Source organism: Actinokineospora terrae (assembly GCF_900111175.1).
GTDB lineage: Bacteria > Actinomycetota > Actinomycetes > Mycobacteriales > Pseudonocardiaceae > Actinokineospora > Actinokineospora terrae.
The window spans coordinates 456886-512941 of record NZ_FOGI01000005.1 but is presented as its reverse complement, the minus strand read 5'-3'; the positions used below and the strand labels follow the sequence as shown (position 1 = coordinate 512941).

Annotated in this window: 60 protein-coding genes (2 of these 60 running past the window's edge); 19 read left to right on the top strand and 41 right to left on the bottom strand. The window is 70.8% G+C overall.

Annotated features, from left to right (window positions below):
• From BMY07_RS13920 to BMY07_RS13910, 3 genes are all read right to left on the bottom strand, one after another.
• Positions 1-1613, bottom strand: the 5' portion of a protein-coding gene (locus tag BMY07_RS13920; protein WP_092778243.1) for a SulP family inorganic anion transporter. It extends 7 nt beyond the left edge of the window; 1613 of the gene's 1620 nt are visible here — the first part of the coding sequence; the start codon lies at positions 1611-1613; its stop codon lies off the left edge, out of view.
• A 73-nt stretch (positions 1614-1686) separates the two neighbouring features.
• Entirely contained in the window at positions 1687-1998 is a 312-nt protein-coding gene (locus BMY07_RS13915; protein ID WP_143073469.1) for a hypothetical protein, read from the bottom strand.
• 249 nt (positions 1999-2247) lie between these two features.
• Entirely contained in the window at positions 2248-3240 is a 993-nt protein-coding gene (locus tag BMY07_RS13910) for an aldo/keto reductase (RefSeq protein ID WP_092778239.1), read from the bottom strand.
• A gap of 92 nt (positions 3241-3332) precedes the next feature.
• Between BMY07_RS13910 and BMY07_RS13905 the strand changes: the two genes are divergently transcribed.
• The gene (locus tag BMY07_RS13905; protein WP_092778237.1) at positions 3333-3866 is read left to right on the top strand and encodes a hypothetical protein; all 534 of its coding nucleotides are present in this window, start codon (positions 3333-3335) and stop codon (positions 3864-3866) included.
• Positions 3867-3907: 41 nt separating this feature from the next.
• Here BMY07_RS13905 and BMY07_RS13900 read toward each other — a convergent pair whose 3' ends face one another.
• The gene (locus BMY07_RS13900; protein WP_092778235.1) at positions 3908-4891 is read right to left on the bottom strand and encodes an aldo/keto reductase; all 984 of its coding nucleotides are present in this window, start codon (positions 4889-4891) and stop codon (positions 3908-3910) included.
• Positions 4892-4980: 89 nt separating this feature from the next.
• Between BMY07_RS13900 and BMY07_RS13895 the strand changes: the two genes are divergently transcribed.
• Positions 4981-7548 carry an NACHT domain-containing protein gene (locus tag BMY07_RS13895; protein ID WP_143073468.1) on the top strand — a complete coding sequence of 856 codons (2568 nt, stop codon included), beginning with the start codon at positions 4981-4983 and terminating at the stop codon, positions 7546-7548.
• Here BMY07_RS13895 and hutI read toward each other — a convergent pair.
• The 9 genes from hutI to BMY07_RS13850 all read right to left on the bottom strand — a co-directional run bounded on the left by hutI (position 7496) and on the right by BMY07_RS13850 (position 17471).
• Positions 7496-8653 carry an imidazolonepropionase gene (hutI, locus tag BMY07_RS13890; protein WP_092778231.1) on the bottom strand — a complete coding sequence of 386 codons (1158 nt, stop codon included), beginning with the start codon at positions 8651-8653 and terminating at the stop codon, positions 7496-7498. The genes BMY07_RS13895 and hutI overlap by 53 nt on opposite strands.
• Entirely contained in the window at positions 8650-9930 is a 1281-nt protein-coding gene (locus BMY07_RS13885; RefSeq protein WP_092778229.1) for a formimidoylglutamate deiminase, read from the bottom strand. Before BMY07_RS13885 ends, hutI begins: the two co-directional genes overlap by 4 nt.
• A complete protein-coding gene (locus tag BMY07_RS13880; protein WP_092778227.1) occupies positions 9927-11117 on the bottom strand; it encodes an allantoate amidohydrolase in 1191 nt (396 codons plus the stop codon). Before BMY07_RS13880 ends, BMY07_RS13885 begins: the two co-directional genes overlap by 4 nt.
• Positions 11114-12775 (bottom strand): urocanate hydratase, encoded by a 1662-nt coding sequence (gene hutU, locus BMY07_RS13875; RefSeq protein WP_245782366.1) that lies wholly within the window; start codon positions 12773-12775, stop codon positions 11114-11116. Before hutU ends, BMY07_RS13880 begins: the two co-directional genes overlap by 4 nt.
• Complete coding sequence (hutH, locus tag BMY07_RS13870; protein ID WP_092778225.1) at positions 12772-14298, bottom strand: histidine ammonia-lyase; 1527 nt, start codon at positions 14296-14298, stop codon at positions 12772-12774. Before hutH ends, hutU begins: the two co-directional genes overlap by 4 nt.
• Positions 14299-14376: 78 nt before the next feature.
• Positions 14377-15405 (bottom strand): hypothetical protein, encoded by a 1029-nt coding sequence (locus BMY07_RS13865; protein ID WP_092778223.1) that lies wholly within the window; start codon positions 15403-15405, stop codon positions 14377-14379.
• Positions 15402-15908 (bottom strand): SigE family RNA polymerase sigma factor, encoded by a 507-nt coding sequence (locus tag BMY07_RS13860; protein WP_245782365.1) that lies wholly within the window; start codon positions 15906-15908, stop codon positions 15402-15404. Before BMY07_RS13860 ends, BMY07_RS13865 begins: the two co-directional genes overlap by 4 nt.
• Before the next feature lie 58 nt (positions 15909-15966).
• Complete coding sequence (locus BMY07_RS13855) at positions 15967-16977, bottom strand: hypothetical protein (RefSeq protein WP_092778219.1); 1011 nt, start codon at positions 16975-16977, stop codon at positions 15967-15969.
• Positions 16974-17471, bottom strand: coding sequence for a SigE family RNA polymerase sigma factor (locus BMY07_RS13850; protein WP_092778217.1), 498 nt, complete (start codon positions 17469-17471; stop codon positions 16974-16976). Before BMY07_RS13850 ends, BMY07_RS13855 begins: the two co-directional genes overlap by 4 nt.
• A gap of 72 nt (positions 17472-17543) precedes the next feature.
• Between BMY07_RS13850 and BMY07_RS13845 the strand changes: the two genes are divergently transcribed.
• Both BMY07_RS13845 and BMY07_RS13840 read left to right on the top strand, forming a co-directional pair.
• On the top strand, positions 17544-18323 hold the full coding sequence (locus BMY07_RS13845) for an IclR family transcriptional regulator (protein WP_092778215.1): 780 nt from the start codon (positions 17544-17546) through the stop codon (positions 18321-18323).
• 310 nt (positions 18324-18633) lie between these two features.
• Positions 18634-18981, top strand: a complete 348-nt coding sequence (locus tag BMY07_RS13840; protein WP_092778213.1) for a cell division protein ZapA — start codon at positions 18634-18636, stop codon at positions 18979-18981.
• A 143-nt stretch (positions 18982-19124) separates the two neighbouring features.
• Here BMY07_RS13840 and BMY07_RS13835 read toward each other — a convergent pair whose 3' ends face one another.
• The 5 genes from BMY07_RS13835 to BMY07_RS13815 form a co-directional block, all read right to left on the bottom strand.
• The gene (locus BMY07_RS13835; RefSeq protein ID WP_092778211.1) at positions 19125-19880 is read right to left on the bottom strand and encodes an MFS transporter; all 756 of its coding nucleotides are present in this window, start codon (positions 19878-19880) and stop codon (positions 19125-19127) included.
• Between the two features lie 131 nt (positions 19881-20011).
• Positions 20012-20947: an ABC transporter substrate-binding protein gene (locus BMY07_RS13830; protein ID WP_092778209.1), complete on the bottom strand. Its 936-nt coding sequence runs from the start codon at positions 20945-20947 to the stop codon at positions 20012-20014.
• Between the two features lie 14 nt (positions 20948-20961).
• Positions 20962-21687, bottom strand: a complete 726-nt coding sequence (locus BMY07_RS13825) for an ABC transporter permease (protein ID WP_092778207.1) — start codon at positions 21685-21687, stop codon at positions 20962-20964.
• Positions 21684-22364 carry an ABC transporter permease gene (locus BMY07_RS13820; RefSeq protein ID WP_092778205.1) on the bottom strand — a complete coding sequence of 227 codons (681 nt, stop codon included), beginning with the start codon at positions 22362-22364 and terminating at the stop codon, positions 21684-21686. Before BMY07_RS13820 ends, BMY07_RS13825 begins: the two co-directional genes overlap by 4 nt.
• Entirely contained in the window at positions 22361-23488 is a 1128-nt protein-coding gene (locus BMY07_RS13815) for an ABC transporter ATP-binding protein (RefSeq protein WP_092778203.1), read from the bottom strand. The genes BMY07_RS13820 and BMY07_RS13815 overlap by 4 nt, the downstream gene beginning before the upstream one ends.
• 152 nt (positions 23489-23640) lie before the next feature.
• Here BMY07_RS13815 and BMY07_RS13810 point away from each other — a divergent pair, with 152 nt between their 5' ends.
• Positions 23641-25128 (top strand): bis-aminopropyl spermidine synthase family protein, encoded by a 1488-nt coding sequence (locus BMY07_RS13810; RefSeq protein ID WP_092778201.1) that lies wholly within the window; start codon positions 23641-23643, stop codon positions 25126-25128.
• 9 nt (positions 25129-25137) lie between these two features.
• On the opposite strand, the gene BMY07_RS13805 is transcribed toward BMY07_RS13810, so the two are convergent.
• The 6 genes from BMY07_RS13805 to sodN form a co-directional block, all read right to left on the bottom strand.
• Entirely contained in the window at positions 25138-25551 is a 414-nt protein-coding gene (locus BMY07_RS13805; protein WP_143073467.1) for a hypothetical protein, read from the bottom strand.
• Between the two features lie 299 nt (positions 25552-25850).
• Positions 25851-26105, bottom strand: a complete 255-nt coding sequence (locus BMY07_RS13800; protein ID WP_092778197.1) for a hypothetical protein — start codon at positions 26103-26105, stop codon at positions 25851-25853.
• A gap of 41 nt (positions 26106-26146) precedes the next feature.
• A complete protein-coding gene (locus tag BMY07_RS13795) occupies positions 26147-26458 on the bottom strand; it encodes a hypothetical protein (protein WP_092778195.1) in 312 nt (103 codons plus the stop codon).
• A gap of 106 nt (positions 26459-26564) precedes the next feature.
• Entirely contained in the window at positions 26565-27770 is a 1206-nt protein-coding gene (locus BMY07_RS13790; protein ID WP_092778193.1) for a helix-turn-helix domain-containing protein, read from the bottom strand.
• Positions 27770-28072, bottom strand: a complete 303-nt coding sequence (locus BMY07_RS13785) for a putative quinol monooxygenase (protein ID WP_092778399.1) — start codon at positions 28070-28072, stop codon at positions 27770-27772. The genes BMY07_RS13790 and BMY07_RS13785 overlap by 1 nt, the downstream gene beginning before the upstream one ends.
• Positions 28073-28568: 496 nt before the next feature.
• A complete protein-coding gene (gene sodN, locus BMY07_RS13780) occupies positions 28569-28976 on the bottom strand; it encodes a superoxide dismutase, Ni (protein ID WP_092778191.1) in 408 nt (135 codons plus the stop codon).
• A gap of 64 nt (positions 28977-29040) precedes the next feature.
• Here sodN and BMY07_RS13775 point away from each other — a divergent pair, with 64 nt between their 5' ends.
• Positions 29041-29361 carry a S26 family signal peptidase gene (locus BMY07_RS13775; protein WP_245782363.1) on the top strand — a complete coding sequence of 107 codons (321 nt, stop codon included), beginning with the start codon at positions 29041-29043 and terminating at the stop codon, positions 29359-29361.
• On the opposite strand, the gene BMY07_RS13770 is transcribed toward BMY07_RS13775, so the two are convergent.
• On the bottom strand, positions 29358-29960 hold the full coding sequence (locus BMY07_RS13770) for a dTDP-4-dehydrorhamnose 3,5-epimerase family protein (RefSeq protein ID WP_092778189.1): 603 nt from the start codon (positions 29958-29960) through the stop codon (positions 29358-29360). The two genes, BMY07_RS13775 and BMY07_RS13770, sit on opposite strands and share 4 nt — an antisense overlap.
• Positions 29961-30348: 388 nt before the next feature.
• Between BMY07_RS13770 and BMY07_RS13765 the strand changes: the two genes are divergently transcribed.
• Together BMY07_RS13765 and BMY07_RS13760 are read left to right on the top strand one after the other, a co-directional pair.
• Positions 30349-31533, top strand: coding sequence for an NAD(P)-dependent malic enzyme (locus tag BMY07_RS13765; RefSeq protein ID WP_092778187.1), 1185 nt, complete (start codon positions 30349-30351; stop codon positions 31531-31533).
• Positions 31534-31594: 61 nt separating this feature from the next.
• A complete protein-coding gene (locus tag BMY07_RS13760; protein WP_092778185.1) occupies positions 31595-34153 on the top strand; it encodes a GGDEF domain-containing phosphodiesterase in 2559 nt (852 codons plus the stop codon).
• On the opposite strand, the gene BMY07_RS13755 is transcribed toward BMY07_RS13760, so the two are convergent.
• Complete coding sequence (locus BMY07_RS13755; RefSeq protein WP_143073466.1) at positions 34116-34355, bottom strand: pentapeptide repeat-containing protein; 240 nt, start codon at positions 34353-34355, stop codon at positions 34116-34118. The genes BMY07_RS13760 and BMY07_RS13755 overlap by 38 nt on opposite strands.
• A gap of 711 nt (positions 34356-35066) precedes the next feature.
• Here BMY07_RS13755 and BMY07_RS13750 point away from each other — a divergent pair.
• Both BMY07_RS13750 and BMY07_RS13745 read left to right on the top strand, forming a co-directional pair.
• Positions 35067-35603, top strand: a complete 537-nt coding sequence (locus BMY07_RS13750) for a histidine phosphatase family protein (RefSeq protein WP_092778180.1) — start codon at positions 35067-35069, stop codon at positions 35601-35603.
• A 2-nt stretch (positions 35604-35605) separates the two neighbouring features.
• Positions 35606-36070 (top strand): GNAT family N-acetyltransferase, encoded by a 465-nt coding sequence (locus BMY07_RS13745; protein ID WP_092778393.1) that lies wholly within the window; start codon positions 35606-35608, stop codon positions 36068-36070.
• On the opposite strand, the gene BMY07_RS13740 is transcribed toward BMY07_RS13745, so the two are convergent.
• On the bottom strand, positions 36051-36530 hold the full coding sequence (locus tag BMY07_RS13740; protein WP_245782362.1) for a GNAT family N-acetyltransferase: 480 nt from the start codon (positions 36528-36530) through the stop codon (positions 36051-36053). The genes BMY07_RS13745 and BMY07_RS13740 overlap by 20 nt on opposite strands.
• A complete protein-coding gene (locus BMY07_RS13735) occupies positions 36527-36925 on the bottom strand; it encodes a hypothetical protein (protein ID WP_092778178.1) in 399 nt (132 codons plus the stop codon). Before BMY07_RS13735 ends, BMY07_RS13740 begins: the two co-directional genes overlap by 4 nt.
• A 285-nt stretch (positions 36926-37210) precedes the next feature.
• On the opposite strand from BMY07_RS13735, the gene BMY07_RS13730 reads away from it, so the two are divergent.
• Both BMY07_RS13730 and BMY07_RS13725 read left to right on the top strand, forming a co-directional pair.
• Positions 37211-38140 (top strand): diacylglycerol/lipid kinase family protein, encoded by a 930-nt coding sequence (locus tag BMY07_RS13730; RefSeq protein ID WP_092778176.1) that lies wholly within the window; start codon positions 37211-37213, stop codon positions 38138-38140.
• A 265-nt stretch (positions 38141-38405) separates the two neighbouring features.
• Entirely contained in the window at positions 38406-38660 is a 255-nt protein-coding gene (locus BMY07_RS13725) for a WhiB family transcriptional regulator (protein WP_054051690.1), read from the top strand.
• A gap of 299 nt (positions 38661-38959) precedes the next feature.
• Here the strand turns inward: BMY07_RS13725 and BMY07_RS13720 are convergent, their stop codons facing one another.
• Complete coding sequence (locus BMY07_RS13720; RefSeq protein WP_092778174.1) at positions 38960-40471, bottom strand: sensor histidine kinase; 1512 nt, start codon at positions 40469-40471, stop codon at positions 38960-38962.
• 2 nt (positions 40472-40473) lie between these two features.
• Positions 40474-40689 carry a biotin/lipoyl-binding carrier protein gene (locus BMY07_RS13715; RefSeq protein ID WP_092778172.1) on the bottom strand — a complete coding sequence of 72 codons (216 nt, stop codon included), beginning with the start codon at positions 40687-40689 and terminating at the stop codon, positions 40474-40476.
• A 134-nt stretch (positions 40690-40823) separates the two neighbouring features.
• On the opposite strand from BMY07_RS13715, the gene BMY07_RS36175 reads away from it, so the two are divergent.
• Positions 40824-40898: a 50S ribosomal protein bL37 gene (locus BMY07_RS36175; RefSeq protein ID WP_096498094.1), complete on the top strand. Its 75-nt coding sequence runs from the start codon at positions 40824-40826 to the stop codon at positions 40896-40898.
• An 84-nt stretch (positions 40899-40982) separates the two neighbouring features.
• Here BMY07_RS36175 and rsrA read toward each other — a convergent pair whose 3' ends face one another.
• Together rsrA and BMY07_RS13705 are read right to left on the bottom strand one after the other, a co-directional pair.
• Complete coding sequence (rsrA, locus tag BMY07_RS13710) at positions 40983-41294, bottom strand: mycothiol system anti-sigma-R factor (protein ID WP_092778170.1); 312 nt, start codon at positions 41292-41294, stop codon at positions 40983-40985.
• On the bottom strand, positions 41291-41857 hold the full coding sequence (locus BMY07_RS13705; RefSeq protein WP_092778391.1) for a sigma-70 family RNA polymerase sigma factor: 567 nt from the start codon (positions 41855-41857) through the stop codon (positions 41291-41293). Before BMY07_RS13705 ends, rsrA begins: the two co-directional genes overlap by 4 nt.
• A 251-nt stretch (positions 41858-42108) precedes the next feature.
• Between BMY07_RS13705 and ybaK the strand changes: the two genes are divergently transcribed.
• Positions 42109-42585, top strand: a complete 477-nt coding sequence (gene ybaK / locus BMY07_RS13700; RefSeq protein ID WP_092778168.1) for a Cys-tRNA(Pro) deacylase — start codon at positions 42109-42111, stop codon at positions 42583-42585.
• A 12-nt stretch (positions 42586-42597) separates the two neighbouring features.
• Here the strand turns inward: ybaK and BMY07_RS13695 are convergent, their stop codons facing one another.
• The 4 genes from BMY07_RS13695 to BMY07_RS13680 all read right to left on the bottom strand — a co-directional run bounded on the left by BMY07_RS13695 (position 42598) and on the right by BMY07_RS13680 (position 45206).
• Entirely contained in the window at positions 42598-42786 is a 189-nt protein-coding gene (locus BMY07_RS13695; protein WP_092778166.1) for a hypothetical protein, read from the bottom strand.
• A 122-nt stretch (positions 42787-42908) separates the two neighbouring features.
• Entirely contained in the window at positions 42909-43739 is an 831-nt protein-coding gene (locus tag BMY07_RS13690) for an SCO4651 family lipoprotein (protein ID WP_092778164.1), read from the bottom strand.
• Between the two features lie 75 nt (positions 43740-43814).
• Positions 43815-44435: an alpha/beta hydrolase family protein gene (locus tag BMY07_RS13685; protein ID WP_092778162.1), complete on the bottom strand. Its 621-nt coding sequence runs from the start codon at positions 44433-44435 to the stop codon at positions 43815-43817.
• Positions 44436-44438: 3 nt separating this feature from the next.
• A complete protein-coding gene (locus BMY07_RS13680; RefSeq protein WP_092778160.1) occupies positions 44439-45206 on the bottom strand; it encodes an SOS response-associated peptidase in 768 nt (255 codons plus the stop codon).
• A gap of 135 nt (positions 45207-45341) precedes the next feature.
• Here BMY07_RS13680 and aroA point away from each other — a divergent pair, with 135 nt between their 5' ends.
• The 3 genes from aroA to BMY07_RS13665 all read left to right on the top strand — a co-directional run bounded on the left by aroA (position 45342) and on the right by BMY07_RS13665 (position 48544).
• On the top strand, positions 45342-46610 hold the full coding sequence (gene aroA, locus BMY07_RS13675) for a 3-phosphoshikimate 1-carboxyvinyltransferase (protein ID WP_092778158.1): 1269 nt from the start codon (positions 45342-45344) through the stop codon (positions 46608-46610).
• Between the two features lies 1 nt (position 46611).
• Positions 46612-47622: a ribosome small subunit-dependent GTPase A gene (rsgA, locus tag BMY07_RS13670; protein ID WP_092778156.1), complete on the top strand. Its 1011-nt coding sequence runs from the start codon at positions 46612-46614 to the stop codon at positions 47620-47622.
• A gap of 79 nt (positions 47623-47701) precedes the next feature.
• Positions 47702-48544, top strand: a complete 843-nt coding sequence (locus BMY07_RS13665; protein WP_092778154.1) for a PhzF family phenazine biosynthesis protein — start codon at positions 47702-47704, stop codon at positions 48542-48544.
• 51 nt (positions 48545-48595) lie between these two features.
• Here the strand turns inward: BMY07_RS13665 and pruA are convergent, their stop codons facing one another.
• From pruA to BMY07_RS13650, 3 genes are all read right to left on the bottom strand, one after another.
• A complete protein-coding gene (pruA, locus tag BMY07_RS13660) occupies positions 48596-50224 on the bottom strand; it encodes an L-glutamate gamma-semialdehyde dehydrogenase (protein WP_092778152.1) in 1629 nt (542 codons plus the stop codon).
• A gap of 129 nt (positions 50225-50353) precedes the next feature.
• Positions 50354-50857, bottom strand: coding sequence for a DUF6912 family protein (locus BMY07_RS13655; RefSeq protein WP_092778389.1), 504 nt, complete (start codon positions 50855-50857; stop codon positions 50354-50356).
• A 5-nt stretch (positions 50858-50862) separates the two neighbouring features.
• Positions 50863-52266, bottom strand: a complete 1404-nt coding sequence (locus BMY07_RS13650) for a WS/DGAT/MGAT family O-acyltransferase (RefSeq protein WP_092778150.1) — start codon at positions 52264-52266, stop codon at positions 50863-50865.
• Between the two features lie 54 nt (positions 52267-52320).
• Between BMY07_RS13650 and BMY07_RS13645 the strand changes: the two genes are divergently transcribed.
• Positions 52321-53121 (top strand): TrmH family RNA methyltransferase, encoded by an 801-nt coding sequence (locus tag BMY07_RS13645; RefSeq protein ID WP_092778149.1) that lies wholly within the window; start codon positions 52321-52323, stop codon positions 53119-53121.
• Here BMY07_RS13645 and BMY07_RS13640 read toward each other — a convergent pair.
• The gene (locus BMY07_RS13640; RefSeq protein WP_092778148.1) at positions 53059-53478 is read right to left on the bottom strand and encodes an HAD-IA family hydrolase; all 420 of its coding nucleotides are present in this window, start codon (positions 53476-53478) and stop codon (positions 53059-53061) included. The two genes, BMY07_RS13645 and BMY07_RS13640, sit on opposite strands and share 63 nt — an antisense overlap.
• A 91-nt stretch (positions 53479-53569) precedes the next feature.
• Here BMY07_RS13640 and BMY07_RS13635 point away from each other — a divergent pair, with 91 nt between their 5' ends.
• Positions 53570-54001 carry an Rv3235 family protein gene (locus tag BMY07_RS13635; RefSeq protein WP_092778146.1) on the top strand — a complete coding sequence of 144 codons (432 nt, stop codon included), beginning with the start codon at positions 53570-53572 and terminating at the stop codon, positions 53999-54001.
• A gap of 685 nt (positions 54002-54686) precedes the next feature.
• Here BMY07_RS13635 and secA read toward each other — a convergent pair.
• A protein-coding gene (gene secA, locus BMY07_RS13630) for a preprotein translocase subunit SecA (RefSeq protein ID WP_092778144.1) crosses the window boundary here: on the bottom strand, positions 54687-56056 show its final stretch. The gene runs 1504 nt beyond the window's last position; the window shows 1370 of its 2874 coding nt (coding positions 1505-2874); the start codon falls outside the window, past its right edge — the gene reads right to left on this strand; its stop codon occupies positions 54687-54689.

Sequence of the window (56056 nt, the reverse complement as noted above, 5' to 3'; positions counted from 1 at the left end):
CGCCGCCTGCGGCGCAGCGCCTGCGGGTGCGCGGAGACCGGGTCGAGCCGGTCGAGGCCCTCGACCCGCAGGGTGGCCCCCGGCAGCTCCTTGGCCAGCTGGTCGAGCCTGGTCAGGAAGGTGTGGTCGACGACGGCGGCGTCCGCCACGTCCACCACGACCTCCGTGACGCCGTCGCCGTTCTTGGTGATCGCGCGGCGCAACGGCAGCAGGGCGGGGAACACCGCGGCGCCGGGCACCCTGATCCGCAGCACGTCGCCGTCCCTGGTGACCTCGGGGCGGGGCCGCAGGAACGCGGTCAGCGGGACGCCGCGCGCCAGGTGCAGCACGATCTTGAGCGCCAGCCCCGCGGCGACGCCGACGAGCAGGTCGGTGGCGAGGGTGACGATGAGCGTGGTCAGGAACAGCAGCAGCTGGTCCCAGCCGATCTTGCCGACGTGCGCGATCTCGCGCGGGTTGGCCAGCCGGAACCCGGTGTAGACGAGCATCGCGGCCAGCGCGGCCAGCGGGATGGTCTGCACCAGGCCGGGGATGAGCGCGACGAACAGCAGCAGGATGGCGCCGTGGCAGACGTTGGACCAGCGGGTCTTGGCGCCCGCGTCCAGGTTCGCCTTGCTGCGCACGATCTCCGAGATCATCGGCAGGCCGCCGATGAGCGCCGAGGTCAGGTTGCCCGCGCCGATGGCGAACAGGTCCCGGTTGAGGTCCGATGGCCGCTTGGCCGGGTCCATCGAGTCGACCGCCAGCACGGTCAGCGTGGACTCGATGGTGCCGATCAGCGCGAACATCGCCACGTACTGCAGCGAGGTGCCGCTGAAGACCTGGGAGAAGTCCGGGAAGGTGATCGCGTCGAGCACGGAACCGGGCAGCCGCACCAGGAACTCGGGGCCGAGGTGGTGGGGTGCGTCGGCGAAGCGGTAGTCGTGCGGGCTCGACAGGTGCAGCCACAGCCCGATCGGGATCGCCACGGCGAGCACGACCAGCGGCGCGGGCACCGACTTGCTCCACCGCGCGCGCACCAGCGGCAACCCGAAGAGGATGAGCAGGGCGATGACGCCGATCAGCACGATCAGCGGGTTGGCGTGCGCGACGCTGTGCGGGATCTCGGCGAGCAGGCCGAGCGGGGTGTCCGCGGTCGGCTTCACGCCCAGCACGACGTGCGCCTGCTTGGCGATGATGATGACGCCGATGGCGGCGAGCATGCCGTGCACCACCGAGGGCGACATGGCCACGCCGATGCCCGCGGCCCGGACCGCGGCGAACAGGATCTGGATGACCGCGGCGACCACGCCGACCGCCAGCGCCCGCCGGTACCCGGCGACGGCGTCACCCTGGCCCAGGTCGTGCACGGCGCCGACGGCGATGACGATCAGCCCGGCCGCGGGTCCCTTGATGGTCAGCGGCGCGCCGCCGAGCAGACCGCCGAGTATGCCGCCGACGATGGCCGTCAGCACACCGGCGACGGGGGGAAAACCGCTGGCCAGGGCGATGCCGAGGCACAGCGGCAACGCGATGAGCGAGACCAGGAAACCGGACTTGACGTCACCAAGCGGAAAGCGGCGTCTGGCCGGGTCCGCCGTGCCGGAAACCGGCGCTTCGGTTTGTTCGGACATCGTGAATTCCTCGTTCTTCGGGCGCGACAGGGGCGCCTGCGTCGAATTCCGACGAGGCGTGGGCGGGTGGGAATCAGCGCCCGAGCGGCGGGCCGCGCGCGAGGAGTCCGGCGGCCGCGGATTCCGCGGCGATCACCAGCAGGCCGAGGTCGGCCGAGGTGCGCTGGGTCTGGACGTGGTCCGACGGTGCCGTGGTGATGCCGTCGTCGACCAGGTCGTGGTGATGTTCGACGGCCGAGAAACCCAGGCCGCGCACCAGGGTCTCCTGGTCCGCGCGGATCTGTTCGACCGGGGCGCCGCGGTGCGGCACCGCGCACACCGTTCCTGCGCCGATGCCGACCACCGCGCCGAGGACCGCGGCCAGGACGAGCGAGAGAACGCGCACCACGACCTCCCCCTCGCGGAAATTCGAGCCCGTTCGCCACCGCGCAATAGGCTCTGTGATTCACAGAATGCGGCTGCGCCGACGATCCAGGACTTATCGATCATCTCCGGCGCGTGGAAGCACCGTCAAGGGGAGAGTATTCGCGTTTAAACACGCTGTGACATACCTGCCGAACATAGCAGGCGGCTATGTCCTTTTTGCGGGAATACGTCAGCCCCCGGCCCAGGTGGGACCGGGGGCTGTCGTCGACTACCAGGCGTAAGCCTCGGGGGCAGCTTTGTCGCCGTTGGGTCCAGGTGCTGGGAACAGCTCGTCCAGCTTCGCGAGGGCGTCCGCGTCCAGCTTGATCTCCAGCGCGCGCAGCGACCCGTCGAGCTGCTCGGCGGTGCGCGGGCCGATGATCGGGCCGGTGACCCCTTCGCGGGAAAGCAACCAAGCGAGTCCGATGTGCGCGGGATCCTCACCGAGTTCCGCGGCGAACTTCTCGTACGCCTCGATGGTGTCCTGGTGCTGCTTGAGCGCGTCACCCGAACGGCCGGACAGCCCGCGCGACGCGCCGCCCTCGCGCTGCTTGCGCAGGATCCCGCCGAGCAGACCACCGTGCAGCGGCGACCACGGGATCACGCCGAGGCCGTAGTGCCTGGCAGCGGGCAGGACCTCGAGCTCGACCCAGCGGGTGAGCAGGTTGTAGATGGACTGCTCGGACACCAGCCCGAGGAAGTGCCGGTCCCTGGCCGCTTCCTGCGCCTGCGCGAGGTGCCACCCGGCGAAGTTCGACGAGCCGAAGTAGAGCACCTTGCCCTGCTGGCGCAGCACGCTGAACGCCTCCCACACCTCCTCCCACGGCGTGTTCCGGTCCACGTGGTGCATCTGGTAGAGGTCGATGTAATCGGTCCGCAACCGCTTGAGCGAGGCGTCGGCGGCGCGCCGGATGTTCAGCGCGGACAGGAACGTCTCGTTGGGCCAGTCACCCATGCTGCCGTAGAGCTTGGTGGCCAGCACGGTCTTCTCCCTGCGCTGCCCGCCCTGGGCGAACCACCGGCCGATGATCTGCTCGGTGATCCCCTCCCCCTTCTGCCACCCGTAGACGTTCGCGGTGTCGAAGAAGTTGATGCCGTGCTCGAGGGCCCGGTCCATGATCTGGTGGCTGTCGGGCTCGGTGGTCTCCGGGCCGAAGTTCATCGTGCCCAGCACCAGCCGCGACACCGACAACCCACTACGCCCGAGGTGCGTGTACTCCATGCGTCCAACCTAACCCCGGACCTGCTCCAGGTCTCGTCACCAGGCACGGGGCTCTTAGGATCACGGTGTCGACTGAGGGGAGACACGGACCGATGGTGACCTGGCGCGAACTCATCCACATGGACCTGCTGGAGGTCGCCACGGCGCTGGCGGACGAGTCGCCGGAGCTCGACGTGAACGAGTGGATCGGCGTGATCGACACGTTCGAGGCCAAGTGGCTGGCCGCGGCCGCGGCGCTGACCGACGACCAGTGGCAGCTGTGCACTACCGCGTACAACCGCGCCGAGGCGGCATCGGGACTGGCGGGGATGCCGCGCAAGGACACCCAGCTGCGTCGGCTGTGGGCGGGCTTCAGGCTGCTCGACGCGGTGGGACCGAGCCCGGCCGTCCCGCTCCGCGACCTGCGCGAACTGCGCCGCGTGCTGTTCGACGCGCTCCCGCTGTCACTCGAGGACGCCACCGCCAAGGCGCCGGGGTGGCGATCGCTGACCATCCCGGAGATGGGCGACCTCCGCGCGACGGCGAACCTGCTGCGGGCGGCCGAATGCATCATCGCCATCTACCCGCCCGATCCGCCGGACCTGGAGCTGGAGGCCTGGCTGCGGCTGCGGCCCCAGTTGCCGTAACCGGTGCCGGGTTCCCTTGTCCGGCACCGGCTACGACCGCGCTACCAGGCGTAGGCCTCGGGGGCGGGCTTGGCGCCGTTGGGGGCGGGGGGCGGGAAGATGGCGTCCAGTTTGGTGAGGGTGTCCTCGTCGAGGGTGACGTCGAAGGCGGTGAGGGAGCCGTCGAGTTGGGCGGTGGTGCGGGGGCCGATGATGGGGCCGGTGACGCCGTCGCGGGACAGGAGCCAGGCGAGGGCGAGGTTGGCGGGGTCGTGGCCGAGGTCGGCGGCGAGCTCCTCGTACGCCTCGACCTGCGTGCGGTGCCGTTGGAGCAACTCCGGCCCGGCCCACGCGGTGTCGCGGACGCCCTCGCCGCGGCGCTGCTTGGCCAGGACGCCGCCGAGGATGCCGCTGCTCAGCGGGGACCACGGGATCACGCCGATGCCGTAGTGCTTCGCGGCGGGCAGCACGTCCAGCTCGATGAACCGGTTGGCCAGGTTGTACAGCGACTGCTCGGCGACGAGACCGAGGAAGTGCCTGCTCCGTGCCGCTTCCTGGGCCTGCGCGAGGTGCCAGCCCGCGAAGTTGGACGACCCGAAGTACAGGACCTTCCCCTGGTGGCGCAGAACCTCGAAGGCCTCCCAGATCTCGTCCCACGGCGTGTCGCGGTCGATGTGGTGCATCTGGTACAGGTCGATGTAGTCGGTCTGCAAGCGCTTGAGCGAGGCGTCGGCCGCGCGCCGGATGTTCAGCGCGGACAGTCGGCCGTCGTTGGGCCAGTCGCCCATCGCGCCGTAGAGCTTGGTGGCCAGCACGGTCTTCTCCCTGCGCTGCCCGCCCTGGGCGAACCAGCGGCCGATGATCTCCTCGGTGCCGCCCTTGCCGCCGTACACGTTGGCGGTGTCGAAGAAGTTGATGCCGTGCTCGTGCGCCCGGTCCATCAGGGTGTGGCTGTCGGCCTCGGTGGTGTGCGGCCCGAAGTTCATGGTGCCCAGCACCAGTCGGGACACGGACAACCCGGTGCGGCCGAGAGGGGTGTACTCCATGTCCCCAACCTAACCCCGGACCTGCTCCAGGTCGGGACCGTAGGATCGTACGCGGTACCGGCAGAAGGGCGGGCGCGGTGGACATCCTGATGTCGGTCTTCGCGGCGGCGATGGTGGTGCTCGGCACCGGGACCGGCGTGGTCGCCCTGCTGGAACGGCGCCGCCGGTCGCGCCCGGTGCCGGAGCCGGAACTGACCGCCGACCAGCGGTTCGAGCAGGAGTACATCGCGCGGGTGCGCCGGGGCGCGCGCTACGTGGACCTCAAGGGGTTGCAGACGCTGAGCCACTCGAGCCTGGAGTTGGACGAGGTCTACGTCGACGTCAGCCTGGTGCACCGGCCGCCGCACCAGGTGCGCACGGACGTCCTCGCCGGGTTGCCGACCACCGTCCAGGGGCGCCGACCGCTCGCCCACTTCCTCGACGACCCCCGACCGCAGGTGCTGACCGTGCTCGGCGGCCCGGGCAGCGGGAAGACGACCCTGCTGCGCAAGACCGCCCGCGACATCTGCGACAGCGGCACCCCCGTGCTGCTGTTCCTGCGCGACCACCTGGCGGAGATCCTGCGCGGCGCGAGCCTGCCCGAGATCGTCGTCGCGAACCTGGCCAGGTACGACCTGGTCGACGCGGACCAGTGGGTCGCCAGGAAGCTGCGCTCGGACCGGTGCGTGGTGATGCTCGACGGCCTCGACGAGGTGGCCAGGGCGCAGGACCGCAGGTCGGTGTCGGCGTGGGTGGAGAACCAGATCACCGCCTTCTCCGGCAACGACTTCGTGCTCACCTCGCGGCCGCAGGGCTTCCTCGACGCGCCGGTGGACGGCACGGTGGTGCTCCAGGTGCGGCCGTTCACCCCGGCCCAGGTCCGCGACTTCGTGCACGGCTGGTACCGCGCGGTGGCGAACACGGTCACCCCGGACGCGCACGACCGGGCCGCGGAAGAGGCGCAAGACCTGCTCGCCCGGCTGGACGAGGCGCCCGCGCTCGTCGACCTCACGGTGAACCCGTTGCTGCTCACCATGATCGCGACGGTGCACCAGTTCCGAGGGGCGTTACCCGGGTCGCGGGCCGACCTCTACCGCGAGATCTGCGAAGTCATGCTGTGGCACCGCGACGAGGCCAAGAAGCTGGTGAGCACCGGGAACAACCGGCACAAGATGGTGCTGCTGCGGTCGTTGGCGTACCTGATGATGACCAACGGTGTGCGCCAGCTTGCCCGCGAGGTCGTGCTGGCCGAGTTCGAGCGTCTCCTACGGCGACTGTCGACTCCGCTGGACGCCGAGGCCCACCTGCGCCGGGTGATCTCCGACGGGCTGGTGGTCGAGTGGGAGCGGGACCAGTTCGCCTTCGCCCACCTGACTTTCCAGGAATACCTCGCTGCCGCCTACATCCGCGAGAAGAACCTCGTCGACACCCTGTGCTACGCGGTGGACGACGACTGGTGGCGGGAGACGACCCTGCTGTACGTGGCAGGCTCCGACGCGGACCCGATCGTGCTGGCGTGCCTGGCATCCCGGACCTCGACGGCGCTCGGCCTGGCACTGGACTGCGTCGCGGAGGGGGTGGAGCTGGACGAGAAGCTGCGGTCCGAACTGGACGGCGTCCTGCGCGACGCGGCGAACGACCCGGCTCTGCGGGAGAAGGTGTTGCAGGCCATGTTATCCCGGCACCTCCGCTCGGCGGTGCGCACGGCCACGGGGTCGGTGGTGTGGCGCACGCCGGTCCCAGCAGGCCTCTACCGCTTGCTCGACGACTCACCCGCCGTCGAGGGACAAGGAGACGAACCGGCGCGCGGTATGTCTTCGACCAGCGCGGTCCAATTCGTGGACGAACTCAACAAGTCCACCGTCTTCCCCGTTTCGCTACGACTGGCAACAGCGTCAGAATTGAACCATCCCTCAGTTTTGCCCACGATCCAATCCGCCGCCGCATGGACAAAGGAGCCATTCTTCACCACGGCACAGCTGTGGATGAATGCGTCGTTTCGCCCGAGAGTTGCGACGGCGAATCTCCGCCACGAAGCTCAAGCCGATCTGACGCCAGCCACGATAGTCCTTCTCCTGAAGCGGATTCCCGCACCAACCCCAAGGATGATCGACCTCATCTCGCACCTAACCGATGCGATAGATTCGGCTGAGGAAGACCCCATCGTGCTGGCAGTGACGACCGACCTGCGGAGAGGCCCCGGAGCGGAAAGAATACGGGCCCGATTCGGCAACGCGCTCATGGACTCTGTCCGCGCAGCTATGGACCAACCCCAGGACCTGTTCCTCTCCGCCGTTCGTGAGCAGTTCACCAGCAGAGCGGGACTGATCGAATCCGACATCGAACCGATTGGCGAGATCGCCGATCTGTGCCTGCGGCTGCATGCCGCGGGCGCCGATCAGCCGATTGGATCGCGGCTCCCACACCACCACTTGACCAACATGGTGGCGGAGTGGAATCAAACGGCCTCCTTGACGGGGAAGAGCGCGGCGCAGATCAGGTTCCTGGCACTGTCATTGAGCGCTGAAGCCAGGCCGGAATCGAGGCGGGTGTTCGTGCAGTTGGCCGCCACGGCGACCATGTGGGACTGGTGGCGGACGGGGAAGGTTGCCCGGCCGCAGGTGGTCATCCTCGCGGCGGACGCGCCGGAGAGCCTGAGCGCCAGACCGCCCAGGTGAGGGGGACGCCGGGGCGGTAGGCGAGGTGGGTGGCCGACGGGGCGTCGAGGAGGTGGAGGTCGGCGCGGGCGCCGGGGCGCAGGACGCCGACGTCGGTGCGGCGGAGGGCTTGGGCGCCGCCGAGGGTGGCGGCGCGGATGGCCTCGGGGACCGACAATCGCATCTGGAGCACGGCGGTGGCGATGCAGTAGGCCATCGACGAGGTGTAGGACGAGCCGGGGTTGCAGTTGGTGGCCAGGGCGATGGTGGCGCCCGCGTCGAGCAGGCGGCGGGCCTCGGGGAGGGGTTGGCGGGTGGACAGGTCGCACGCGGGCAGCAGGGTGGCGACGGTGTCAGAGCCCGCCAGCGCGTCCACATCGGACTGGGTCAGGTGCGTGCAGTGGTCGACGCTGGCCGCGCCGAGTTCCACCGCGAGGCGGACACCGGGGCCGGGGCCGAGCTGGTTGCCGTGCACGCGCAGCCCGAGCCCGCGCGCGGCAGCGGCCTTGAGCACCTGCCGCGACTGGGCTTCGTCGAACGCGCCGGTCTCGCAGAACACGTCCGCCCACTGCACGTACGGCGCGACCCGGTCGAGCATCTCCCCCGCGGCGAGGTCGACGTAGGCGTCCGGGTCGGTGCCCGGGGGGACGAGGTGGGCGCCCAGGTAGGTGACCTCGTCGGCGAACTCGGCCGCCAGCCGCGCCGACCGCACCTCGTCCACGACGGTCAGCCCGTACCCGGTCTTGGTCTCGATGCAGGTCGTCCCCTGCGCCACCGCCTCGGCGACGTGCTTGCGCAGCCCCGCCCGCAACTGCTCGTCATCAGCCGCCCTGGTCGCCTCGACGGTCACCGCGATCCCACCCGCCGTGTACGCCTCCCCCGCCATCCGCGCCCCGAACTCGGCGGTCCGATCCCCCGCGAACACCAGGTGCGTGTGGCTGTCCACCCACCCCGGCAACCCAGCCCGCCCCTGCGCGTCAACCCGACTGTCCGCCTGCGGCGCCCGCTTCGCAGACCCCACCCACCCCACCCGATCCCCATCAAGCACAACCGCCGCGCCGCGCACGGTCCCCAACTCGGGATCGTTGGTGGTCAACTCCCCCAGGTTCGTCACCAACACGCTCATCCGACAACCTCCGCCAGCAGTCGTCCAACATCGCCCAAGACGTGTTCGCCCGAGCGGACCACGACGCGGCCGTCGATCACCACGGTGTCCACATCGGATGCTGTCGCGGCCAGGACCACCTGCTCGGGTGCCGATCCCGCCGTGCGCACCGTGTCGAGGCGGACGGCCACGAGGTCGGCGGGGGCGCCTACCTCGATGCGGCCTGCTTCCGGCCAGCCGATGCTCGTGTGGGCGGTCATGGCGCCGACCAGCTCGCCCGGGGTGAATCGGCCGCGTTGGCCGGTTCGCAGGCGTTCGCCGTGTTCGAGGGCGCGGGCTTCGAGGAGCATGTCGACCACCGCGTGCTGGTCGCTGCCCAACGACAGCGGCGAGCCCGCGTCGACCAGTTCGCGGGCGGGGCCGATGCCGTCCGCCAGGTCGGCTTCCGTGGTCGGGCACAGGCACGCCCCGGTGCCGGACTCGCCCAGGAGGCGCACGTCGTCGGCCGTCAGGTGGGTGGCGTGGACGGCGGTCAGGTGCGGGCCGAGGGCCTCGGCGTCGGCCAACACCTGGGTCGGGGTGCGGCCGTACGCGGTGAGGCAGGCTTCGTTCTCGGCGGGCTGTTCGGACAGGTGGACGTGCACCGGCCCACCGAAACCGGCCACCACCGGCAGGGCGTCACGGGGAACGGCGCGGACCGAGTGGATCGCCGCACCGACGCGGGAGCCCGGGATCGGTTTCAGATCAGCCACCCGGCTGGCCCAGGCGAGTACGTCCCCATCGGAGAAACGTTGCTGCTGGGCGGAAACCGGCTGCCCGATGCCGCCTGCCAGGTAGCACGTGTCGAGCAGCGTGATCCGGATGCCCGCGTCCCGCGCGGCGTGGATCAGGGCGTGCCCCATGGCGTTCTGGTCGTTGTAGCGGGTACCGCCGGGAGCGTGGTGCAGGTAGTGGAACTCACCGACGCAGGTGATGCCGGACAGGGCCATCTCGGCGTAGACCGCTCGGGCCAGGAGGTAGTACGAGTCGGGGTCGAGGCGGTCGGCGAGGTCGTACATGCGGTCGCGCCAGGTCCAGAACGTGCCGCCGTCGCCGTGGGTGCGGCCGCGCAGGCCCCGGTGGAACGCGTGCGAGTGCGCGTTGGCGAACCCGGGAAACACGATCCCCGGCAGCACGTGGGCATCGCCTGGCGAGTCCACAAGCGACACAGCGCTGATGACCCCGTCCACCACCTCGACCCGCACCCCCGACACCACGCCGGACGGCAGCCAGGCCGAAGCGCACCAGTACGCGGTCACCGGGCCAACTCCTCCAGCACCGACGCCAGCGCCACAACGCCAGCCGCGCAGTCGTCAGCCTCCGCGAACTCCTCCGGCGCGTGACTCACCCCGGTCGGGTTCCGCACGAACAGCATCGCCGTGGGCACGTGCCCGGCCAGGATCCCCGCGTCGTGCCCGGCCCCGGTCGGCAGCGCGGGTACGCCCCCGAGCACCCCGGACACCGAGTCCCGCAGCCCAACGTCGAACACCACAGTGTCCCCGTAGGACTCTTCGGAGACGGTGACCACGCACCCCTCTTCGGCGGCGACCTCCGAGGCGACAGCGGTGATCTCGGCGACGACGGCCCGGGTCCGCGCATCGTCATCAGCTCGCGCGTCCAGCCACAGGTCCACACTGGACGGGATCACGTTCGTCCCGCCGGGGTTGGGGATCAGCCGCCCCACCGTGGCCCGTGCGCCCTCCACCGCCGTGGCGGCCCGGCGAGCGGCGAGCACGACCTGCGCCGCGGCCACCATCGGGTCCCGCCGGTCGACCATCAGCGTCGCACCGGCGTGGTTGCCCTCGCCGCTGATGCTGAACCGCCACCGCCCGTGCGCCAGGATCGAGCTGGCCACCCCGACCGGCGCCCCGAGGTCGACCAGTCCGCGCCCCTGCTCCACGTGCAGCTCGACGAACACCCCGATCCGCCGCAACGCCTCGGCATCGGGCCCCACGCGAGAAGGGTCGAGCCCCGCCGACCGCACCGCCTCCGCCAGCGTCACACCGTCCGAATCGGACAGCCGCAACGCCGCATCCGCCGAAATGGCACCCGTCAGCAACCGCGACCCCAGGCACGCGACCCCGAACCGCCCGCCCTCCTCTTCCGCGAACACCACGACGGCGAACGGCTTGCCAGGCACGAACCCCCTGGCCCGCAACACATCCACGGCCTCAAGCGCGGCCACAACCCCAAGCGGCCCATCAAAGGCGCCACCACCGGGCACGGAGTCGAGATGACTGCCGGTCACCACCGCACCGTCACCCGGCGCGCCCCACCACGCCCACAGGTTCCCGTTCCGGTCGCACTCGACGGACAGCCCGCGTCGACCGGCCTCCTCGGTGAACCAGGACCGCAGTTCCAGCTCGACGCGGTCGAACCCGTGCCGGGAGTACCCGCCGCGGCGGGGGTCGGCGCCGACCCCCGCGATGTCGGCGAGGCTGGTCACGACCGGGCCATCGGCACGGCGACACCGCGTTCGGCGGCGACCTCGTCCGCGCGGTCGTAGCCCGCGTCGACGTGCCGGATGACGCCCATCGCCGGGTCGTTGGTGAGCACCCGCTCGATCTTCTGCCCGGCCAGCGCGGTCCCGTCGGCCACGGTGACCTGGCCCGCGTGGATGGACCGGCCGATGCCGACCCCGCCGCCGTGGTGGATGGACACCCAACTGGCCCCCGACGCGGTGTTGACCAGCGCGTTGAGCAGCGGCCAGTCGGCGATCGCGTCGGAGCCGTCGGCCATCGCCTCGGTCTCGCGGTACGGGGAAGCGACCGAGCCGCAGTCGAGGTGGTCGCGGCCGATCACGACCGGCGCGGCCAGCTCACCGGAGGCGACCATCTCGTTGAACCGCAGCCCGGCCTCGTGCCGCTCCCCGTACCCGAGCCAGCAGATGCGTGCCGGAAGCCCTTGGAAGGCAACGCGTTCGCCCGCCATCCGGATCCACCGCTCCAGGGGCTCGTTGTCCGGGAACAGGTCCAGGATCGCCCGGTCGGTCGCGGCGATGTCGGAGGCCTCGCCGGACAGCGCGGCCCAGCGGAACGGGCCCTTGCCCTCGCAGAACAGCGGGCGGATGTAGGCGGGGACGAACCCGGGGAAGTCGAACGCCCGGTCGTGGCCGCCCAGCTTCGCCTCGCCGCGGATGGAGTTGCCGTAGTCGAACACCTCGGCGCCCGCGTCCAGGAACCCGACCATGGCCTCGACGTGCTCGGCCATCGAGTCGCGGGAGCGGTCGGTGAACTCGTCGGGCTTCTTGGCCGCGTAGTCCGACCAGTCGGCCAGGTCGACGCCGCGCGGCAGGTACGCCAGCGGGTCGTGCGCGGAGGTCTGGTCGGTGACGATGTCGACCTCGACGCCCCGGCGCAGCAGCTCGGGCAGCACCTCGGCGGCGTTGCCGATCACGCCGACCGACAGCGCCTCGCCCTCGCGCCTGGCCCGCTCGACCCGCGCCACCGCGTCGTCGAGGTCCAGCGCCAGTTCGTCGAGGTAGCGGGTCTCGACCCGGCGCCGCGCCCGCTCCGGGTCGACCTCGACGACCAGCGCGACGCCGCCGTTCATGGTCACCGCAAGCGGTTGCGCGCCGCCCATGCCGCCCAGGCCCGCGGTCAGCGTGAGCGTGCCGCGCAGCGACCCGCCGAAGCGCTTGGCGGCCACCGCGGCGAAGGTCTCGTAGGTGCCCTGCAGGATGCCCTGGGTGCCGATGTAGATCCACGAGCCCGCGGTCATCTGCCCGTACATGGTGAGCCCGGCGGCCTCCAGGCGGCGGAACTCCGGCCAGGTCGCCCAGTCGCCGACCAGGTTCGAGTTCGCGATCAGCACCCGCGGCGCCCACTCGTGGGTCCGCATGACGCCGACCGGCTTGCCCGACTGCACCAGCAGCGTCTCGTCCTCGGCGAGGGTGGTGAGCTCCCGGCTGATCGCCTCGAAGCTGGCCCAGTTGCGGGCCGCCTTGCCGGTGCCGCCGTAGACGACCAGGTCGTCCGGGCGCTCGGCGACCTCGGCGTCGAGGTTGTTGTGGAACATGCGCAGCGCGGCCTCGGTCTGCCAGTTCCGCGCGGTCAGCGTGGTGCCGCGGGCGGCGCGCACCGGCCGGGGTCCGGGGGTGGTCACACGGTCCTCCTCTTGACGGCGTCCAGCAGGGCGCCGGAACGGATCAGGTCTTCGGCGGCGGCGATCTCGGGCGCCAGGTGGCGGTCCGGACCGGGCCCGGGGACGCGCTCGCGCAGCAGGGCGACGGCGGCGGCCGTGGCGGGCGCCGGGGTGAGCGGGGAGCGGAAGTCGAGCGCGCGGGCCGCGGTCAGGTACTCCACGGCCAGCACGGTGACCAGCCCCTCGACGGCCTTGCGCAGCTTGCGGGCCGCCGACCAGCCGAGCGAGACGTGGTCCTCCTGCATGGCGGAACTGGGGATGGAGTCGACCGAGGCGGGCACGGCCAGCCGCTTGAGCTCGGCGACCACCGCGGCCTGGGTGTACTGGGCGATCATGTGCCCGGAGTCGACCCCGGGGTCGTGCGCCAGGAACGGCGGCAGGCCGTGCGAGCGGGCCACGTCCAGCATCCGGTCGGTGCGCCGCTCGGCCATGCTCGCCACGTCGGCGACCGGGATGGCCAGGAAGTCCAGCACGTAGGCGACGGGGGCGCCGTGGAAGTTGCCGTTCGACTCGACGCGGCCGTCCGGCAGCACAACCGGGTTGTCCACGGCGGCGGACAGTTCCCTGCTCGCCACGGTCTCGGCGTGGGTGACGGTGTCCCGCGCGGCACCGTGCACCTGGGGGGCGCAGCGCAGCGAGTAGGCGTCCTGCACGCGCGGGCAGTCCGGGCCGCGGTGGCTGGCCACGATCGGCGAGCAGGCGAGGAACGCGGTGATGTTCGCGGCGGAGGTGGCCTGGCCGGGGTGCGGGCGCAGCGCTTGCAGGTCGGCGGCGAACACGCGGTCGGTGCCCAGCAGCGCCTCGACGCTCATGGCCGCGGTCAGGTCGGCGACGTCGAGCAGGCCGTGCAGGTCGGTGATCGCGAGCGCCAACTGGCCGAGCATGCCGTCGGTCCCGTTGATCAGCGCCAGCCCTTCCTTCTCGGCCAGCGCGACCGGCTCGATGCCCTCGGCCACCAGCGCGTCGGCGGCGGGGACCAGCTCACCGCGGTACCTGACCTGGCCCTCGCCCATCAGCGCCAGGGCGATGGAGGACAGCGGGGCGAGATCACCGGAGCACCCGAGCGACCCGTACTCCTGCACCACCGGCAGGATCCCGGCGTTGAGCACGGCCGCCAGCGTCTCCACAGTGGACTGCCGAACCCCGGTGCGACCGGTGGCCAGGGTGCGCAGCCGCAGCAGCATCAACGCCCGCACGACCTCCGGCTCCACCTCGGGCCCGGCCCCCGCGGCGTGCGACCGGATCAGGGAGCGCTGCAACGCCGCCCGCCGCTCCACCGGGATGTGCCGCACCGCCAGCGCCCCGAACCCGGTCGACACCCCGTAGGTCGGCTCCGTCGCGTCGGCCAACTTCTCGATGTGCGCCCTGGTCGCGGCCACCCCGTCCAACGCCCCGGCGGTCAACACCACCTCGGCCTCGCCCCGGGCGACCGCCACCACCTGCGCGACACTCAGCGGACCACCATCGAGGGCAACTGGTTCCATGCCCCCCATCACAGCGCGAACCCCGCCACGGCACGACCCAGGATCGGGTGACAGTGTCTGGGATTCCAGACGCCCAGGTCAGTAGCGACCGCCGATCCAGTCGTTGCGGGGGAGGCGGATGGAGACCGATTGGGCGATGCCGATCGCCCAGACCTCGCGTTGGCCGCGGTTCGCGCGGTTGGAGAAGTAGAAGACGCGCAGGCGCATGTCGCCGAAGTCGACCCAGAGTTCGTCGCCGTCCCCGGTGGCTTCGATGGGGTAGTAGGTGGCGGGTCTGCCGCGCACGGTGGTGGGGTTGCCGCCGGTCCGGGTGGGGCGGGCGTGGGTCCACTCGGCGGACACGGAGTCTCCGCCGCCCGGCGGCATCGCGTGGATCTGGCTGGTGAGGCCGGACTCCTCCTTGGCGATGCCGAGGGTGAAGGGGGCCAGGCCCGCGGGCAGCACGCCGAACTCGGCGGCGACGACCAGGGGCGCGGTGTCGACCGGTCCGATCGAGCGGGCGACCCGCAGCGCGACCTCCCGCCCGTCCGCGATGTAGTTGACGTTGACGCGCACGACGTCGGCATCGTCGTACTCGAACACCAGGCACGTGCTCGGGTCACCCCGGGTCGGGCCCACTGCGGAGCCGGGCTTGCCGCTGACGTCGACCGGTTGGGCGTCCCCGTAGCAGGGGAACCCCCCCAGCTTGTGCTCGGCGCTCTTCGCCATCACGGTCACGCTGACGTACGGGTCGGTCACCTTGAGGGGCGGCAGCTTGCCCGACCACTGCCGCGACAGGACCTTGCCGTCCGGCGTCGCCGCCCGGCTGAGCTCGGTGATCCCGTCCGGCAGCCAGGTCGGGCCGACGCGCACCGGCACCGTGAGCTCGGGCGCGGGCAGCAGCGGCCTCGTCCCGCCGATCCCGCTCGACCGGTCGTCGTCGCGCAGCAGCGCCGGGGCCACCACCAGCAGCGTGAGCACCACGACCGCCGCCGCGACGTAGGCCAGGACCGGCCGCCGGTAGCGGGGCGCGAGCACCGCGTGGATCGTGTCTGCGGGCTCCGGGGCGCGGTCGGCGTGGTCACCGATGGCGTCACGGACCAGGCTCTCTAGTTCGTCGGTCTTCACAACGCCTCCTTCGCACGCTCTAGCGCCGGGATCCGGTCCCTTAGGGCTGCCAAGCCACGGGAGATGTGGCTGCGCGCGGTCGCTTCCGAGCAGCCGAGTTCACCGGCGATCTCCGCGAACGACCGGTTGGCGTAGTACCGCAGCACCACCGCGGCCCGCTGCTTGCGCGGTAAGAGGGCGATGCCCTGGAACATGAGATGCCGCTGATCAACCCGGTCGGTCTCATCCGACGACGGTGGCGCTACCGACTCGATCACCTCATGCGGCACCGAGACCGTCCGCACGGCCCGCCTGCGCCACGACAGGAACTCGTTGGTCACCATCCGGTGCACGTAGGCGCCGGGCATCGCCAACCGCTCGATGCCCGGCCACCGTTGACCCGCCCGCAGCAACACCGACTGCACGACGTCCTGCGCCGTGTGCGGGTCACAGGTCAGCGCGGTCGCGTAGCGCAACAGCTCACGGGCGTTGTCGTGCACGTACTGCTCGAAGCTCGTAGGCACCGCACACCCCCTCTCGCCCATACAACGCCCGAGCGCAGCGGTATGTGGAGTCAGGCTCTTATGGTCTCCGGCCGAGCCAGGGCGCAGCGGGAGTCGGCCCTACCGTGACCGAGTTGGCCACGGTGGTGAGCAGGTTCAACTGCTCAGCGGGGTCTTTCGCGGCATACGGCAGGAAGCTGACCACCAGCCACCGCCCACCGAGGTCCGCTACCAGCTGGCCGGTCAGCTCGTCCAGGCCGAGCGGGGCCATCCGGAACCAGCCGGTGCCACCCCGCACCGGTACCCGCGCCCCCTCCAGCACGGGTTGGTCGGGGCGGACCTCGATCCGGGCGACGCCCACGTCCGCGAACACGAGGTTGGTGATCATCACCGCCTTGTCCGGTCGATCACCGCTGATGCCGCTCCAGTCCACCCGCGCACCCGGCACCGCGGCGAAGGTGAACGGCACCGCGGTCGGCTCGACCGCGAGGGGACGGAGCGACTCGGCGACGCGGAGCAGGACGGGCTTGGGATCGGGGAGCGAGGAGCCGAGCAGGTCGAACCGGCGGGACCCGGCCCACCAGGTGAGGGTGTGCACCTCGTGTCGGGGGTCGGAGCTGACGGTCCACTCGCCGGGCCTGCCGTTGACCAGCACCTGCTCGTGGCTGGGATCCGGACCAGTCGGTTGCCCAGGACCCGGTACCACGCTGATGACGTGCACCCAGGGCGCTGCCGTACCCGGCCCGCTCGCCCAGATCGACCCGACCCAGGTGTCATCCACCGCGTAAGAGCGCTCCTGCTCCACCATGCCGGACGGCAGCCAGGTGGGCTCCCAGTACACGTTCCCCAGTTCGGCCGGTGGGCTCACCTGGAGGCTCGTCCCCGGCGCCGCCTGCTCGTACGACTCCGACGCGGACACCATCGCGATACCGACCAACCCGGCCGTGACCACGCCTCCTACCGGCATCCACCACCGGCGGCGCCGGGTTCGTGGTGCCAACGCGGCCAGGACGCGCGCGCCGCTCGGGGCCTGCGCTGCCTGGTGGTCTAGGGCCCCACGCAGGAGGTCCTCGAACTCGTCCGTCCTCATCGGACCTCCTCTACTCGTTGGATGCTCGTAAGTCCGGCCCTTAAGGTCGCGACGGCACGGGAGACGTGGCTGCGCACGGTGCCGGTAGAGCAACCCAACTCGACGGCGATCTGGTCGTCAGTGCGGTTCAGGTAGTAGCGCAGCACTACAGCGACCCGTTGCTTGCGCGGCAGCCGGGCAATGCCCGCGAGTAAGACCTGCCGGTCATCTACGCGGCCTGAGTGATCCGCCGTAGTAGCCCCTAGTCGCCCCATCGCCTGCGGCGCGACCGAGATGTCCTGCCGCCTACGCCGCCAGGACAGGAACTCGTTGGTCACCATCCTGGTGACGTAGGCCCCCGGTTGTTCCATCCGTCCGATCCGCCCCCAGCGTTGCTGCGCGCGCAGCACGACCTCCTGCACGATGTCCTGCGCTTGGTGCGGGTCGCAGGTAAGCGTGGTGGCGTAGCGCAAGAGGCTGTCCAGCCGCTGCGCGAGGAACTCGTCGAAAGTCACATCCGCCCCCTTTCCGCCCTGTCAACGCGCGCTGCCGCGGATCTGTTGAGTCTGGTCGTAGGCTCGGTGCCCATGGGCGCCAGCAGCGACGTCCCCGCCCTCCGCCGCGGTCTCGCCGTGCTGCGGCTGTTGGCGGGCAAGGCGGGGCCGGTGGCGGCGGCCGCCGTCGCCAGGGAGCTCGGGCTGCCCAGGTCGACGGTGTACCACCTGCTCGCCGAGCTGGTGGACGCCGGTTTCGTCACGCACCTGCCGGAGGACCGGCGCTACGCCCTGGGACTCGGCGCGTTCGAGCTGGGCTCCGCGTACCTGCGGCACGACCCGCTGGAACGGCTGGCGCGCCCGGTGCTGTCGCGGCTGATCGAGCGCACCGGCCACACCGCGCACCTGGGCGTGCTGCACGGCAGGGAGGCGCTCTACCTGCTGCGCGAACAGCCACCGCACCCGCACACCGTGGTGACCGATGTGGGCGTCCGCCTGCCCGCGCACCTGCCCGCGTCCGGCCGCGCGATGCTGGCGCACCTGCCCCCCGCCCAGGTCCGCGCCCTCTTCCCGACCCGCGACGCGTTCGTCGACCGCACCGGCCGCGGACCCGTCCACCTGCCCGCTCTACGCGGGTTGCTGACCGCGGAACGCCGCCGCGGCTGGGCGGTGGAGGACGGTTACGTGACACCGGGCTTCGCGTCCGTGGCCGCTGTTGTCCTCGACCACACCGAACACCCGGTGGCCGCGATCAGCACTACGTTCCGCCACCACTGCGAATCCGAATGCGGGCAGCTGTGGCCCGAGTTGGCCGAACCCACCCTGGCCGCGGCCGCCGAACTGACCACGCGAATCAGTGGTCGACGTTCCTGACGATCGCCAGGTTGCTTACACGTTCGGGTGACATTAACGCTGCGCATCGGCGCGAATGTCCCGATCCCAGTACCGTCTTCCGTTGCCTTCCACCCAACAGGCTGAACTCGGTGGCCATTAGCACCACCACAACTGGTGAACTGGCTAGTATGTGCGTACGAACGTTTCCCCCTTCCCCCGCTCTCGCGATAACGCGGTCGCCGCCCCGAAACAAATACCGTGCGTAGCCGCCTATCGCGATCCGCCCGCGCCTGCGGCGATAACCGCCGCTGCGTGGGGCGAGATTTCCCCCGATAAGGAGAATCAGATAGTGGTCACTGTCCAAGTAGTCGCGCGCGACTCGCCGAGCGAGCCCTGCCCGCACGACACCACCCGCCACCTGGTGGCGTCGTTGCGCGGGAGGGCTTACCCGATCACCTGCCCGGCCGACCCGGAGGACCGCGCCTTCCTGCGCCGGATGGCCGAGGCCACCGAGCAGCGCCGGGCCGAGCGGGCGGACTTCGCCATCACCGTGGCCACCATGTGCGCGGTGCTGGCGGTCATCCTGCTGCTCTACTGGGCGGTCGCCCCCGAGGTCCTGCCCTCGATCGGCGTCGTGGTGGCCGTGGCGTTCACCGCCGCGTTCACCGACCAGTTCCGCAAGCGCCGCACCCCCTGACCGGCGGAGGGGTGAGGCTGGTGCTGGAATCACCAGCCTCACCCCTCCTGTCCGGGAAGGCGGCCCGCGCGCTCCGACCGTCCGCGGTACCGCGGGCGGGCCGCCTGGTGCGGTTGCACGTGCATCTGCTCAGGCAAACCAAGTTAACGATCACCCCGCTGGATCGCTACGGACACCAACCCGATCGGATGAGCCAAGGAAGCGGCCGCGACCACCGCGAGCCCCAATCCACTCGCCGAGAACAGGAGCGCGAATCCACCGCCGGTGACCACGAGCGCTATCGCGAGCAGGAAAGGCACCCGGTCGACCAGTACCGCCTGCAACGCGCCGCCGCCGAGGAAACCGATCCCGAGGGCGGACATCAGCACGCCGGTCTGAGCCGCGCCGCCCAGCACGGTCATGCCGAATGGGACCACGATCGCCGCGAGGCACGCGTTCGCGCCGAGGAATAGCGCCGAAACCACCAGCAGCGACCGAACAGTGCGGTTACCGGCGACAAAGGCCAGGCCCGCGCGGAGTTCCGCCAACACCCGCGGCCGTCGCACCGCGGGCAGCACACGTGGCGCGGTGCGGACAATGGCGACCGCCGACACCAGGTACGTGCCGAAGTCCACCCACACCAGCAGGTCGAACCCGGCGACGGCGAACAACGCGCGCAGCACGTCGGCGGCGATCATCACCCACCGCCGGTCCCACCGGTCGGCCACCACCCCGGCGAACGGCCCCAGCAGCACCTGCGGCAGGAACTCCACCGCCGGCGCGAACCCGGCCGCCACCAACGACCCGGTCACCGCGAACACCTGCGCCGGGACCGCCACCACCAGCAACCACGACCCGAGCAGGCTCACCGACCGGCCGCACCACAGCAGCCGGAAGTCCCGCACCCGCAACGCCTCCACCGCACACGCCCCAGCGCTCGACCCGAACCCCAGGCCACCAGTCGACCAGATATCGCCGGTCCGGGAAGGCTCGGGTGGAACACACACCGGCCCGCCCGCGTGAGCGGACGGGCCGGTAGAAGGCGGAGCGGTTAGAGCAGGCCGACCGAGGTGAGCCAGTCCTTGGCGACCTTGGCGGCGTCCGGCTTGTCCGGGGCGCTGAGCTTGGCGTTGAGCTCGATGAGGACCTCGGTGGTCAGCTTGGCCGAGACCGCGTTGAGGGCCTGCTTGACGGTGTCGTCGGCCTTGCTCTTGGTGACCAGCGGGACGACGTTCTGGGCGGCGAAGTTGTTCTTCGGGTCGTCGAGCACCACGAAGTCGTTGGCGGTGATCGCCGGGTCGGTGGTGAACAGGTCGGCGGCCTGCACCGCGCCGGACTTGAGGGCGTCGACGGTCAGCGGGCCGCCCGCGTCGAGCGACTTGTACTCCTTGACCTCGAGGTTGTAGGTCTCCTTGAGGCCGGGCAGGCCGTCGGCGCGCTTCTGGAACTCCGGCGGGCCGCCGAAGGTCACCGAGCCGGACTTGACCAGGTCCTCGATGGACTTGAGGTTGAGCTTGGTCGCGGTGTCCTTGGTGACCACCACCGCGTCCTTGTCCTCGGCGGAGGACTTGTCCAGCACGGTCAGCTTCTCCGGCAGCGCCTTCTGCAGCGCGGTGTAGACGTCGTCGGCGCTGGTCTGCTTGGCGGTCTTGTCGATGTGGGTCAGCAGGGTGCCGGTGTACTCCGGGATCAGGTCGATCGAGCCGTCCTGCAGACCGGGGTAGTACGCCTCGCGGCTGCCGATGCCGAGCTTCTTGGTGACCTTGACGCCCTTGGCCTCCAGCACGCCCGCGTAGATCTCGGCCAGCAGCGTGCTCTCCGGGAAGTTCGCCGAGCCGATCACCAGGGTGCCTGCCGGGGCCGGGGCGGCCGAGGTGCCGCCCGCGGCGGTGGACTGGTTGGCCAGCGGGTCGGACGAGCCCCCGCACGCCGTCAGGGTGAGCGTGGCCGCCACCGCGGTCGCCACTGCGGCGAGTACGCGCTTCATTCCAGGGACTCCTGTCATCGGGAGGTGGGGATTGCGGTGCGGGCGCGGGTGCGCCTGCTGGTCTTCTTGCGCAGACCGGGTGACACGACCAGCCACTGCAGGCCGGTGAGCAGCAGTTCGACGACGATCGCGAGCCCGGCGATGAGCACCGCGCCCGCCGCCATCTGGTCGTACTCGCGCAGCGCGTTGCCGTCGATGACGAACCGGCCGAGCCCGCCGAGGGACACCGCCGCGGCGATGCTGGCGGTCGCGATCACCTGGAGGGTGGCCGAGCGCACGGCGCCGAGGATCAGCGGCAGCGCGTTGGGCAGCTCGACCTTGAGCAGGATCTCCCACTCGCTCATGCCCATGCCGCGGGCGGCGTCCACCGCGGCCCGGTCGACGTTGCGCACACCCGAGTAGGTGCCCGCCAGCAACACCGGCACCGCGAGCAGCACCAGTGCGATCGTGACGGCTTCCAACGCCAACGTGAGTCCCATGGCGAGCACGAGCAGGATCAGCAGACCCAGCTCCGGCAACGCGCGGAACGAGTTCACCACGCCGACCACGACGGTGCCGCCGCGCCCGGTGTGGCCGATGTAGGCGCCGAGCGGGATGGCGATCACGGCGGCGATCAGCACGGCGAGCCCGGTGTACTGGAGGTGCTCGCCGAGGCGCTGCGGGATGCCCGCGATGCCCAGGGTGGTCTTCCAGTGGTCGGGGTTGGTCAGCCAGTCGCCGACCTGGTCGAAGACGCTCATCGCGACACCACCGACCGACCTCGGCCGACCGGGCCGCGTTGCTGGCGGGTCCACGGGGTCAGCGCCCGACCGGCCAGCGCCAGCAGCCCGTCGACGACGAGGGCGAGCAGCACGATCAGCGCGATGCCCGCGATGATCTCCTGGTAGTTCGGCGGGCTGGACTGGGCGCCGTGCAGCAGGAAGTAGCCGAGCCCGCCGACGCCGATGATCTGCCCGACCGCGACCAGGCTGATGTTCGACACCGCCGCGACCCGGACCCCGGCCACCAGCACCGGGATCGCCAGCGGCAGCTCGACGGCGAAGAACCGGCCGACGGTGCGGTATCCCATCGCCGATGCGGCTTGGACGACCGAGTCGGGCACCGCGGCGAGCGCGTCGGCAATGGAGCGGACCAGCAGTGCGACGGTGTAGATCGTCAGCGCGGCCTGCACGTTGATCGGGTCCAGGATCTTGGTCCCCAGCAGCAGCGGCATCATCACGAACAGCGCCAGCGACGGGATCGTGTAGAGCAGGCCGGACACCGGGACCAGGATCGCGCGCGCCACGGTCCAGCGGTTGGCGACCCAGCCCAGCGGCAGCGACAGCACCAGGCCGACGACGACCGGGAGCAGCGCGAGTTGGAGGTGGTCGACGGCAGCGGACAGCAGTTCCGGGATGTGGTCGATGACCCAGTTCACGAGGGCACCTCACCGGACCGGCGGGCCTCGTCGAGCGCCTTGAGCACCGACTCCGCGGTGACCCCGCCGGTCACCGCACCGCCCGAGTCGACCGCGATGCCGACCCCGGACGGGGAGCTCAGCGCGGCGTCGAGGGCGGTGCGCAGGGAACCGGACTTGGGCGAGTCGGCGACGTAGAGGGAACCACCCGCGACGAGGTCGGCCGAGCGCAACTCGCCTTCCACTGTGGACAGTGATGAAGTGGACACCCAGCCGAGCGGCGCCTGGTTCTCGTCCACCACAACACCCCACCCGCCGGTGAGCGCGGCGCGGGCCTCGTCGACCGGGCTGCCCAGTGGGATGGTCGAGAGCGGCACGACCTCGGCGCCGTGCGCGGACAGGAAGCCCAGCGCCCGGTAACCGCGGTCACGGCCGACGAAGGAAGCGACGAAGTCGTCGACCGGCTTGGCCAGCAACGTCGCCGGTGTGTCGTACTGGGCGAGTTCGCCGCCGACGCGCAGGACCGCGACCTTGTCGCCGAGCTTGATCGCCTCGTCGATGTCGTGGGTGACGAACACGATCGTCTTGCCCAGCTCCGACTGCAGGCGCAGCAACTCCTCCTGCAGGTCGTCGCGCACCACCGGGTCGACCGCGCTGAACGGCTCGTCCATCAGCAGGACCGGCGGGTCGGCGGCGAGCGCGCGGGCCACGCCGACGCGCTGCTGCTGGCCGCCGGAGAGCTGCGCCGGGTACCGCTTGCCCAGCTCGCGCGGCAGGCCGACGGTGTCGAGCAACTCCTCGGCGCGGCGGCGGGCGGCGGCCTTCTTGGTGCCGAGCAGCACCGGGACGGTCGCAATGTTGTCGATGACGGTGCGGTGCGGGAACAGACCGGCGTTCTGGATGACGTAGCCGATGCCGCGGCGCAACGTTGCCGGGCGCTGGGCGCGGATGTCCTCGCCGTTGACCAGGATGGTCCCGGAGGTCGCCTCCACCATCCGGTTGATCATCCGCAGCGAGGTCGTCTTGCCGCAGCCGGACGGTCCCACCAGCACGGTGATCCTGCCTGCGTCGATGGTGAGGTCGAGGCTGTCCACCGCCACCGTGCCATCCGCGTAGCGCTTGGTCACGGACTGGAACTCGATCACTCGGACCCCTTGGGTCGGCACGGCCCCCTAGTGGCCGCAGGTCGAACGACCTTAACCCGAACGGCTGACGCAGGCAGGCCGTTCCACGATGTGGCGTCGAACGTACGGCCGGGTCCGGGTGGCCGGGGGCGCTCTCCTACGCTAATCGGCTTGTGGCCGACTCCGTGACCAGTTACCTCGCAGCCAGGGGCGTGCACGCCCGCCCCCTGCGCGCCGTGCTCGGCCTGCTCACCGAGGGCTGGCACAGCCTGGACGACCTGGTCAGGACCACCGCCGTGCCCCGCCGCAGCGTCCAGGAACTGCTCGCCGCACTCGGCGAGGACGCCGAGAACGAGGCCGACTCGTGGCGCGTCGCCCGGTCCGGGGTGGACGGCTACCGCGCGCTGGCGGCGCCGCGACCGGACATCCCGGACGCCGAGCTCGCGGCCGCGTACGAGGTGTATCTCACTGGCGTCCCGACCCCGTCCCGCGCCCTCGACCACGTCCAGGCCGACGCCGCGACCATGCTGCGCCGGGCCCGCTGGTTGGACCAGACCTATGACCTCGCGGGCGCCCGGCTGCTCTGCGTCGGCGACCACGACCTGACCGCGCTCGCGGTGTGCACCCTGCGGCCGGAGCTGTCGGCGACCGTGGTGGACGTCGACGAGCGGCTGCTGGAGTACGTGGACCGGACCGCCGCCGCGCGTGGTCTGGACATCCAGTGCCGCTACGCCGACTTCCGGTTCGGGCTGCCCCCGTCCACCGTGGGCACGGCCGACCTGGTGTTCACCGACCCGCCGTACACCCCGGAGGGCATGCGGCTGTTCCTGGCGCGGGCGATCGAGTCGCTGCGCGACCCGGACGGGCGCGCGATCGTGGCGTACGGGTACAGCGACCGGACGCCCGCGCTGGGGTTGAAGGTGCAGCAGGAGATCCAGCGGCTCGGGCTGGTGTTCGAGGCCGTGCTGCCCGCCTTCAACCGCTACCACGGCGCCCAGGCGGTCGGCAGCGCCAGCGATCTCTATGTCCTGCAACAGACTTCCCGCTCGTCCCGGCTGGCCGAGTCAGCCGTCCGCGAACTGGTGTCGGGCATCTACACCCACGGCCCGCAGTCCATCGAGGCAGGCGGCACACCCCCCGCGGCCCTCGCCGAACTGACCCGCCTCACCGGCGTAGCCCCCACGGTGCCGTCGTGGACCGACCCCGTCCGCGCCAACGGCCCCGTCGCCTACGACCTGACCGCCGACCCCGGCTCCTGGCTGGCCCGAGTCCTGCTGGCAGGCCCCTTGGAGACAGTCGGCGCCCTGGTGGCCAACAACCACCCGTCTGTCGCCGACCAACGCGGCCAAGAAGCCCTCAGCGCCCTGCTCCGCGGCAAGTACACCCTCACCTACCACCGCAGCCTCGCCGCAGGCCGCCACGCCGTGGTCCTCGCCACCCCCGTCCCCGAGGACTCCATCCGCCGCACCCTCCTCTCCCGAACCCACGGCAAACTCGCCAACATCTGGCGCGAAGCCCTCATCGCCGCTTCCGGCGGCACCCTCACCAAACGCGAAGCCCGCGACCAGGTAACCACCCTCGCCCCCGCCGAAGACCTGGACGAACGCCTGATCGACCTCCCCCTGCACCGAATCCGCACCGCCCTGGCTGCCGCCGAATAGCCCGCGCACTCAGGCTGCCGCGTCCACCGCTTGCAGCCGGAGCCAGTGCAACACCCATTCGCCGGTCTTGTCCGATTCGACGCCGTACAACCGTGTTTGGTCCAGCGGCGCGATGACAGTGATCGGCGTGCCGTCAGACAGGTAGGCATAGGCGCGGGCCTGTGGGTCGTCGTCGCAGTAGCGCAACACCAGCGTCGCGTGGTCGAGGGTGTCCAACCAGGCCAACAGACTGGCGCATGCCAACGGCTGATCGGGCGCAGGAACGAACACCTCGACCCGGCCTTGCCCCTGACCGCTTGCGTGAACGCCCAGGCTGCCCACCCTCAAGCGGGTGTGCCTGTCCATGTGCTGACGTACAGCCGTGGCGGCGTGATCGATCTGTCCCCAAGAGACAGTGACAGTGGTGTCTAGCGTGGCGGTCATATTGCCTGCTCTCTATGCGTTATGTGGTCTGAAAACGAACGACGGTCGCTACTTGCTCATCACTGATCACCACCCGATGCGGCAACGGAAACGACATAGACATGGCACTGGCCTCAACATCTACGATTTCCACGTCTGCTCCTTCGCGAGCCGACAGGCACAGAGGCGGCCACTTGGGGGCACACCACGTGACCCGCTTCTGTGCCCCACAACCATTGCGAATCAACGACGAAGTTCGTCGACTTTCCGATGCAGGTCCTCGACAAGACTGGTCAAGCGCGCTTGCACTTCCGCCCACATCACGAAGAAGTCCGTGGCGGATCCCCCGGCAGCTGGGCAGGCTTGGGGTCAAGCCCCATCGAGACATCCTCCAGATGCGACGGGTGCAGCCCCAAGGCGACCGAGAGCGCCTCAAGCGTGCGGGGATTACGGCGACGCTGGTTGGTGTCGTACTGCAACTCCCGAATGATCGCCTGCGACACCTTCGCCCGCTCCACCAACTCCCACTGCCGCCACCCCAACACCACCAGCCGATCAGTGATCACCCTCGCCACACCAGCCCACCCCACAGGCCCCCCGCGCTCCAACCCCCGACTCACCTGCCCGACAGCGGCGAGAACACATCCGCCCTGACGAGAAGTACGCCCGACAACCGCCGCGACTGATCATCGAAGAACCCCGTCTGAGCAGCCGCCCACACCGACCACTCCCGCCCCTGCGCGTCAAACGCCTCCGCCGCCGTCACCAGCCCGGCGACCAACCACCACGGGCACCCGAGCACGGCGGCCATCTCCCGCCACAACGCCCCCACATCCTCGGACGCCTCCGCCACACCCTCCGGCCCAGTCCAGCCGTACCGGGCGTAGACCGCCTCCCACCGCTGCACCAACCCCTTCGGCATCGCCATCTCGACTTCGCTGTTGTCGCTGGTTGTCCCCTTGCCAACGCCAAGCTACCCACACTCCGCGTGCGAGTCAACACTATGAGTGCGGGTAGCGTACAAAATGTGCGGGTCAGATGGTCGGGCTGATCGTTCCGGAGAGTTCGGCCAGGCCAGGGTTGGCAGGATCAGCGCGCAAGGCGTCTGCCAGGACCTCGCGGGCGGACGGATGGTTCTGGACCTGCTCCGGCGCGACCCGCAATGCCTCGCGGAGGACGGAAGCCACCAGATCGGGTGAACGCCGCTGGTTGTGAGCCCGCGCGACGTCGATCAGCAGGCGGGCTTGGCGCTCGGGAGAGAGGTTGGACGTGTCGGCCTTGCCAGCCACCCGCAACGCTCGGCCAGCGTCGCCGAGTTCCACGGCGATGTTGACCTCGTGGAGCAGCACGTTGGTCGGGCCAAACTCGGTGTTGTAGTCGTTGCGGTCGATCTCCAGCGTGCGAGCCAGCGCTGCCGCCTGGTCGAGGTAGCCGTAAGCCTCATCGCCCTCGTTGCCGCGAGCGGACGCCACCGCGAGCTGGAGGTAGAGCGCACCGGTCAAGGCGAGCGCTTCGTCCTCACCGGACGCGACCAGGCGGGACAGGGCGTTGATCGCGGTCATCGCCGCGCGCTTGGCCAGGTCGAGCTTGCGAGCACCCTGGAACACGATCGCCAGGCGGAACGCGCCCGCCGCCATCAACAACGGCTCATCAGCATCCTCTGCCGCCGAGATGGCCCGGTCGACCGCCACCCAGGCCGCGCCGACCTCCCCGAGTTTCGACAGGACACCCGCGGCTGCCTGGTACGCCTTCGCCTTGGCGACGCACATCCGGCGCCGGTCCGAGCCCGCTGTCTTGCGGGTGGCGTACTCCAACTCGGGGATCAACGTCCCCAGCAGCTCACTCAGGTTCTCGTACTGCGACCCGTGCGCGTACTCCCACGCCTGGTCCGCGCTACGCCCCAACCGCTCGACGTCCACCGGCGACACATCGGACAACACCGCGTGGAGAGCGTCGCTCGAACACAACGCCAAGCTCAACGACGTGGCCGCCCGGGGCCTGGTGGTCGCCGCCACCACGTTCGCCTCCGGCGCCAACTCGGCAAGCTCGATCTCCAGCGCCTCCGCGACGGCCTCCAGCACCGACATCCGATCGATGCGCCGAGCACCCCGCTCAACCTGACTGACCCAGCTCTCCGACCGGCTCAGCATCTTCCCCAGCTGCCCCTGCGTAAGCCCCCGCTTCCCCCGGTGGAACGCGATCCGTCGACCTAGTGCCTTCTCGTCACCAGGAGACGACATCACACCCCCTTGCCAGTCAACGACGTCAGGAACTCCACCCGGAAGTCCGCCAGGTACTGCGCCCGCTCAGCCAGGAACCGCTTGGTGTGCACCTGCTCCTCATGCACCTCGAACGCCGCCCTGTCCGCATACACCTCGTAGAACACCCGCGACAACGGCGCGTCCGCCACCTCGTGCACCGCGTACACCAACGTCCCCGGCTCAGTAGCGATGATCTGCGGCAACGTCTCCGCCACCAACGCATCAAACCCCCGCACAGCCTGCTCGTCCCGCAGCTCGAACCGCACCACCAACGCCCACATGGCGCCTCCCATCATCGAGGTCGCACATATAGTACGTGCCGACACCTAAAGTGCGATAGACAACTCCACGCTTGCCTGGGCTTGCGCGCCTCCATGGGCGATCACCAGGAGAGTGGCCTCTCGATAGTTTCATGACGGTCCATCGGCGAGTGCGGCAATTACTCGCTCAAGCCAAGTTCGGTTCCGATTACGACCTGAAGAGCTTCATACGCAGCCGTGGATCCATTCTTGCACTTATCGAATTCGCCACGAAAGGCTGGCGAGTGTCGAACGCTTGTCGAGTTTGTCTCGGCAATTTTAGCTTCAGCTTCTCAAGGATGTGCAAACTTCTCTCTGCGGCGCGATCTAGGGCGGCTTTCGCGAAGGCGTTCAGCCTGCCCTCTCTACCCGTGACCCAGACCAAAGGCCGCGCCGCCTGCGCGGCGGGTGGGCCTGAATAACGACAAACGGCGCCGACCAGCGGGTGCTGGTCGGCGCCGTCGGACGCGGAGGGGCGTCAGGCCTTCTTGGTCTCCCAGAAGATCTTGTCGATCTCGGCGATCAGGTCGAGCAGGGCCTGGCCGGTGGCCGGGTCCATGGAGCCCTTGGTGCCGCTCGCACCGGCGGCCTTGGTGGCGCGGTTGAACAGGTCGTGCAGGTCGGGGTACTTCTCGAAGTGGGGGGGCTTGAAGTAGTCGGTCCACAGGACCCACAGGTGGTGCTTGACCAGGTCGCTGCGCTGTTCGGCGATGAGGATGGCGCGGGTGCGGAACTCGGGGTCCGAGTTGTCCTGGTACTTCTGCTGGACCGCCTTGACCGACTCGGCCTCGATGCGGGCCTGGGCGGGGTCGTAGACACCGCAGGGGAGGTCGCAGTGGGCTGTGGCCTCAAGGCGGGGGGTAAGCAGGCGCGACAGGAGTCGCATTGTTCCTCCATGGGCAGGATGCTCCGACGGGACCGACCCTACCCCCGGCATCATCACGGGGCAGGTGGGAGGTGATCAGGTGGTGCTGGGCAGGCTGCCCGTGCGCAGGGTCCTCATCAAGGGGCCGTCGATGTCGCCGACGCTCCAGCACGGGGACGTCGTCGTCGTGGTCGGCAAAAGGCCGAAGCCGGGTGACGTCGTCCTGGTGACGTGGGACGAGCGGCCCGGCCAGGTCTCGGTCAAGCGCGCCAAGGAGCCGTCCGGGCACGGCTGGCACGTCGAGGGCGACAACACCTTCGCCTCCACCGATTCCCGCACTCTGGGACCGGCGAGGGTTCACGCAGTCGTCATGTTCCGGCTCTGGCCGCGCCCGGGACGCCTCTAGCTCGCACGCAGCTTCTCGTACCGGGCGACGCAGTCCGAGTACTGCGGCAGCAACCCGGCAGCCGCAGCTTCGGCCAAGGTCGGCGCCGAGGTGTCCTTATCCGACATCAGCGGCTCCAGCTCGGGCGCCCACGGCAGCGCCAACTCCGGGTCGAGCGGGTTGATGCCGCGCTCGGCCGACGGGTTGTACCCCGTGGAGCACAGGTACGAGATGACCGTGTCGTCCTCCAGCGCCACGAACCCGTGCCCGACGCCCTCCGGCACGTACACGGCGCGGAAGTCCACCGGGTCCAGCCGCACCACGTCCCACGCGCCGAAGGTCGGCGAGCCGACCCGGATGTCGACGACGTAGTCCAGCAGCGCGCCCTGCGGGCAGTACACGTACTTCGCCTGGCCGGGCGGCACGTCGGCGAAGTGCAGGCCGCGGATGGAGCCCTTGCGGGAGCGGCTGTGGTTGGTCTGCGCGACGGTCAGCGGGTGGCCGACCGCCTTGGTGAACGCCTCGCCCTGGAACGGGGAGACGAAGACGCCGCGCGAGTCGGGGAACGAGCGCGGGGTGAACTCGAAGGCGTCCGGGACGCGCAGCTCTCGTGCCTGCATGGGTGCAGCGTAGGGCGCACCGCCCGGGGGGTCGCAGCCGCCGCTGGTCACGCAGCGAAAACGTGAGCCGCCGCTAGCAAGCCGGACGGACGTCTTGGGAAAACCGCCTCTGACCTGCGGAAAATGCCGCCAGGATGTGATCCCCACCGCAGACACCGGTGTCCGGGTGCTGGCAGACTGTGCCCACCGAAGCGCCGTCCGCACGCGCGTCCCACACCCCGGGGCGCCCGCCCGGGCCCGCACCCAGGCAGCCGAACCACCGACTCCGCACGTCCCGCGGACCCCCACCGAGCGCACCCAGCTGTGCCGTTGGCGCGCGTCCGCGACCCCATCCGCTCCGCGCCAGCCCTGCGTCGAGCACTCACTTGAGCGAGATCCAGGAGGACGCATGACCGCGTTGAACGAGCGGGCCAGCAGCAGTCCGGTCACCGACGAGGAGATCTTCGCCGCGCACGAGGGCGGCAAGCTCGGCATCGCGGTGACCAAGCCGCTGGCCGACCCCAGGTCGCTGTCGATCGCCTACACCCCCGGCGTGGCCAGGGTGAGCCGCGCGATCGCCGAGGACAACGCGCTCGCCGCCCGCTACACCTGGGCCTCGCGCCTGGTCGCGGTGGTCTCCGACGGCACGGCGGTGCTCGGGCTCGGCGACATCGGCGCGGCCGCGTCGCTGCCGGTCATGGAGGGCAAGGCGGCGCTGTTCAAGACCTTCGGCGGGCTCGACTCGATCCCGCTGGTGCTCGACACCACCGACGTCGACGAGATCGTCGAGACCCTGGTGCGGCTGCGGCCCTCGTTCGGCGCGGTCAACCTGGAGGACGTCTCGGCGCCGCGCTGCTTCGAGCTGGAGGCGCGGCTGATCGAGGCGCTCGACTGCCCGGTCATGCACGACGACCAGCACGGCACCGCCATCGTCCTGCTCGCCGCGCTGCGCGGCGCGAACACCGTGCTCGGCAAGGACATCGCGGGCCAGCGGGTCGTCATCGCGGGCGCGGGCGCGGCGGGCGTGGCCTGCGCGAAGATCCTCATCGCCGCGGGCGCGGGCGAGGTGACGATGCTCGACTCGCGCGGCATCATCCACTCCGGTCGGGACAACCTGAACCCGGTCAAGGCCGAGCTGGCCGAGGTCACCAACGCCTCCGGGCTGCGCGGCGGCCAGGCCGAGGCGCTGCGCGGCGCGAACGTGTTCGTCGGGCTCTCGGCGGGCACCGTGCCGGAGGAGCTCGTGGCGACGATGGCCGGTGACGCCATCGTGTTCGCGCTGTCGAACCCAGACCCGGAGATCCACCCGGAGGTGGCCGCCCGGCACGCCGCCATCGTGGCCACCGGCCGCAGCGACTTCCCGAACCAGATCAACAACGTGCTGGCCTTCCCCGGTATCTTCCGCGGCGCGCTGGACGCCGGTGCCAGGCGGATCACCGAATCGATGAAGCTGGCCGCGGCCGACGCCATCGCCGCGGTCGCCGCCGACGACCTCGCGGCGGACCGGATCGTGCCCAGCGCGCTCGACCCGAGGGTCGCCCCCGAGGTCGCGGCGGCTGTCGCACGGGCGGCGCTGGCCGACGGGGTAGCCTGAGAGCCGGCGGGATGCTCGGCAGGTGCCCCACCCGCCTACTCGAGGGTGGAGGGAACGCGCCGTGGCCGAGCATGTCGTGCGCGCCGGACTCCCCGGGGTCGCGCTGCCACCAGGCGGGTTCGACGGCGACGCCGGTCGGGTGCTCGCGCCCGACCTGGCGAGACCGGATGCCGCCGGGCCTGCCGACGACCCGGCGGTGGAGCGCGCCCTGCTGCTGGAGGCCCAGCGCATCGCGCGGATGGGCAGCTGGACGCTCGACGTGCGCACCGGTCAGGCCTACCTGTCCGAGGGGCTGCGGAGCCTGTGCGGGTTGCCCGCGCGCGCCACGCTGACCGACCTGCTCGCCCTGGTGCACCCCGAGGACCTGCCCGTGCTCGACGACTTCCAGGTCGCGCTGCGGGCGCGCCGCTCGTCGCAGCCGCTGGAGCTCGAGGTCCGCGACGACACCGGCCAGCGGTCCTACCTGGTCCGCGCCCGCCCGGAGTTCGAGTCGGGCGGGCGTGTGGTCCGGGTGCACGGCACCGTGCAGGACTTCACCCGCTTCCGCGCGCTGGAGCGGCAGCTGAGCCAGGACGGGCGGCTGTTCCGCGAGGCGCAGCGGGTGGCCAGGCTGGGCACCTGGGAGTGGAACACCGTCACCGGCGAGTGCCTGTGGTCGTCGATGCTCTACGAGCTGTTCGGCGTCGAGGCGGGCAGCAAGATCACCTACCGGGACTACCTGCAGCTGGTGCACCCGGACGACCGCAGCTGGGTCGACCAGCGCTGGCAGGAGCTGGCGGGCACGCGGCGCCCGGTCGAGTGCGAGCACCGGGTGATCCGGCCGGACGGCAAGCGCAGGGTGTTCCGGGTGCGCGGCGAGTCGGCCGGTACCGACAGCGACCGCGGCATCATGATCGGCACCGCGCAGGACGTCACCGAGCAGCGCTCCACCGAGACCAGGATGCAGCGCTCCAGCAAGCGGTTCACCGACCTGGTCGCCATAACGCCGGTCGGCATCGCCCTGTTCGACGACTCGGAGCGGCTGGTCGACGCGAACGACGCGCTGTGCTCGCTGCTGGGCCTGGACCTGGAGCGGCTGCGCGGGATGACCGCCGAGCAGCTCACCCACCCGGATGACCGGGACGGCCGCCGCGGCCGGGAGTCGCAGTCGTTCCACAGCGGCCAGCGGGTCCTGGTGACGGCCACCGGCAAGCCGGTCTACTGCGAGCTCAACGCCACGGTGTCGGTCGCCGACGACGGCCAGCGGTTCTGGCTGGTCGTGTTCGCCGACGTCACCGACCGCCGCCGGGCCGCGGAGCGCCTGCGGTACCAGGCGACGCACGACGAGCTGACCGGGCTGCCCGGCCGCGCGGCGGTCAAGGAGCTGCTGGGCAAGCTGCTCGGCGGGCGCGACTACGAGCGGATCGCGCTGCTGTTCTGCGATGTGGACAACTTCAAGCGGGTCAACGACTCGCTCGGCCACGACGTCGGCGACGAGCTGATCACGGCGCTGGCCAGGCGGTTGGAGCGCGGCCTGCCGCCCAGCTGCACGGTGGCGCGGATGTCCGGCGACGAGTACGTGATCATCTGCTCCGATGTGGAGGAGGCGGGCGGGGTCGAGGCGCTGGCCAACCAGGTGGCCAGCCTGCTGCGCACCGCGGTGCCGGTCCGTGACCAGTTGTTGCGGGTCTCCGCCTGCATCGGCGCGGCCGTGCCGAGCGGCCCGGAGACCAGCGGCGCCGACCTGCTGCGCTACGCCGACGCCGCCATGTTCGCCGCCAAGGCCCGCGGCACCGGCCGGGTGTCCATCGCCTCGGACAAGCTGATCGCCTCGGCCAACAGCCAGATGCTGCTGGAGGGCCAGCTCCGCGAGGCGATCATGAACGACCAGCTGGTCCTGCACTACCAGCCGGTCGTCGGCCCGGACGGCACCGTGCTCTCCGCCGAGGCCCTCGTCCGCTGGCCGCACCCCGAGCGGGGTTTGCTGTACCCGGGCGACTTCCTGCCGGTGGCCGAGCAGGGCGACCTGCTCGGCGAGCTGGACCGCTGGGTGCTGCGCGCGGCGTTCATCGAGGCGGCCGAGTGGCCGCAGCTGTGCGGCGGCATCCTCGGCGGCGGCGTCGGCATCGCGGTCAACCTGGCCGGTCTGGTCCCCGGCGACCCGGAGTTCGTCGACGTGGTGTCCGCGACCGTCGCCGCGACCGGGATCGCGTGGGACCGGGTCGTGCTGGAACTGGTGGAGACGAGCCTGATCGACCTGCCCTCGCGCAGCCGGGAGGCCATGGCGGAACTGGTCGAGCGCGGCGTCCGGTTCGCGGTGGACGACTTCGGCACCGGGTACTCGTCGCTGGCCAGGCTCAAGGAACTGCCCGCCCAGATCATCAAGATCGACCGCCGCTTCGTGTCCGGGGTGGCCACGGACGCCTCGGACTTCGCCGTCGCGCGCGCGTTGGTGGACATGGCGCGGGCGATGGGGCGCAGTTGCGTGGCGGAGGGCGTGGAGAACGCGACCCAGTTCCACGTGCTGCGCGGGGTCGGCGTGGACGCCTACCAGGGGTGGCTGCTGTCGAAGCCGTTGCCTGCCAAGGAGTTCCGGGAGATCCTCAAGCTCGGGCCGGTGCACATCCCGCGCGGGAACTAGCCCGCCGGGCGGGTGAGCCCTCGAACACCGTGTTGCCGTAGAACTCGCACCGGGAGAAGTTGGCGCCGTCCACGTCGCAATAGGACATCGTCAGCGAGATCAGCACCGCCCCGGACAGGTCGAGGTGGAACGTGGTGCCGTCCTCGCCCCAGCAACGCCACTTCCGCTGGTCCTGCGGGACCCCGCCGCTCAGATGGCGCACCAGGATCTGCTGCGCACTCCCACATACCGACACACTCGCCCACCGGTTGATCACCGTTACCAGCGCACAGCGCTCACGACCTGGGCACTCGCGGTGGGTGATGGCGTGGTCGGAGGGGACGGCTGGATCGAGCACCGGTAACTGGCGATGGACGCGGCGGCTTGGTGACGTGAGCTACTCGGCGGCGACCAGTGCGGCATTGCGGTGGAAGGCGGGGCGATCACATTATTGCCAGCATCACGCGCAGGTGCCCGGTGGTAACTGGTCTTGAGCAACTCATCACGCATCCTTCGGTGGCTCTCGACTCAATGTGGCCGCGCGTGTCGGGGCCGATGTTGATTGGGCGGCGATCAGATGGATGTGGAGGATGCGGGGTGGGTGGGGATGGGGTGTGGAGCGGCAGTAGCCGGGTTTCCGCCGATGGCTAATGAGCCTAAGCGGCGGTTTCCGGGGCGGTGGGTGCGGGGTGGTGATTCGGGGTTCGTCGTTTACACCCATCTATTCGCGAGTCGGGTGTCGTGGCGCGCGGGAATGGTGGGCGGGCTGTTGTGCGCGGTTGCCGAGGGCAAGGCCCGCGAGTGTGGCAGTCACGAGTCCGTCGTTCGGCGGGGGTGCCGATGGGCTGCTGCCGTCCAGGTCCGAGTGGGGCGGGGGCGGGACCTGGGGTGGTTGTGGCGGCGTGGGTGGGGGGTGTGGGGTTAGATCGCGGGTATGAGCGTGTACCTGTTGCGGCACGGGGCTACTGAGTGGTCGGACACGGGCAGGCATACCGGGCGGACGGATGTGCGGCTTACGGAGGCTGGGCGGGCCAGGGCCAAGGGGGTTCGGTTGCCGCGGGATCTTCCTGTGGTCAGTAGTCCTAGGTCTAGGGCTCTGGACACGGCTGAGTTGGCTGGGCTCACGGTCACCGAGGTCACCGAGGACCTGGCCGAGTGGGATTACGGCGACTACGAAGGGCTCACCACCCCGCAGATCCGGGAGACCGTGCCCGGGTGGACCGTCTGGACGCATCCCTGCCCCAACGGGGAGACCGCTGAGCAGGTCACCGAGCGCGCGCGGCGGGTGCTCGCGAACGCCGACAATGTGATCCTCGTGGGTCACGGGCACTTCAGCCGGGTGTTGGCGGCGGTGTGGATCGGGCAGACGGCGGGGTTCGGTGTCCACTTCCGACATGACCCGGCTACCTTCACCGTGCTCGACCACGAGCGGGAGTCACCCCAGATCGCCAGAGTAGGAGCCACGTCTTGACCATCCGGCGGGTACAGGAGTCCGATGTAGACAGCATCGTCGGTCTCGTCTACGAGTTGGCCGAGTACGAGCGCGCGCGGCACGAGTGCCACCTCACCGCCGAGCAGCTGCACCGGTCGCTCTTCGGCGACACCCCGGCGCTCTTCGGGCATGTGGCCGAAGTGGACGGTCAAATAGCAGGCTGTGCGTTGTGGTTCCTCAACTTCTCCACCTGGCGCGGGACGCACGGCATCTACCTCGAAGACCTCTACGTCACCCCGGGCATGCGCGGGCACGGCCTGGGCAAGTCGCTGCTGCAGGCCCTCGCCCAGGAGTGCGTTGACAAGGGCTACCAGCGGCTGGAGTGGTCGGTGCTCGACTGGAACGAGCCCGCCATCGGCTTCTACAAGTCCCTGGGGGCGGTCCCGATGGACGAGTGGACCGTCTTCCGGCTCACCGACCAGGCGCTCACAGATCTCGGTACATGATGTGGATCGGCACGCGGCCCAGGGTCGCGTGCCGGAACCCGCCGGGGATGGTGGCGACGACCTCGAAGCCGAGGGAGCGCCACAGGGCCACCGCCCCGGTGTTGGTGGAGATGACCGCGTTGAACTGCATGCCGGTGTAGCCGCCGGAGCGGGCGTGGTCCAGGACCGCCGTGGCCAGTGCGCGGCCGATGCCCCTGCCCGCGCGGGACGGGTCGACCATGAAGCCCGCGTTGGCGACGTGGTCGCCGAGGCCGGGCTGGTTGGGCTTGAGCAGCGCCGTGCCGACCACCTCGTCGCCCTCGACCGCGACGAAGACCTCGCCGGACATCCACAGCGCGCGGGCCTGCTCGTACCGGGTGGCCGGGTCCCACATGTACGTCGTGCCCGCGGCGACGACGCCGTGCCAGATCGGCCAGATCCGCTCCCAGTCGGCCGCGTCGGCCAGCCGGACGGTGATCACTGCGGCTCCTCCCCCTGCGCCCACAGGTTGGTCGCGGGCCGGAACAGCAGGACGAGGGTCACCAGCGACAGCACCGCGACCGGCACCCCGTAGAGCGGCCGCCCGGACGGCCCGATCGCGTACCAGGCGACCCCGAGCAGCAGGACCTGCAGCACCACCGACGGGCTGCGCGCCCACGTCTTGCCGATCAGCAGCCCGCCAGCGCAGGCGAGCACCCCGGCCGCGAGTACCGCGAAGTACGCCGCCTCACCGAAGACGTTCGTACCCAGCTCGGAGTCGCCGGACAGGCCCCTGACCAGCAGCAGCACGGTGAACACGAGCGCGACGAGCCCTTGCAGGCCGACGAGCGCGCCCGCGGCGAGCACGGTGCGGGGGGCGGTGGAGGACAGTCGCACGGGCGGCCTTCCCGAGTCGTCGGCGGCGGTGACTGGCGCGCGGTGACCCTGCGTGCACGCCGTCGATGCTATCGCCACCCGGACGGCCGGTCGTCTGGCGCGAGCGGGCGAGGGAAGATCTGGGGTGTCAGCTCCTCGCGGATCGACGGGACAGACGGTCGTCTGGGTGCACCTGCCGAGCCTGAGGTCGACGCGGACGGGAAGGGGCGTTGCCGACGGCGGGCGTGTGCCGTCTCTCACCACAGGGCGGTCGGGAATCCGGTCCACCTCGCTTACGCTCGGGTAATGCGCGCTGTCCTCGTGGTGAACCCGCAGGCGACCGCCACCACCCCGGCGGGTCGGGACGTGCTGGCGCACGCTCTGGCCAGCCAGGTGAAGCTGGAGGTCGTCGAGACCGACTACCGGGGGCACGCCCTCACCGCCGCCGCGCAGGCCGCGGTGGACGGCGCCGACCTGGTGGTCGCGCACGGTGGCGACGGCACGGTCAACGAGGTCGTCAACGGGCTGCTCGCCGCGGGCCCGTCCGGCGCGGTGCCGATGCTCGGCGTGGTGCCAGGGGGTTCGGCGAACGTGTTCGCCCGCGCGCTCGGACTGCCGCGCAACCCGGTCGAGGCGACGCACGTGCTGTTGCAGGCGATCGAGCAGGGTCTCAGCCGCCGGGTCGGGCTGGGGCTGGTCGAGTCCGGGCCGTCGCGGCGGTGGTTCACCTTCAACGCGGGCATGGGCTGGGACGCAGATGTGGTCGCGGGCGTGGACCGCAGGCGCGGCAAGCGGGCCAGCCCGTCGTTGTACGCCCGGGTCGCGATCGCGCGCTACGCCCGGCCGGGGCACAGCCGCCCGGACCTGACCGTGCAGCTGCCCGGCGAGGACCCGATCACCGGACTGCGGCTGGCCTTCGTCTCCAACACCGACCCGTGGACCTACCTCGGCGCGCGCCCGATCCACCTCAACCCGGGCTGCGGGTTCGAGACCGGGCTCGGCATGTTCGGGCTGCGCACCCTGGGCGTGCCGACTGTGCTGCGCCACTTCCGCCAGGCGCTCAGCGACAAGGGTGTGCAGCGCGGGAAAAACCTGGTGCGCCGGGACAACGTTTCGAGGATCGTGGTCAGCGCGCCGGAGCCGGTGCGGTTGCAGTGCGACGGCGACCTCATCGGCGAGCGCACGCGAGTGGAGTTCGTGTCCGTCCCGTCCGCACTGTCGGTCGCTGTGGTCTAGACCACAATGCGGAGTGGTGACGGCACCGCCCGACCGGGTGGGGACACCGCCCCCGGACGTACGGCGTGAGCGCACTGCGACGTGATCAAATCGTTGCGCTCCGCATCGACAGGCCGCTGACCTGTCACTTTCGGGTGAGTTCACTCACCGGGCGGAGAACAACCCTTGACATCTCCCGCGTTCGTGAAAGCATTCACAAGCACCCCGACGACCGGATCACGACTAGAGGCGCGTCCAACCGCGCCCGAGCGAGGAGCACGTAGAAATGGACTGGCGCCACCGCGCGGCCTGCCGTGACGAGGACCCCGAGCTGTTCTTCCCGGTGGGAACCAGCGGTCCTGCGATCCTGCAGGTCTCCGAGGCGAAGGCCGTTTGCCACCGCTGCCCCGTCGCTTCCAACTGCCTGTCATGGGCGCTCGAGAGCGGCCAGGACGCTGGCGTTTGGGGCGGTATGAGTGAGGACGAGCGCCGCGCGCTGAAGCGCCGCAACGCTCGCACACGGGCACGCAGCAACGCCTGAGCGAACGACACTGGGCGACCCCTGTCTGCGGAAAGCGCAGACAGGGGTCGTTCTCTGTGTTGTGTGGGGGCCGAGCCCCCACGCCCCCAGCCGGGAGGGCTTCGCCCCCCGGACCCCCCGGCTTGAGTCGCCGATGTGTGGGTGAGTTGTCATTGGCTGAGTACTTGGCGCCAGGGGTGGGTGTTCATTAACAGGTATAGCGGGAACCTATTGGGTTTGTTGATGGGTCTTTGCTGACACTTTGCCAATTCGCTTGATTGGCGAGGAATGTTGGGGGTTGGCGAAATTCGTCAAAGGGGCTAGCGGCGGTGGGAGAGGGGTACGCGGAGGACGGCTTCCGTACCGGTTTCGGGGCGGCGGCGCAGGGACAGGGAGCCGCGGAGTTCGGATTCGACGAGGGTGCGGACGATCTGCAGGCCCAGGCCGTTGGTCCGTTCGAGTGAGAAACCGGGGGGCAGGCCGCGGCCGTTGTCGGCGACCAGGACGTCGAGCCAGCGGGCCGAGCGGGTGGCCGAGACCTCGACCTCGCCGGACGAGCCGGGCGGGAAGGCGTGCTCCACGGCGTTCTGGATGAGCTCGGTCAGCACCATCACCAGCGGCGTCGCGGTCTCGGCGGCGACTATCCCGAACTGTCCACTCTTGCGCACCTGCACGTGGCTCTCGGCGACCGCGACGTCCCCGACGACGGGGATCACCTTGTCCACCAAGGCATCCAGGTCGACCCGCTCGTCGACCGAAGTGGACAGCGTCTCGTGCACCATGGCGATCGCGGCGACCCGGCGCACCGACTCCGCCAGTGCCTCCTTGGCCTCCGGGCTGCTGGTGCGCCGCGACTGCAACCGCAGCAGCGCGGCCACGGTCTGCAGGTTGTTCTTCACCCGGTGGTGGATCTCGCGGATGGTGGCGTCCTTGGACAGCAGCGCCCGGTCCCGGCGGCGCACCTCGGTGACGTCCCGGCACAGCACCAGCGCGCCTGCCGCCTTGCCGCCCGGCCGCAAGGGCAGCGCCCGGAACAGCACGGCGGCGCCGCGGCGGGACTCGGCCTCGGTGCGCATCCCCGGCTGCCCGTCGAGCGCGGACACGATCCGCTGCGCCACCTCGGTCGCGTCGAACGGGTCGGCGATCAGCGACCGGGTCAGCGGCGCCAACCGCACCCCGACCAGGTCGGACGCGTGGCCCATCCGGTGGTACGCCGAGAGCGCGTTGGGGCTGGCGAACACGACCGCGCCCGCGGTGTCCAGCCGCAGCAGGCCGTCGCCGACCCGGGGGCTGGTGTGCACGTCCGGGGACGGCTCGGTGGTCGGGAACGTGCCGTCCGCGACCATCTGGCACAGGTCACCGGCGATGCCCAGGTAGGCGATCTCCAGCGCGCTGGGCACCCGCGGCACCGCCAGGTTCGTCTCCCGGGACAGGATCGCGATGACCTCGCCGCCGAAGCTGACCGGGATGGCCTCCCGGCGCACCGGCACCCCCAGGTACCAGCGCGGGTCCTCCTCGCGGCAGATGCGCCGCTCGGCGATGGCCCGGCGCAGCTGCGGGTGGTCGTCGGCGGTGGTGTGACTGGCGACGACGTCCTCGGGGTGCGCGGTCGGCCCGGTCGTCGGCCTGGCCTGCGCGACGCAGACGTACCGGCGCTCGACGGTCGGCGGCAGCGGCGCCCCGTCCGCGGCGGTCTCCGGGACCCAGAGCAGGAAGTCGGCGAAGGACAGGTCCGAGAGCAGCTGCCACTCCGCGACGACGGTCTGCAGGTGGTCCACGGCGCCGCCGGAGAGGCCGGTGTGCTCGGCGAGCAGGTCGGAGAGGGTGGACACCGCTACTCCACGACGGCGATCAGGTCGTGCTCCTGGACCACGTCGCCCGCGCGGACCGCCACCCTGGTGAGGGTCCCGTCCGCCTCGGTGAGCACCGGGATCTCCATCTTCATCGACTCCAGGATGACGACCGTGTCACCCTCCGCGAGCGAGTCGCCCTCGCCCGCGACCACGGTGAGCACGCTGGCCACCATCTCGGCGTGGATCTCGTGGGCCATCGGGCCGGTTCCCCTTCGCTCACCTGGCACGGCTCCCCCGGCGCCAATCCAACCACGGGCGGCCCCCGGCGGGACGGCACCGCCCCGCGTGGCAAAATCGGTACCTCAGCCCAACGCTCGTCCGAGGAGGCACCATGTCGAAGCGCGCCCGCAAGCGTCGCGACCGCAAGAAGGGCGGCGCGAACCACGGCAAGCGCCCCAACGCCTGAGCGTTCGCGCCCAGCACGTCGAAGGCCCCGGTATCCGCTGGACACCGGGGCCTTTCCGCGTGGTCTCGCCGCGCGCGAGCGGGCTCAGTCCTCGCGCTGCTCGACCTCGACCCTGGCGCTGGTCACCTCGACCCGGCCGCCGCGGTGCTGGATGACGGTCTGCCTGATCGAGGCGCGGACCCGCTCGCGGAACTCGTCGCTGGCCTGGTCGCCGCCGCACTTGCGGCCGAGCAGCACCTTGAGGTGCTCGGACAGGCCGTACTGCTCCAGGCAGGGCACGCACTCGTCGAGGTGGGTCTGCAGCGCCTCGCGCCTGCCCAGGTCGCACTCGCTGTCGAGGAACAGCCACACCTCGGACAGCACGTCCGCGCAGGGCTCCTTGTCCTGGCCGCTCACGCGCCGGTCACCTCCCGGACGAACCCGCGGTCGCGGGCGACATCGGCGAGCAGGTCGCGCAGCTGGCGCCTGCCCCGGTGCAATCGGGACATCACGGTACCGATCGGCGTCCCCATGATCTCCGCGATCTCCTTGTAGGCGAAGCCCTCGACGTCGGCGAGGTAGACCGCGAGCCGGAACTCCTCCGGCAACTGCTGCAGCGCCTGCTTGACGTCGTCGTCGGGCAGCAGGTCCATCGCCTCGACCTCGGCCGAGCGCAGCCCGGTGGAGCTGTGGTTCTCCGCCTTGGCCAGCTGCCAGTCGGTGATCTCGTCGGTCGGCGCCTGCACCGGCTGCCGCTGCCGCTTGCGGTAACCGTTGATGTAGGTGTTGGTGAGGATGCGGTAGAGCCACGCCTTGAGGTTCGTCCCCGCCGCGAACGACGCGAACGCGGCGAAGGCCTTCAGGAAGGTCTCCTGCACCAGGTCCTCGGCGTCGGCGGGGTTGCGGGTCATCCGCAGCGCCGCGGAGTACAGCTGGTCGAGCAGCGGCATGGCGTCGCGCTCGAACCGGTCGGCCCGCATCGCGGGCGTCTCCACGGTGTCCGGGGTCTCCGGGTTCGTCTGGGCGTCGGTGCGGGGCACCGGGCTCCTTTCGGGGGCGCGCACACCCGCGTTCAGGTGCGCATATGTCACCTCCGAGCTTACGCGGCTCTCGCTGGAGGAGCCGCGAGCCGGAACCTTGACCCTGGGAACCCGCCGGTCTGGCAACACGCCTGTCTGCACGTCCTGGTCAACGCGAGGCGCGCACGACTCATTCCCTTAGGCTCACCGCCGTGGCAGGACAGGGAACCCCGGCGACGGCACTCTTGGCCAAGCGCAAGGTCACGCACAAAGTGCACTCTTACGACCACGACCCCCGCGAGTCGTACGGCCTAGAGGCAGCCGCGGCGCTGGGCGTGGAGCCGTCGCGAGTGTTCAAGACCCTGCTGGCGGAGGTCGACGGGGTCCTGACGGTCGGGGTCGTCCCGGTCGACGCACAGCTGGACCTGAAGGCCTTGGCAGCGGCTGTCGGCGGCAAGAAGGCCAAGATGGCGGACGTCGCAGTGGCCGAACGCACAACCGGGTACGTGGCGGGCGGCATTTCTCCGCTCGGTCAGCGCAAACGCTTGCGCACGGTGGTGGACACTTCGGCCGAGTCGTTCCCGACGCTGTTCTGCTCGGGCGGCCGCCGCGGGTTGGAGATAGAACTCACCGCGGCCGACCTGGTCACCCTCGCCGACGCACTGGTCGCCGACATCGCCGCCAGGTGAGACGACACCTGGCTAGAGGGGCGGGATGATGCCCGGGAAGTGGCCTTCGGTGTCGCAGTGGGGGCAGGGGCGGCCGTTGTCGATGGTGCGGGGGGAGCCACCGATGACGGCGTGTTTGGGGTCGGCGACCATGCCGCCGCCGCCGCAGTAGGGGCAGATGGTTTGCACGCGCTCGGGTACGTCCTCGTCCTCGTCGTCCACCTGCGGCCGCCTCCCTGGGGTCTTCCGGAACGGAAGGGCCAATCATGCCGGGCGCCGGGCAGCGGTGCGCCCCCGCACCGGGGGTACGGGGGCGCACCGGCAGATCAAGCCCGCGGGGGGAATCAGCCTGCCGGGAGTTCGGCGACCTCGGCGGCGGGCGGGGCGGCGATGTCGACGGTCTTGCCCCAGTCGGTGTAGTCGACCTTCATGGTGACCTTCTTGGCGCCGACCGGGAGTTCCATCGCGTAGCGGACCGGCAGGTCGTCGCCGTTGATCCAGATGTCGGCGGGGAAGGTCTTGACCCCGGCGGTGCCCAGCTGCGCGACGGCGGCCTCGTCCATGCCCAGCTCGCCCGCCTTGCCGCCGAGCTTGGTCACGTCGACGGTCAGCGTGTAGCGGGTGGTCTGCTGGCCGTTGACCTCCTCGGCCTTGACCGCGGTGATCTCGCTGACGTCGGCGAGCTGCTCCAGGGTCGCGGTCGGGTCGGCCTGGCGGGCCGAGTCCAGCGACTTGCCCAGCATCGCGACCAGCGGGTTGTCCTTGTCGGTGAGGTCGAGCTTGACCCACGACTTGCCCGGCTCGACCTCGGTCGGCGTCTTGATGTACATGATCGAGTCGAGCAGCCGCACCGAGACCTCGCCGTCCGGCGTCTTCATCGACATCTGCATGTTGGCCGTGCCGCCGAAGGTGAAGTCACCCTCGCCGGTCATGCTCTGGCCCGCCATGTCCCCGGTGAGCGTGAAGTGCGCGGACTTGGCGCTGGTGCTCTTGGCCTTCACCGCGTCGGTAAGACCGCGCAGCGTGTCGAACGCGCTCTTCTTGGCCTCGTTGGTCGGCTGGGAGGCGCCGGTGCCGCCGGACTGCGGCGTACCGCCGCCGCTACAACCGGTCAGCGTGAGTGCTGCCGCGACGGCGACGGCCGCGAACAGGCGTGACTTGCCGAAAAACCCCATAGCGGTGCTATCCCCTCGAATGTCAGTGCTCTGCCCCAGAGACGCGTGACCCGGATCGGGACCCACCCGCCGCGCTCAGTCGAGCTGGTCCAACGGTCGGAGGATACGGTGCAGCCACTCCTCGACGACACGGGATATGCCCGGGATGTCCTTCTTCAGCGAGTGGTCACCCGGCATTCGCACGATCTCCCGCAGATGGGCACCCCGCGGCTGGCCGAACGGGTCGCTCTCCCCCTGCACCACGAGGGTCGGCACGTGAACCGCGTCCAGCTCGGGCTGCCTGGTCTTGTCCGGCTTGCCCGGCGGGTGCACCGGAAAGGCAAGGCACACAACGCCTACGGCCTCCCCCGCCTCCGCGGTGCGGCACGCGACGCGCGCCCCGGATGACCGGCCGCCGAACAGCAGCGGAAGACCTTCGAACCAGAGCGTGGACAACCGGCGCGCGACCGCGAGCCACGCCACGTCCAGCTGCGCGGCGGGTGCGGGAGCCCGTCGACCCGCCACCCGGTAGGGCTGCTCGACGAGCGCGACGTGCACCCCGGCCGCCGTGGCGCCGTGCGTGGCGGCGACCAGGTCGGGTGCGTTGATCCCGCCACCGGCGCCGTGGCCGAGAAGGAGCCCCGCGCGGCCCTCGGCGGCGCAGTGCAGCTCGGCGAACGCCGGGCCGTGCGGGGTGTCGATCTCGGCGCGGTTCACCGGCTAGGTCCGCGGGGAGAACAGGTCGGCGGCGTCCAGGTCCACCGCGGCCGCCTCGAACGGGGCGAGCAGCTCGGGACCGTTGTTGCGCACGCTGTTGACCGCCTGCGACACCGGCCGGATCTCCAGCGCGTCGACCAGGTCCGCCCCGGGCGGGGCCAGCAGGTCGGCGACGTCGGTCGAGTCCGGGTCGAGCCAGCTGCCCCAGGCGTCGCGGCCCAGCAGCAGCGGCATCCGGTCGTGGATGTCGGCGAGCGGACCGACCGCGTCGGTCGTGAGGACCGCGCAGGTCACCAGCACGGGCGCGGACGGGTCGGCCTTGTCCCGCCAGGTCGTCCACAGACCCGCCATCGCCAGGCTGCTGCCATCGCGCGGGGTCGTGAAGAACGGCTGCTTCGCGGTCTTGTCGCGCCGCCACTCGAACCAGCCGTCAGCGGGCAGGATGCACCGGCGCTCGGCGAGCGACTTCTTGAACGCGGGCTTCTCCGCAGCGCTCTCGGACCGCGCGTTGATCATCTTGGCGCCGCCGGTGGCGTCCTTGGCCCACGCGGGCACCAGGCCCCACTTCATCACCCGCAGCGTGCGCTCGGTCCGGGTCTCGTCCGCGGCGCCATCGGCGTCGCGCGGGTGCCGCTGGACGACCGCGACCACGTTCTTCGTCGGCGCGACGTTGTAGTCCAGGTCCGGCGCGCTCTCACCCATGGCGTCGACCGCGTCGAACTCCGCGGCCAGCGTCGCCGGGTCCTTCGCGGAGGCGTACCTGCCACACAAGGTCGATCACCCTCCCTCTCCACCCTGGACGCCAGGGCGCCACCGCCACCCACGGTGTGGGCGAATCGTGACATGCCGGGCCTGCCGGGGCGAGCCGGTCACCCGATGCGGCGGCCGGTGCGGGAGGATTGCGGTATGCCGCAGCCCTGGTCAGCCCCGGTCGCCCCGGGTCCCGTCAGCGCCACCGTCACCATCCCCGGCTCCAAGTCCCTCACCAACCGCGCGCTCGTGCTCGCGGCGCTCAGCACCCGGCCGAGCACCCTCACCGGAGCGCTCATCAGCCGCGACTCCGACCTGATGATCGCCGCCTGGCACGCGCTGGGCGTCCCGATGACCGTCGAGGGCACCACCATCACCGTTGGCACCAACGACGGGTTCCACGGCCCGGCCGAGATCGATTGCGGTCTCGCGGGCACGGTCATGCGGTTTGTGCCACCTGCCGCCGTTCTCGCTGACGGGCAGGTGCGCTTCGACGGAGATCCCCGCGCGCGCGAGCGGCCGATGGGCACGATCCTGGAGGCGCTGCGTGCGCTCGGCGCCGTCGTCGAGGGCGACGCGCTGCCGTTCACGCTGGTCGGTACCGGCGGCATCGCCGGGGGCACGGTCACCATCGACGCGTCGGCCTCCTCCCAGTTCGTCTCCGGGCTGCTGCTGTCGGGCGCCCGGTACGACAAGGGGTTGACCATCCACCACGTCGGCAAACCCGTGCCGTCCATGCCGCACATCGACATGACCGTCGAGATGGTGCGCGCGGCGGGGGTCGCGGTCGACGACGAGGAGCCCAACACCTGGCGGATCGAACCGGGTCCCGTTGGCGCAGTCGACTGGGTGATCGAACCGGACCTTTCCAACGCGACGCCGTTCCTGGCCGCGGCCGCTGTCACCGGCGGCGAGGTCACCGTGACCGGTTGGCCGTCCAAGACCACGCAGCCCGGTGACGCTATCCGGGACATCTTGGCGCAGATGGGCGCTGAGGTGACTCTTGTCGACGGCTCCTTGACCGTGCGCGGCTCGGACAAACTGTCCGGTGTGGACATCGACATGCGCGACGTGGGTGAGCTGACCCCGACCGTGGCCGCGTTGGCCGCGCTCGCCGACAGCCCGTCCGTCCTGCGCGGCATCGCCCACCTGCGCGGGCACGAGACGGACCGGCTCGCCGCGCTCGCCGCCGAGATCACGACCGTCGGGGGCGACGCCACCGAGACCGAGGACGGCCTCGCGATCCGCCCGGCGAAGCTGCACGGCGGCCTGTGGCGGGCCTACGCCGACCACCGGATGGCCACCGCGGGCGCGATCATCGGCCTGGTCGTGCCGGGGGTGAGCGTCGACGACATCGCGACGACAGCCAAGACGCTGCCCGACTTCCCCGCGATGTGGGCAGACCTGCTCGGCGGGGCGCGCTGAGGTGGCGCGGCGCGGCGACTGGAGCAGGCTCGACGAGGCCGACGTCCGGGTCCGACCGGGCAAGGGCTCCCGACCGCGCAGCAAGCTGCGCCCCGACCACGCCGACGCGGTCAGCGCCATGGTCGTCGGCAAGGACCGCGGCCGGTGGACGTGCGCGGTCGACCAGGACCCGGGCCACCTGGTCGTGGCGATGCGGGCCAGGGAACTGGGTCGGACGTCGGTGGTCGTCGGTGACCAGGTCGAACTGGTCGGCGACACCACCGGCGCCCCGGACACCCTGGCCAGGATGGTCCGCGTCGCCGAGCGCACCAGCGTGCTGCGCCGCACCTCGGACGACACGGAGGGCTACGAGCGGGTCGTCGTCGCCAACGCCGCGCAGCTGCTGATCGTCTGCGCGCTGGCCGACCCGCCGCCGCGCACCGGCTTCATCGACCGCTGCCTGGTCGCCGCGTTCGCCGGTGGCCTGGAACCGGTGCTGTGCCTGACCAAGGCCGACCTGGGCGACCCGGCCGAGCTGATCGGGTTGTACGAGGAGCTCGAGCTGCGGGTCGTGGTGAACCGGTTCGACGAGGACCCGGAAGCGGTGCGGGCGCTGCTCGTGGACCGGGTTTCCGCCCTGGTCGGGCATTCCGGGGTGGGCAAGTCCACTTTGGTCAACAAGCTGGTGCCGGACGCCGAGCGCGCGATCGGTGCCGTGAGTGGGATCGGCAAGGGCAGGCACACGTCGACCTCGGCAGTAGCCCTACCGCTGCCGAGCGGCGGGTGGGTGGTCGACACCCCCGGCGTGCGCGCGTTCGGCTTGGCCTACATCAAGCCCGACGACATCGTCACCGCGTTCCCGGAGTTCCACGCGGCGGCGGAGGAGTGCCCGTCCGGCTGCGGGCACCTCGGCGCGCCGGAGGACCCCGACTGCTACCTGGACACGGTGGTGCAAGAGGGCACGGCTACCCCCGGCAGGCTCGCGTCCCTGCGCAGACTGCTGGCGTCCAAGTCGTCGGAGGACTTCGGTTAGGTCCGCGGGCTGGTTTCTCGGACGGTGGACGTCGTCAGGTGAGCTGATGTACACGCGGTTCGGGCGCTAGCCTGCGATCGTGCAGATCCTCCGCTACGCCGCCTTCACCACCGAGCCCGGCGGCGGCAACCCCGCCGGTGTCGTCCTGGACGCGACCGGGGTACCCGACGCCGAGATGCAGGCGGTCGCCGCCGAGGTCGGGTACTCCGAGTCGGCGTTCCTGGTGCCGCGCCCGGACGGCGACCTGGACGTGCGGTACTTCAGCCCGCTGGCGGAGGTGCCGTTCTGCGGCCACGCGACCGTCGCGGCCTCCGTCGCGCACGCGGCCGCCAACGGGTCGGGGCCGCTGCGGCTGCACACCAGGGCCGGGCTGGTGGAGGTCAGCACCAGCGAGACCGACACCGGGTACATCACCGCCACCCTGATCAGCGTCGGCCCGCGCACCGAGGACATCCCCGCGCCCGTCCAGGCCGCGCTGCTGGCGGCGCTGCGGTGGACCGACCGCGACCTCGACCCCGCGCTCCCCGTCCGAGCCGCGTACGCGGGCGCCTGGCACCCGGTCGTCGCCGCGGCCACCCGCACCCGCCTCGCCGACCTCGACTACGACTACCCCGCCCTCGCGGCCCTGATGACCGAGCACGGCTGGACCACCGTCCAACTGGTCCACCGCGCCTCCGAGACCGTCATCCACTCCCGCAACCCCTTCCCCCCGGGCGGCGTCATCGAAGACCCCGCCACCGGCGCCGCCGCCGCGGCCCTCGGCGGCTACCTCCGCGAACTCGGCCTCGTCACCCTCCCCGCCGCCCTCACCATCCACCAGGGCGAAGACCTGGGCCGCCCCGGCGTCATCACCGTCAGCATCCCCTCCGACCACACCTCCGGCATCCACGTCACCGGCACCGCGATCCCGATCGAGGCATGAAAGAACGGGGCAGGCGCGGGATGCGCCTGCCCCGTTGTCGAGCGGGAGTGCTCAGCCCATGTGCGGGTAGCGGTGGTCGACCGGGGGGACGAAGGTCTCCTTGATCGAGCGGGGGCTCACCCAGCGCTGGAGGTTGTAGATGCTGCCTGCCTTGTCGTTGGTGCCTGACGCGCGGGAGCCGCCGAAGGGTTGTTGGCCTACGACGGCGCCGGTGGGCTTGTCGTTGACGTAGAAGTTGCCTGCGGAGAAGCGGAGGGCCTTGTGGGCCTGTTCCACGGCTGCACGGTCGGTAGCGAAGACCGCGCCGGTCAGGGCGTACGGCGAAGAGGTGTCGACGAGCTCTAGGACCTTCTCGTACTCGGCGTCCTCGTAGACGTGCACGGCGAGGATGGGGCCGAAGTACTCGGTGGTGAAGACGTCCTGGAGGGGGTCGCTGCCGACGAGGACAGTCGGCTGGACGAAGTAGCCGACCGAGTCGTCGGCGGTGCCGCCGGTGAGGACCTCGATGGAGGAGTTCGCGGCGGCCGCGGACAGGGCGTCCTTGTGCTTGGCGAACGCGCGGGCGTCGATGACCGCGCCGCCGAAGTTGCTGAAGTCCGTGACGTCGCCGTAGACCAGGGACTTGGTGACATCGGCGAGCTGCTCGCGCAGGCCGCCCTCCCACAGCGAGCGGGCGATGTACGCGCGCGAGGCCGCCGAGCACTTCTGGCCCTGGTACTCGAACGCGCCGCGGACCAGGCCGATGACCACCGAGGTGATGTCGGCCGACGGGTGCGCGACGACGAAGTCCTTGCCGCCGGTCTCGCCCACGATGCGCGGGTACGAGCGGTAGGTGTCGAGGTTGTCGCCGATCAGGCGCCACAGGTGCTTGAAGGTCTTGGTGGACCCGGTGAAGTGCAGGCCCGCGAAGTCGGGGTCGGTGAGTGCGACCTCGGAGAGCGCCTGGCCGTCACCGGTGACCAGGTTGATCACACCGGCGGGCAGGCCCGCGGCCTCCAGCAGGCGCATCGTGTGGTGCGCCGCCAGCTGCTGGGTGGGCGAGGGCTTCCAGACGACGGTGTTGCCCATCAGCGCGGGCGCGGTCGGCAGGTTGCCCGCGATGGCGGTGAAGTTGAACGGGGTGATCGCGGTGACGAACCCGTCGAGCGGGCGGTGGTCGAACCGGTTCCACACCCCGGGAGAGGAGACCGGCTGCTCCTCGATGAGCCTGCGCGCGAAGGAGACGTTGAACCGCCAGAAGTCGATCAGCTCGCAGGCGCTGTCGATCTCGGCCTGCTGGGCGGACTTGGACTGGCCGAGCACGGTGGCGGCGTTGATGGTGTCGCGCCACGGCCCGGCGAGCAGGTCGGCGGCGCGCAGCAGGACCGCGGCGCGCTCGTCGAAGGGCAGCTCGCGCCACGCGGGGGCGGCGGCCTTGGCGGCGGCGACGGCGTCGGCGACGTCGGCGGTGGTGGCCTGCGCGGTGACGCCGAGGACGTGCTGGTGGTCGTGCGGCTGCACCACGTCGATCCGGTCACCGCCTGCCAGCCGCTGCTTGCCACCGATGGTCATGGTCAGCTCGGGCTGCTCGGCCTCGAGCTCGGCGATCCGGCGCGCGAGCGACTCGCGCTGCGGGGTGCCGGGCGCGTAGGAGCTGATCGGCTCGTTCGACGGGTCGGGAACGGACGAAACGGCGTCCATCGTGTGGCTCGCCTCCCTCGTGGTCAATGGCATCAGGGCGGTGCGTCAGGGCGGGGTGGCGCGCGACGGGTCGTCAACGCCGCGCGGGACCCCCGCCCCCGTACATCCTGTCATGGGATGACCTCCCGGTTACAGCAGCTCCAGCAGGAAGGGCAACTCCTGCGGCGCGTACCAGGCCAGCTCGTGGTCCTCGGCGTCCCCGAGGACGAACTCCGCGTCCGGGTCGCCCATGTCGGCGGCGTCGACGGCGGCCACCGCGGCCCGCACGGCGACCGCGGCCTCCTCGGTGTCCAGGTGGACCGAGGCGATGACCTTCAGCGGGACCGGGCCTGCCAGCTTGACCACCGAGTGGTCCAGGTCGGGGCGCAGCTCGACCCCGTCGACGTCGGCGGCGATGACCGCGCGGCGCATCGGCACGTCCGGGTCGGTCGTCAGCTCGGTGCCCAGCAGCCGCAGCGAGGCCTTCGCCGCGTCGAGCATGGCCACGTACTCCAGTTCCTCTTCGCCGCCGGTGGCGTACGACTCGCGCAGGGCGGGGGTGAGCGCGAACGCCGTGCCGGTGATCGCGGCCAGCTCACCGTCCGCGTTCAACTCGCGCAGCATCGCCACCGTCGCCGGTATGTAGACCCTCAACTCATTCACGCTCTCACAGTCGTCAACAGTTCTTCGACGGACTCTTCCAGCATCCGCGCCAGCACGTCCACGTCAGACATAGCCGTGCGGTCACCGGTAAGGCCGAAGTACACCCCGCCGTCGTAAGAGGTGACTCCGATCGCCAACGCCTGATTTCGGGTAAGGGGCATCGCCGGGACCATCCGGGTCATCCTGGCGGTGCCTAAGTACAGCGGGACCTGCGGACCTGGCACGTTGGTGACCACGACGTTGAAGATCCGCTGGGAGAACGAGGCGGCGGCCCTGGCGCCGAGCGAGTGCAGGGTCGGCGGCGCGAACCCGCCGACCCGCAGCAGCGCGGACGCGGCGACCGAGCGGACCGAGTCGTTGTGCGGGCGCAGCGCGTGGCTGATGTGGTGCAGCCGCACGAACGGGCTCGGCTCGCCGACCGGCAGGTCGACCAGCTGCGGGGTGACCTGGTTGCCGAGCATGCCGGGCACGGTGCCGTCCGAGTCGCGCACGGCGAGCGGGACCAGCGCGCGGACCGTGCTGGACGCGGTGAGCTGCAGGCCGCGGGAGAGCAGCCAGGACCGCAGGGCTCCGGCGACGACGGTGAGCACCACGTCGTTGACGGTGCCGCCGTGCCGGGCGCGCACGTCGCGCAGGTCGTCGAGCCTGGCCGAGGCGACGGCGTAGCGGCGGGCCCGGCCGACCGGGGCGTTGAGCGGACTGGCCTGGGCGGGCCGCGCGGCGATGCCGATGGCGGAGACGACGGTGCCCAGGACCCCGGCGACCTTCTGGGTGGTGGCCAGCGCGTCGCCGACCGCGGCGCGGACGTTCTCCACGACCTCGCGGGGCCGCTGCACGGTGTCGGCGACGGCGTCGAGCAGCAGCCTGGCCTGGCTGGGCAGCCTGCGCGGCTCCCACGGCTCGTCGGCGGGCTGGTCGTCGGCCTGCGGGTGCGGTTCGAGGATGACCTGCCCGAAGTCGATGGTGCGGATGCCGTCGACCAGCGCGAGGTGGGTCTTGGTGATCAGCGCGGCGTGGCCGTCGGCGAGACCCTCGACCAGGTAGGCCTCCCACAGCGGCCGGGTGTGGTCGAGCGGGCGGGCCATCAGCCTGGCGACCAGGTCGTGCAACTGCTCGTCGCTGCCCGGGCGCGGCAGGGCGGAGCGGCGCACGTGGTAGTTGACGTCGAACCCCGGGTCGTCCACCCAGACCGGGCGGGCCAGGTGGCCGGGGACCTCGGCGACGCGCTGCCGGTAGCGCGGCACCAGCGGCAGCCGCTGCTCGATCAGGGTGACCAGCCGGGCGTGGTCGAACCCGGCCTTCGGCTTGCGGAACACCGCGACCCCGCCGACGTGCATCGGCGTCGCCGCGTCCTCCAGGTAGAGGAACGACGCGTCGAGGGCGGACAGGCGGTCGGGCATGGCCCGATAGTGGCACAACCCGGGCGGCGCGGAGGGTCGGGCGCCGGGCGTGCGATGCTGCTCGCCGTGTCCCCCGATCGCTCCGCACCCCGAGACCACCGCGAGCAGGCGCCGTCCCCCAAGGACCGGTTCGTGACCGTCTACGGGCGCAAGCCGGTGCTGGAGGCGTTGGCCGACACCCGGTTGACCGTGGACAAGGTCGTGCTCGCCGACAACGCGCACGGCATCGCGGCCAGGGAAATCATCGACGCCGCCCGGGACCGGGGCGTGCAGGTGCAGCGGGCGTCGGCGCAGCGGGTGAAGGTGTTGGCAGGCAACGGCAAGCAGGACCAGGGCGTGCTGGCCGACGTGGTCGCGCCCCGGATGCGGACGCTGGCCGACGCGCTGTCGTCGTCGCGCCGCCCGTCGTCGGTGCTGCTGCTCGACGGCATCACCACCCCGGCGAACGTGGGCATGATCCTGCGCACCGCCACCGCGGCCGGGATCGGCGGGATCGTGGTGCCCAGGCGCGGGGTGGCCGGGCTGGACCCGCTGGTGGTCAAGGCCTCGGCCGGGGTCGCGTTCACCGCACCGGTGCTGCGCGCCGCGACAGCCGCCGAGGCCGCCGCCGACCTGCGCGCCGCTGGGTACCCGCTCTACGGCCTGGACGCGGGCGCCCGCCGCACGGTGTTCGACGCGGACCTGCCCACCCAGGCGGCGTTCGTCATGGGCAGCGAGACCTCCGGCGTCACCGACGGCGTCCGCCCGCACGTCAACCGCTGGCTCTCCATCCCGATGTCCGGCGGCGTCGAATCACTCAACGTCGCCACCGCCGCCGCCGTCCTCTGCTTCGAACTGGTCCGCCGCGGCCGCTAGCCCGAACAGGACGGCCAATTCGTCCACAGTGGACTCAAGATCCCGGTGGTGCACGCCGACCATGCCAACCTGTACCGCCCCCCGCACATACCGAGCCACGTCATCTACGAAAACGCAGTCGCCAGGCCCAACCCCGAGCAACTGCGCCGCGTGCCGGTAGATCGCCTCATCGGGCTTCGCGACCCCTGCAACTCCTGACACGACAACCGCGTCGAACACGTCCGGCAAGCCCGCGGGCACGGCGTCCGCATTGGACAGCAGTGCGGTCTTGATCCCGCGCGCCCGCATCGTGGCGACCACCTCGGGCATGCCGTCATCGGTGAACACGCCTGCGTAATCCACTACCAGGGCCTTCATGGGCCTGATCTTGTCACCAGGTTCAGCTACGGCTGTGGGGGCTGGTGCTCTTTTCGCGCTCTGTCCGGGCAACTACCTGGAGGGAGTTGTTGTGCGGATCAACGCGCTGCCCGAGTACGAACCGCCGTTGGCCGAGGCCGACGAGGAACGCTGGTTCACGCCGCCTGCTTGGCCTGTGCCTGCGCGGGTTATCCGGGGGGCGCCGCGTGAGGCTTGTTGGCGGTTGGTGACGTTGTTGTTGGAGGCACTGGAGGGGAAGCGGCAGGTGGCGCATCTGCACGGGATGTTGCCGGGGGCGGCTTATGAGGGGTTGTTGACGCGGGCTAAGGGAGGTCGGACTCAGTATCGGTTGTTGCGGTTGCACGTGGAGGAGGTGGCGGTGGGGGTGGTGGAGATGGCTGCGACGGTGCGGGTTGTGCCGTTGGAGAGGGCGGAGGGGTGGCATGTGAAGGTGTGTTTGGGGCGGATGGAGCAGGTGGAGGGGGAGTGGCGGTGCACGGTGTTGCGGTTGGTGGGGTTTTGAGGGGTGACGGGTGGGGAGGTTGTCCACAGGGTGGTGGCTTGCTCGGCTCGGTTTGTCGGTGTGCGTCGGTAAGCTGTATATCGGGGGCTGCTTTGAGCGGTTTGATCTTGAGCTGAGTGGATCCGGCTCTCGGTCTCGCCTGCGGCGTCGACGGACAGACCTCGCCTTCGGCATTGGCCCAGGCGCGAGTTTCGAGCCTTGCTCGATGCGGCGAACTCGTTTTGCGCGGGGCCCCTGAACCACCCGTGGCAGGACCGCAAAGCAGGGGCCGAAAAGCATGGCCCTGTCCGCGAACGACGCTACGGGCAGTTCTCCCCCACGCAAAACAAGTCCGCCCCATCGAGCTGACTTGGCACCAGCGACTCCGAGGAGCGTTCTAGGGCCAACGTTGTAGAGGGGCGCTTGTCGGCCAACGTCGTAGAAGGGCACGTTGGACCAATGCTGTAGAGGGGCGCGTTCGGCCAACGATCGTGAAGGCCGGGTGCGGGCCAACGTTGTGGAGGAGCGCACGTCGGCCGACGCCTGCGGGGGGCGGTTGTAGGCCGATGTTGTTTGGGGCGCGTGGTCGGCCAGCGTTGGCGATCCTTGTTGGGGTTGGCAGTGGCGGGCTGGGCCGCGAGGGGTAAGAAAAACCCGGGTGGTGGGCCGAAGGGGCCACCACCCGGGCGAAGGGGGTTGCTAGAACTCAGCGGCGGGGGCCCTTGCGGCCCTTTTTGGCCGAGTCACGGGCTGCTTGCCTGCGCTCGCGGCGGGTGCCGGAGGCGGAGGTGTCGTTGTCGGGGGTTTCGGAGTGGGATTCGACGCCGCCGTCTTCGGTGGGGCCGGAGTAGTTGAGGCGTTGGGGAGTGGGGCCTTCGAAGCCCTTGCCGCGCAGGGCGGGGGGGAGTTTGTCGCCCGCGGCGGCGGCTGCGGCCTGTTCGGCGCGGACGCGGTCCTGGACGGCCTGGGCGCGGGCCTGGCGGGCCTGGAGTTCGGCCTGGCGGGCCTGGGCCTCGGGGCTGGGGCTGACCGACGGCAGCGCGGTGGGCTGCGGGGCGAGCTGGACCTCGGGCTCGGCGGGCTCCACCGGGACGTTGAACAGGAAGCCGACCGTCTCCTCCTTCAGCGCGTCGAGCATCGCGCCGAACATCTCGAAGCCTTCCTTCTGGTACTCGATCAGCGGGTCGCGCTGGGCCATCGCGCGCAGCCCGATGCCCTCCTTGAGGTAGTCCATCTCGTAGAGGTGCTCGCGCCACTTGCGGTCCAGCACCGAGAGCATCACGCGCCGCTCGACCTCGCGCATGGCGCCCTCGCCGACCTTGCCGTCGATCTCGGCCTCGCGGGCGGCGTAGGCGGCCTCGGCGTCCTCGGTGATGGCGCGCAGCAGGAACTCGTGGTCCATGTCCTTGCCGTCGGCCTCGGCGCGGTCGACCAGCCGCTCCCAGTCCACCGAGATCGGGTACAGCTGCTTGAGGGCGGTCCACAGCTTCACGTGGTCCCAGTCCTCGGAGTAGCCGTCGGCGGTGGCGCCGACCACGTACGCCTCGATCACGTCGTTGAGCATGTGCACGACCTGCTCGCGCAGGTCCTCGCCCTGCAGCACCCGCAGCCGCTCGGCGTAGATCACCTTGCGCTGCTTGTTCATGACCTCGTCGTACTTGAGGACGTTCTTGCGGATCTCGAAGTTCTGCTGCTCGACCTGGGTCTGCGCGCTGCGGATCGCCCTGGTGACGATCTTGGCCTCGATCGGCTGGTCCTCGGGCACGTTCATCGCGGTCATCACGCGCTCGACCATGCCCGCGTTGAACCGGCGCATCAGCTCGTCGCCGAGGGACAGGTAGAACCGGGACTCGCCCGGGTCGCCCTGACGACCGGAGCGGCCGCGCAGCTGGTTGTCGATGCGCCGCGACTCGTGCCGCTCGGTGCCGAGCACGTAGAGGCCACCGGCCTTCTGCACCTCGACCTTCTCGGCCTTGACCTCCTGCTGCGCCTTCTCCAGCGCGGCGGGCAGCGCGGCGCGCCACTCCTCGGGGGTCTCGATCGGGTCGAGGCCGCGCTCGCGCAGCGTCTCCTCGG

Bases quoted from the DNA above. Each gene is read 5' to 3' on its own strand.
- BMY07_RS13910 (WP_092778239.1), bottom strand. From the start codon at position 3,240: ATGGAGTACACGCACCTCGGGCGTAGTGGGTTGTCGGTGTCGCGGCTG.
- BMY07_RS13905 (WP_092778237.1), top strand. From the start codon at position 3,333: ATGGTGACCTGGCGCGAACTCATCCACATGGACCTGCTGGAGGTCGCC.
- BMY07_RS13900 (WP_092778235.1), bottom strand. From the start codon at position 4,891: ATGGAGTACACCCCTCTCGGCCGCACCGGGTTGTCCGTGTCCCGACTG.
- BMY07_RS13895 (WP_143073468.1), top strand. From the start codon at position 4,981: ATGTCGGTCTTCGCGGCGGCGATGGTGGTGCTCGGCACCGGGACCGGC.
- hutI (WP_092778231.1), bottom strand. From the start codon at position 8,653: ATGAGCGTGTTGGTGACGAACCTGGGGGAGTTGACCACCAACGATCCC.
- hutH (WP_092778225.1), bottom strand. From the start codon at position 14,298: ATGGAACCAGTTGCCCTCGATGGTGGTCCGCTGAGTGTCGCGCAGGTG.
- BMY07_RS13855 (WP_092778219.1), bottom strand. From the start codon at position 16,977: ATGAGGACGGACGAGTTCGAGGACCTCCTGCGTGGGGCCCTAGACCAC.
- BMY07_RS13845 (WP_092778215.1), top strand. From the start codon at position 17,544: ATGGGCGCCAGCAGCGACGTCCCCGCCCTCCGCCGCGGTCTCGCCGTG.
- BMY07_RS13830 (WP_092778209.1), bottom strand. From the start codon at position 20,947: ATGAAGCGCGTACTCGCCGCAGTGGCGACCGCGGTGGCGGCCACGCTC.
- BMY07_RS13825 (WP_092778207.1), bottom strand. From the start codon at position 21,687: ATGAGCGTCTTCGACCAGGTCGGCGACTGGCTGACCAACCCCGACCAC.
- BMY07_RS13805 (WP_143073467.1), bottom strand. From the start codon at position 25,551: ATGACCGCCACGCTAGACACCACTGTCACTGTCTCTTGGGGACAGATC.
- BMY07_RS13795 (WP_092778195.1), bottom strand. From the start codon at position 26,458: ATGGCGATGCCGAAGGGGTTGGTGCAGCGGTGGGAGGCGGTCTACGCC.
- BMY07_RS13790 (WP_092778193.1), bottom strand. From the start codon at position 27,770: ATGTCGTCTCCTGGTGACGAGAAGGCACTAGGTCGACGGATCGCGTTC.
- BMY07_RS13785 (WP_092778399.1), bottom strand. From the start codon at position 28,072: ATGTGGGCGTTGGTGGTGCGGTTCGAGCTGCGGGACGAGCAGGCTGTG.
- sodN (WP_092778191.1), bottom strand. From the start codon at position 28,976: ATGCGACTCCTGTCGCGCCTGCTTACCCCCCGCCTTGAGGCCACAGCC.
- BMY07_RS13770 (WP_092778189.1), bottom strand. From the start codon at position 29,960: ATGCAGGCACGAGAGCTGCGCGTCCCGGACGCCTTCGAGTTCACCCCG.
- BMY07_RS13765 (WP_092778187.1), top strand. From the start codon at position 30,349: ATGACCGCGTTGAACGAGCGGGCCAGCAGCAGTCCGGTCACCGACGAG.
- BMY07_RS13750 (WP_092778180.1), top strand. From the start codon at position 35,067: ATGAGCGTGTACCTGTTGCGGCACGGGGCTACTGAGTGGTCGGACACG.
- BMY07_RS13730 (WP_092778176.1), top strand. From the start codon at position 37,211: ATGCGCGCTGTCCTCGTGGTGAACCCGCAGGCGACCGCCACCACCCCG.
- BMY07_RS13725 (WP_054051690.1), top strand. From the start codon at position 38,406: ATGGACTGGCGCCACCGCGCGGCCTGCCGTGACGAGGACCCCGAGCTG.
- BMY07_RS13715 (WP_092778172.1), bottom strand. From the start codon at position 40,689: ATGGCCCACGAGATCCACGCCGAGATGGTGGCCAGCGTGCTCACCGTG.
- BMY07_RS13705 (WP_092778391.1), bottom strand. From the start codon at position 41,857: ATGCGGGCCGACCGGTTCGAGCGCGACGCCATGCCGCTGCTCGACCAG.
- BMY07_RS13690 (WP_092778164.1), bottom strand. From the start codon at position 43,739: ATGGGGTTTTTCGGCAAGTCACGCCTGTTCGCGGCCGTCGCCGTCGCG.
- aroA (WP_092778158.1), top strand. From the start codon at position 45,342: ATGCCGCAGCCCTGGTCAGCCCCGGTCGCCCCGGGTCCCGTCAGCGCC.
- pruA (WP_092778152.1), bottom strand. From the start codon at position 50,224: ATGGACGCCGTTTCGTCCGTTCCCGACCCGTCGAACGAGCCGATCAGC.
- BMY07_RS13650 (WP_092778150.1), bottom strand. From the start codon at position 52,266: ATGCCCGACCGCCTGTCCGCCCTCGACGCGTCGTTCCTCTACCTGGAG.
- BMY07_RS13645 (WP_092778149.1), top strand. From the start codon at position 52,321: ATGCTGCTCGCCGTGTCCCCCGATCGCTCCGCACCCCGAGACCACCGC.
- BMY07_RS13640 (WP_092778148.1), bottom strand. From the start codon at position 53,478: ATGAAGGCCCTGGTAGTGGATTACGCAGGCGTGTTCACCGATGACGGC.